This window comes from Mesorhizobium sp. M0500, assembly GCF_040321165.1.
In the GTDB taxonomy this organism is placed as follows: domain Bacteria; phylum Pseudomonadota; class Alphaproteobacteria; order Rhizobiales; family Rhizobiaceae; genus Mesorhizobium.
Genome location: NZ_JAMYRB010000027.1, coordinates 1 through 54,063 on the forward strand (window position 1 = coordinate 1; position 54,063 = coordinate 54,063).

Annotated in this window: 61 protein-coding genes and 1 tRNA gene; 26 read left to right on the forward strand and 36 right to left on the reverse strand. The window is 62.4% G+C overall.

The features are described 5' to 3' along the window. A partial coding sequence (locus tag NKI70_RS28420) for a helix-turn-helix domain-containing protein (protein WP_352725643.1) occupies positions 1-422 on the reverse strand: 422 nt, incomplete at its 3' end. Positions 423-783: 361 nt separating this feature from the next. Here NKI70_RS28420 and NKI70_RS28425 point away from each other — a divergent pair. After that, on the forward strand, positions 784-1,416 hold the full coding sequence (locus NKI70_RS28425; protein WP_023676998.1) for an HAD family hydrolase: 633 nt from the start codon (positions 784-786) through the stop codon (positions 1,414-1,416). Positions 1,417-1,438: 22 nt separating this feature from the next. Here NKI70_RS28425 and NKI70_RS28430 read toward each other — a convergent pair whose 3' ends face one another. From NKI70_RS28430 to ureC, 7 genes are all read right to left on the reverse strand, one after another. Beyond that, positions 1,439-2,206 (reverse strand): class II aldolase and adducin N-terminal domain-containing protein, encoded by a 768-nt coding sequence (locus NKI70_RS28430; RefSeq protein WP_023676999.1) that lies wholly within the window; start codon positions 2,204-2,206, stop codon positions 1,439-1,441. 80 nt (positions 2,207-2,286) lie between these two features. After that, positions 2,287-2,928 (reverse strand): urease accessory protein UreG, encoded by a 642-nt coding sequence (gene ureG, locus NKI70_RS28435; protein WP_023677000.1) that lies wholly within the window; start codon positions 2,926-2,928, stop codon positions 2,287-2,289. Further along, positions 2,925-3,365 (reverse strand): DUF3995 domain-containing protein, encoded by a 441-nt coding sequence (locus NKI70_RS28440; protein ID WP_023677001.1) that lies wholly within the window; start codon positions 3,363-3,365, stop codon positions 2,925-2,927. Before NKI70_RS28440 ends, ureG begins: the two co-directional genes overlap by 4 nt. After that, positions 3,362-4,063, reverse strand: coding sequence for an urease accessory protein UreF (locus NKI70_RS28445; RefSeq protein ID WP_031211833.1), 702 nt, complete (start codon positions 4,061-4,063; stop codon positions 3,362-3,364). Before NKI70_RS28445 ends, NKI70_RS28440 begins: the two co-directional genes overlap by 4 nt. Further along, positions 4,044-4,628 (reverse strand): urease accessory protein UreE, encoded by a 585-nt coding sequence (locus tag NKI70_RS28450; protein ID WP_023677003.1) that lies wholly within the window; start codon positions 4,626-4,628, stop codon positions 4,044-4,046. Before NKI70_RS28450 ends, NKI70_RS28445 begins: the two co-directional genes overlap by 20 nt. Before the next feature lie 57 nt (positions 4,629-4,685). Next, positions 4,686-5,279 carry a hypothetical protein gene (locus NKI70_RS28455; RefSeq protein ID WP_023677004.1) on the reverse strand — a complete coding sequence of 198 codons (594 nt, stop codon included), beginning with the start codon at positions 5,277-5,279 and terminating at the stop codon, positions 4,686-4,688. Between the two features lie 47 nt (positions 5,280-5,326). Next, a complete protein-coding gene (gene ureC, locus NKI70_RS28460; RefSeq protein ID WP_031211834.1) occupies positions 5,327-7,039 on the reverse strand; it encodes an urease subunit alpha in 1,713 nt (570 codons plus the stop codon). Between the two features lie 179 nt (positions 7,040-7,218). On the opposite strand from ureC, the gene NKI70_RS28465 reads away from it, so the two are divergent. Further along, positions 7,219-7,602 carry a hypothetical protein gene (locus tag NKI70_RS28465; protein ID WP_023677006.1) on the forward strand — a complete coding sequence of 128 codons (384 nt, stop codon included), beginning with the start codon at positions 7,219-7,221 and terminating at the stop codon, positions 7,600-7,602. Positions 7,603-7,728: 126 nt separating this feature from the next. Next, entirely contained in the window at positions 7,729-8,223 is a 495-nt protein-coding gene (locus tag NKI70_RS28470) for a hypothetical protein (protein WP_023677007.1), read from the forward strand. Positions 8,224-8,249: 26 nt separating this feature from the next. On the opposite strand, the gene NKI70_RS28475 is transcribed toward NKI70_RS28470, so the two are convergent. The 5 genes from NKI70_RS28475 to NKI70_RS28495 are packed head-to-tail and all read right to left on the reverse strand — an operon-like array spanning position 8,250 to position 10,614. Continuing rightward, a complete protein-coding gene (locus tag NKI70_RS28475; protein ID WP_352725645.1) occupies positions 8,250-8,555 on the reverse strand; it encodes an urease subunit beta in 306 nt (101 codons plus the stop codon). 7 nt (positions 8,556-8,562) lie between these two features. Then, positions 8,563-9,156, reverse strand: a complete 594-nt coding sequence (locus NKI70_RS28480; protein ID WP_352697270.1) for a HupE/UreJ family protein — start codon at positions 9,154-9,156, stop codon at positions 8,563-8,565. Positions 9,157-9,184: 28 nt separating this feature from the next. After that, positions 9,185-9,442 (reverse strand): DUF1272 domain-containing protein, encoded by a 258-nt coding sequence (locus NKI70_RS28485; RefSeq protein WP_352697272.1) that lies wholly within the window; start codon positions 9,440-9,442, stop codon positions 9,185-9,187. A 19-nt stretch (positions 9,443-9,461) separates the two neighbouring features. Next, complete coding sequence (locus tag NKI70_RS28490) at positions 9,462-9,764, reverse strand: urease subunit gamma (protein WP_023677011.1); 303 nt, start codon at positions 9,762-9,764, stop codon at positions 9,462-9,464. Positions 9,765-9,792: 28 nt separating this feature from the next. Further along, positions 9,793-10,614, reverse strand: a complete 822-nt coding sequence (locus tag NKI70_RS28495) for an urease accessory protein UreD (protein ID WP_502898947.1) — start codon at positions 10,612-10,614, stop codon at positions 9,793-9,795. A gap of 223 nt (positions 10,615-10,837) precedes the next feature. Between NKI70_RS28495 and NKI70_RS28500 the strand changes: the two genes are divergently transcribed. From NKI70_RS28500 to NKI70_RS28510, 3 genes are all read left to right on the forward strand, one after another. Further along, on the forward strand, positions 10,838-11,092 hold the full coding sequence (locus NKI70_RS28500) for an acyl carrier protein (RefSeq protein WP_023677013.1): 255 nt from the start codon (positions 10,838-10,840) through the stop codon (positions 11,090-11,092). 4 nt (positions 11,093-11,096) lie between these two features. Beyond that, the gene (locus NKI70_RS28505) at positions 11,097-12,305 is read left to right on the forward strand and encodes a beta-ketoacyl-[acyl-carrier-protein] synthase family protein (protein WP_352697274.1); all 1,209 of its coding nucleotides are present in this window, start codon (positions 11,097-11,099) and stop codon (positions 12,303-12,305) included. A 136-nt stretch (positions 12,306-12,441) separates the two neighbouring features. Continuing rightward, the gene (locus NKI70_RS28510; protein ID WP_352588686.1) at positions 12,442-13,146 is read left to right on the forward strand and encodes a glutathione S-transferase family protein; all 705 of its coding nucleotides are present in this window, start codon (positions 12,442-12,444) and stop codon (positions 13,144-13,146) included. A 21-nt stretch (positions 13,147-13,167) separates the two neighbouring features. Here the strand turns inward: NKI70_RS28510 and NKI70_RS28515 are convergent, their stop codons facing one another. The 4 genes from NKI70_RS28515 to NKI70_RS28530 form a co-directional block, all read right to left on the reverse strand. Further along, positions 13,168-13,296, reverse strand: a complete 129-nt coding sequence (locus NKI70_RS28515; RefSeq protein WP_302893450.1) for a hypothetical protein — start codon at positions 13,294-13,296, stop codon at positions 13,168-13,170. Continuing rightward, positions 13,283-13,543 carry a hypothetical protein gene (locus NKI70_RS28520; protein ID WP_352697276.1) on the reverse strand — a complete coding sequence of 87 codons (261 nt, stop codon included), beginning with the start codon at positions 13,541-13,543 and terminating at the stop codon, positions 13,283-13,285. Before NKI70_RS28520 ends, NKI70_RS28515 begins: the two co-directional genes overlap by 14 nt. A 70-nt stretch (positions 13,544-13,613) precedes the next feature. Next, a complete protein-coding gene (locus NKI70_RS28525; protein ID WP_352697278.1) occupies positions 13,614-14,234 on the reverse strand; it encodes a nucleoside triphosphate hydrolase in 621 nt (206 codons plus the stop codon). A gap of 76 nt (positions 14,235-14,310) precedes the next feature. Continuing rightward, positions 14,311-15,417, reverse strand: coding sequence for a hypothetical protein (locus NKI70_RS28530; RefSeq protein WP_352697280.1), 1,107 nt, complete (start codon positions 15,415-15,417; stop codon positions 14,311-14,313). A gap of 237 nt (positions 15,418-15,654) precedes the next feature. On the opposite strand from NKI70_RS28530, the gene NKI70_RS28535 reads away from it, so the two are divergent. Then, the gene (locus NKI70_RS28535) at positions 15,655-16,545 is read left to right on the forward strand and encodes a D-alanyl-D-alanine carboxypeptidase family protein (RefSeq protein ID WP_023677019.1); all 891 of its coding nucleotides are present in this window, start codon (positions 15,655-15,657) and stop codon (positions 16,543-16,545) included. 33 nt (positions 16,546-16,578) lie between these two features. Here the strand turns inward: NKI70_RS28535 and NKI70_RS28540 are convergent, their stop codons facing one another. Further along, positions 16,579-17,385, reverse strand: a complete 807-nt coding sequence (locus NKI70_RS28540) for an AraC family transcriptional regulator (RefSeq protein WP_352725648.1) — start codon at positions 17,383-17,385, stop codon at positions 16,579-16,581. Positions 17,386-17,591: 206 nt separating this feature from the next. Here NKI70_RS28540 and NKI70_RS28545 point away from each other — a divergent pair, with 206 nt between their 5' ends. From NKI70_RS28545 to NKI70_RS28575, 7 genes are all read left to right on the forward strand, one after another. Next, positions 17,592-18,512 carry a zinc-binding dehydrogenase gene (locus NKI70_RS28545; protein WP_352725650.1) on the forward strand — a complete coding sequence of 307 codons (921 nt, stop codon included), beginning with the start codon at positions 17,592-17,594 and terminating at the stop codon, positions 18,510-18,512. Between the two features lie 163 nt (positions 18,513-18,675). Continuing rightward, positions 18,676-18,752, forward strand: a tRNA-Arg gene (locus tag NKI70_RS28550). A gap of 215 nt (positions 18,753-18,967) precedes the next feature. Then, entirely contained in the window at positions 18,968-22,111 is a 3,144-nt protein-coding gene (locus NKI70_RS28555; protein WP_352725652.1) for a helicase-related protein, read from the forward strand. Next, the gene (locus NKI70_RS28560; protein ID WP_352725654.1) at positions 22,111-25,527 is read left to right on the forward strand and encodes a type ISP restriction/modification enzyme; all 3,417 of its coding nucleotides are present in this window, start codon (positions 22,111-22,113) and stop codon (positions 25,525-25,527) included. Before NKI70_RS28555 ends, NKI70_RS28560 begins: the two co-directional genes overlap by 1 nt. After that, positions 25,524-25,796 carry a hypothetical protein gene (locus NKI70_RS28565; protein ID WP_352725656.1) on the forward strand — a complete coding sequence of 91 codons (273 nt, stop codon included), beginning with the start codon at positions 25,524-25,526 and terminating at the stop codon, positions 25,794-25,796. Before NKI70_RS28560 ends, NKI70_RS28565 begins: the two co-directional genes overlap by 4 nt. A gap of 38 nt (positions 25,797-25,834) precedes the next feature. Next, positions 25,835-27,679, forward strand: coding sequence for a DUF262 domain-containing protein (locus NKI70_RS28570; RefSeq protein ID WP_352725658.1), 1,845 nt, complete (start codon positions 25,835-25,837; stop codon positions 27,677-27,679). Between the two features lie 143 nt (positions 27,680-27,822). Beyond that, positions 27,823-28,056: a hypothetical protein gene (locus NKI70_RS28575; RefSeq protein ID WP_023677026.1), complete on the forward strand. Its 234-nt coding sequence runs from the start codon at positions 27,823-27,825 to the stop codon at positions 28,054-28,056. 105 nt (positions 28,057-28,161) lie between these two features. Here NKI70_RS28575 and NKI70_RS28580 read toward each other — a convergent pair whose 3' ends face one another. The 3 genes from NKI70_RS28580 to NKI70_RS28590 form a co-directional block, all read right to left on the reverse strand. Continuing rightward, on the reverse strand, positions 28,162-28,476 hold the full coding sequence (locus NKI70_RS28580) for a hypothetical protein (protein WP_352540042.1): 315 nt from the start codon (positions 28,474-28,476) through the stop codon (positions 28,162-28,164). 73 nt (positions 28,477-28,549) lie between these two features. Next, complete coding sequence (locus NKI70_RS28585) at positions 28,550-29,845, reverse strand: cytochrome P450 (protein ID WP_352725660.1); 1,296 nt, start codon at positions 29,843-29,845, stop codon at positions 28,550-28,552. A 50-nt stretch (positions 29,846-29,895) separates the two neighbouring features. Then, entirely contained in the window at positions 29,896-30,423 is a 528-nt protein-coding gene (locus tag NKI70_RS28590; protein ID WP_352725662.1) for a metallophosphoesterase, read from the reverse strand. 226 nt (positions 30,424-30,649) lie between these two features. Here NKI70_RS28590 and NKI70_RS28595 point away from each other — a divergent pair, with 226 nt between their 5' ends. Together NKI70_RS28595 and NKI70_RS28600 are read left to right on the forward strand one after the other, a co-directional pair. Continuing rightward, the gene (locus tag NKI70_RS28595; RefSeq protein WP_352725664.1) at positions 30,650-30,979 is read left to right on the forward strand and encodes a hypothetical protein; all 330 of its coding nucleotides are present in this window, start codon (positions 30,650-30,652) and stop codon (positions 30,977-30,979) included. Positions 30,980-31,073: 94 nt separating this feature from the next. Next, the gene (locus tag NKI70_RS28600) at positions 31,074-31,622 is read left to right on the forward strand and encodes a DNA-3-methyladenine glycosylase (protein ID WP_352571829.1); all 549 of its coding nucleotides are present in this window, start codon (positions 31,074-31,076) and stop codon (positions 31,620-31,622) included. 33 nt (positions 31,623-31,655) lie between these two features. Here the strand turns inward: NKI70_RS28600 and NKI70_RS28605 are convergent, their stop codons facing one another. Then, a complete protein-coding gene (locus NKI70_RS28605; RefSeq protein ID WP_023677031.1) occupies positions 31,656-31,922 on the reverse strand; it encodes a DUF3606 domain-containing protein in 267 nt (88 codons plus the stop codon). 176 nt (positions 31,923-32,098) lie between these two features. Between NKI70_RS28605 and NKI70_RS28610 the strand changes: the two genes are divergently transcribed. Both NKI70_RS28610 and NKI70_RS28615 read left to right on the forward strand, forming a co-directional pair. Further along, positions 32,099-32,617, forward strand: coding sequence for an EF-hand domain-containing protein (locus NKI70_RS28610; protein ID WP_352725666.1), 519 nt, complete (start codon positions 32,099-32,101; stop codon positions 32,615-32,617). Between the two features lie 86 nt (positions 32,618-32,703). Then, positions 32,704-33,045, forward strand: a complete 342-nt coding sequence (locus tag NKI70_RS28615) for an antibiotic biosynthesis monooxygenase family protein (RefSeq protein ID WP_352725668.1) — start codon at positions 32,704-32,706, stop codon at positions 33,043-33,045. 26 nt (positions 33,046-33,071) lie between these two features. Here the strand turns inward: NKI70_RS28615 and NKI70_RS28620 are convergent, their stop codons facing one another. The 11 genes from NKI70_RS28620 to NKI70_RS28670 form a co-directional block, all read right to left on the reverse strand. After that, a complete protein-coding gene (locus tag NKI70_RS28620; protein WP_352577643.1) occupies positions 33,072-33,905 on the reverse strand; it encodes an SMP-30/gluconolactonase/LRE family protein in 834 nt (277 codons plus the stop codon). A gap of 13 nt (positions 33,906-33,918) precedes the next feature. Continuing rightward, a complete protein-coding gene (locus NKI70_RS28625; protein ID WP_352697306.1) occupies positions 33,919-35,694 on the reverse strand; it encodes a CoA-transferase in 1,776 nt (591 codons plus the stop codon). Then, a complete protein-coding gene (locus tag NKI70_RS28630; protein WP_352697308.1) occupies positions 35,691-36,476 on the reverse strand; it encodes an enoyl-CoA hydratase/isomerase family protein in 786 nt (261 codons plus the stop codon). The genes NKI70_RS28625 and NKI70_RS28630 overlap by 4 nt, the downstream gene beginning before the upstream one ends. Positions 36,477-36,478: 2 nt before the next feature. After that, positions 36,479-37,684, reverse strand: a complete 1,206-nt coding sequence (locus tag NKI70_RS28635; RefSeq protein ID WP_352697310.1) for a CaiB/BaiF CoA transferase family protein — start codon at positions 37,682-37,684, stop codon at positions 36,479-36,481. An 18-nt stretch (positions 37,685-37,702) separates the two neighbouring features. Further along, complete coding sequence (locus NKI70_RS28640; RefSeq protein ID WP_352697312.1) at positions 37,703-38,488, reverse strand: SDR family NAD(P)-dependent oxidoreductase; 786 nt, start codon at positions 38,486-38,488, stop codon at positions 37,703-37,705. A gap of 1 nt (position 38,489) precedes the next feature. Further along, entirely contained in the window at positions 38,490-39,485 is a 996-nt protein-coding gene (locus NKI70_RS28645; RefSeq protein ID WP_352571836.1) for an ABC transporter permease, read from the reverse strand. Positions 39,486-39,515: 30 nt separating this feature from the next. Continuing rightward, on the reverse strand, positions 39,516-41,048 hold the full coding sequence (locus NKI70_RS28650; RefSeq protein WP_352571837.1) for a sugar ABC transporter ATP-binding protein: 1,533 nt from the start codon (positions 41,046-41,048) through the stop codon (positions 39,516-39,518). Beyond that, positions 41,038-42,021, reverse strand: coding sequence for an ABC transporter permease (locus NKI70_RS28655; RefSeq protein ID WP_352571838.1), 984 nt, complete (start codon positions 42,019-42,021; stop codon positions 41,038-41,040). Before NKI70_RS28655 ends, NKI70_RS28650 begins: the two co-directional genes overlap by 11 nt. 139 nt (positions 42,022-42,160) lie before the next feature. After that, complete coding sequence (locus tag NKI70_RS28660; protein WP_023677042.1) at positions 42,161-43,192, reverse strand: sugar ABC transporter substrate-binding protein; 1,032 nt, start codon at positions 43,190-43,192, stop codon at positions 42,161-42,163. Between the two features lie 23 nt (positions 43,193-43,215). Continuing rightward, complete coding sequence (locus NKI70_RS28665; RefSeq protein ID WP_023677043.1) at positions 43,216-44,067, reverse strand: IclR family transcriptional regulator; 852 nt, start codon at positions 44,065-44,067, stop codon at positions 43,216-43,218. Next, the gene (locus tag NKI70_RS28670) at positions 44,067-45,209 is read right to left on the reverse strand and encodes an ABC transporter substrate-binding protein (RefSeq protein WP_352571839.1); all 1,143 of its coding nucleotides are present in this window, start codon (positions 45,207-45,209) and stop codon (positions 44,067-44,069) included. The genes NKI70_RS28665 and NKI70_RS28670 overlap by 1 nt, the downstream gene beginning before the upstream one ends. 623 nt (positions 45,210-45,832) lie before the next feature. On the opposite strand from NKI70_RS28670, the gene cyoA reads away from it, so the two are divergent. From cyoA to cyoD, 4 genes are read left to right on the forward strand one after another with little or no spacing between them, the layout of a single operon-like run. Continuing rightward, positions 45,833-46,756 (forward strand): ubiquinol oxidase subunit II, encoded by a 924-nt coding sequence (gene cyoA / locus NKI70_RS28675; RefSeq protein WP_352620540.1) that lies wholly within the window; start codon positions 45,833-45,835, stop codon positions 46,754-46,756. Positions 46,757-46,758: 2 nt separating this feature from the next. Further along, complete coding sequence (gene cyoB, locus NKI70_RS28680) at positions 46,759-48,765, forward strand: cytochrome o ubiquinol oxidase subunit I (protein ID WP_023677047.1); 2,007 nt, start codon at positions 46,759-46,761, stop codon at positions 48,763-48,765. Then, complete coding sequence (gene cyoC, locus NKI70_RS28685; RefSeq protein WP_023677048.1) at positions 48,762-49,412, forward strand: cytochrome o ubiquinol oxidase subunit III; 651 nt, start codon at positions 48,762-48,764, stop codon at positions 49,410-49,412. The genes cyoB and cyoC overlap by 4 nt, the downstream gene beginning before the upstream one ends. Next, entirely contained in the window at positions 49,409-49,837 is a 429-nt protein-coding gene (cyoD, locus tag NKI70_RS28690) for a cytochrome o ubiquinol oxidase subunit IV (RefSeq protein ID WP_023677049.1), read from the forward strand. The genes cyoC and cyoD overlap by 4 nt, the downstream gene beginning before the upstream one ends. Positions 49,838-49,990: 153 nt before the next feature. On the opposite strand, the gene NKI70_RS28695 is transcribed toward cyoD, so the two are convergent. Beyond that, entirely contained in the window at positions 49,991-50,479 is a 489-nt protein-coding gene (locus NKI70_RS28695) for a YbhB/YbcL family Raf kinase inhibitor-like protein (RefSeq protein WP_352571840.1), read from the reverse strand. A 136-nt stretch (positions 50,480-50,615) separates the two neighbouring features. On the opposite strand from NKI70_RS28695, the gene NKI70_RS28700 reads away from it, so the two are divergent. The 3 genes from NKI70_RS28700 (at position 50,616) to NKI70_RS28710 (ending at position 52,491) form a co-directional block, all read left to right on the forward strand. Then, positions 50,616-51,797 (forward strand): DUF3182 family protein, encoded by a 1,182-nt coding sequence (locus NKI70_RS28700; RefSeq protein ID WP_023677051.1) that lies wholly within the window; start codon positions 50,616-50,618, stop codon positions 51,795-51,797. A gap of 89 nt (positions 51,798-51,886) precedes the next feature. Continuing rightward, positions 51,887-52,258: a SpoIIAA family protein gene (locus NKI70_RS28705; RefSeq protein WP_023677052.1), complete on the forward strand. Its 372-nt coding sequence runs from the start codon at positions 51,887-51,889 to the stop codon at positions 52,256-52,258. A gap of 17 nt (positions 52,259-52,275) precedes the next feature. Then, on the forward strand, positions 52,276-52,491 hold the full coding sequence (locus NKI70_RS28710) for a hypothetical protein (protein WP_031211849.1): 216 nt from the start codon (positions 52,276-52,278) through the stop codon (positions 52,489-52,491). Between the two features lie 39 nt (positions 52,492-52,530). Here NKI70_RS28710 and NKI70_RS28715 read toward each other — a convergent pair whose 3' ends face one another. Together NKI70_RS28715 and NKI70_RS28720 are read right to left on the reverse strand one after the other, a co-directional pair. Continuing rightward, complete coding sequence (locus NKI70_RS28715; RefSeq protein WP_023677054.1) at positions 52,531-52,854, reverse strand: hypothetical protein; 324 nt, start codon at positions 52,852-52,854, stop codon at positions 52,531-52,533. 204 nt (positions 52,855-53,058) lie between these two features. Further along, positions 53,059-53,496, reverse strand: coding sequence for an Lrp/AsnC family transcriptional regulator (locus NKI70_RS28720; RefSeq protein WP_023677055.1), 438 nt, complete (start codon positions 53,494-53,496; stop codon positions 53,059-53,061). A gap of 129 nt (positions 53,497-53,625) precedes the next feature. On the opposite strand from NKI70_RS28720, the gene NKI70_RS28725 reads away from it, so the two are divergent. Then, positions 53,626-54,063 (forward strand): arginase family protein (locus NKI70_RS28725; protein WP_352725671.1); only part of this gene is annotated, 438 nt, incomplete at its 3' end.

Consider the following 54,063-nt stretch of genomic DNA (forward strand, 5'->3'; position numbering starts at 1 on the left):
GGGGCGTATGATGCGGGCCTCGGGCGCGATGTGCCCGGCTGGTGGGCGCGCGGCCCGGCTCCCCCCCGCCTTCGCCCCCCCCGCGACCGCAGCCGCCGTTCGATCTCGGCCGCCGCCGCCTCGGCGACGCCGATGACGGTGGAGGAAGAAGAAGGGTCGCTCGGCACCACCTCGACCAGATCGAGCGCAAAGCGCGATTTCAGCCGTGCCGCAAGGTCGAGGCAATTGGCGATCGGATGGTCGACGCGCACCTTGATCAGCCCTTCGGAGACTGCGAGCGACACCAGCCGCTGCGCCGTCTGCCGCGAGATGCCAAGCGTGGCGGCGATCTGGTCCTGGGTGTTGCCTGCGACATAATAGAGCCAGCCGGCACGCGCCGCGTCGTCCAGCCTGTTGCCGCCGCTGTCCTGCCGCGAATTCAAGTTCCTGCCTCCCAACCCCGCCGAGCACAAGAGGCGGAGCGCAGTAGTTTCGCAGGGAATGAACTTGCGCGCAATTGCCTATTGTAAGAGCAATTGCTTAGTGATGAAACTTGGGTGTTTGGAGCGAAGTGACAGGTCGACCCAGTCTCGTTGCAACAGCAAGGCTGTCGAGGTCGCACCAATCACGGTTCTAAAGCGCGTTGCGTTCGATCGACCTCATGCGACGCGTTTTAGGTTCCTTTTTATGCATGTCGTCATCGCAAAACCGCTGCACACTTTGCGCGACATGCATTAGCGGGGACGCGGCGGTTTATCTCGCGCGCTAAACGCTTTAAGGAATTTTTTGAGAATGGAGCCTTGCATGACGCCGAAAGCGGTTTTCTGGGATATGGACGGCACGCTGGTCGACAGCGAGCCGCTGCACGAGGCGGCGCTGATTGCGGCGCTGCACAGCGTCGGCATCGCGCCGCCGGCCGACCTGCATGAGCGCGTGCTCGGCATCGCCGCATGGCCGGTCTACGAAATGCTGCGCGACGAGTTCGGCCTCGACCTGCCTTTCGACGACTGGATCGTGCGCAAGTACGATCACTATCTGCCGATGGCCGAAACGCTGACGCCACGCACCGGCGCGATCGAGATTTTCAATGAGCTGCTCGCGCTTGGCGTGCCGCAAGCGGTGGTGTCCAACTCCGACAGGCTGATCGTCGATGCCAATCTGCGCGCCGTAGGCCTCGTATATCCCGGCATGAAGACGGTCAGCCGCAACGACGTGCGTGAAGGCAAGCCGCATGCCGAACCTTTCCTGCGCGCCGCCTGGTTGGCCGACGTCGATCCCGCCGAGGCCGTGGCGGTCGACGACAGCGTGACTGGCGCCACGGCGGGGCTGGCAGCTGGAATGAAGACGATTTTCTGGCCAGAGGTGCCCATGGAGGGGCCGCCGGGGGCGATTGTCATCAACAGCGCCGGCGAATTGCGGGCCGAACTCGGGCTTTAAGCCAGGCCCGGCGGGACCGCGCTCAACTCCGGTAGGCAGGCTCCTGCTCGTCGAGGATCGCCTTCAGTTCGGAAAGGTGGCGCTCGGCCTGGCCGGGATAGTCTTCCTGTTCCCTTGCCGCTTTCTCCGCGATCTCATCCGACAGTACCCGCAGCGGCCGGCCGGTCCACAGCGCCTTGATATAGGTTTCGGCGGCGCGCTCGAAATAGAACATGCGGTTGAAGGTGTCGGCGACGCTGTCGCCGATGACCAGCACGCCATGGTTGCCCATCACCATCACCTTGACCTTCGGGTCGACAAGAAGCTGCGAGCAGCGCTCGCCCTCTTCCTCGAAGGCCAGCCCGCCATAATGAGCGTCGACGACATGGCGGTTGAAGAAGATCGCCGAGTTCTGGTCGATCGGCGGCAACGTCGAGTCAGCGAGCGAGGCAAGCACGGTGGCGTGGATCGAGTGGACATGCATGACGCAGCGTGCATGACGCACGTTGCGATGGATGGCACCATGCAGGCCCCACGCCGTCGGGTCGGGCGCATTCGGGCCGACCAGCGTGTCGGGATCATTGGCGTCGATCAGAAGCAGATCGCTCGCCTTGATACGCGAGAAATGCACCTGGTTAGGGTTCATCAGGAATTGCGAGCCATCGTCGTTGACCGCCAGCGAAAAATGATTGGCCACCGCCTCATGCATGTTAAGCCGCGCCGTCCAGCGGAAGGCGCAAGCCAGATCGACGCGCTCCTCATAGAACGGCAGGTTGGTCAGCACTTCCTTCTGCAGGCGCGTGATGCTCATCGTAACCTCCGTGAAAGAAGCAAGGATGCCGCGCGGCTGGAACACGCGCAACCGGTTTCGTTTGGTACAGGCGAGCGCCGTTATGCCGCCGTGCTGGTGGCCGCGCCGACCCGAAGCCCGCCATGCTCGACGATGAAATCGATCACCTCCTGCAGGCCCTTGCCGCGCGACAGGTCGGTGAAGCCAAACGGCCGTTTGCCGCGCATGCGGGCAGCGTCGCGTTCCATGATGTCGAGATTGACGTTCACATAGGGCGCAAGGTCGCTCTTGTTGATGACCAGGAAATCGGACCGGGTGATCGCCGGTCCGCCCTTGCGCGGAATCTCCTCGCCCTGGCAAACCGAGATGACATAGAGCGTCAGGTCGGCAAGGTCCGGCGAGAAGGTGGCGGCGAGGTTGTCGCCGCCCGATTCGATGAAGACGATGTCGAGATCCGGGAATTTTTTGGTCATCTCGGCGATCGCCTGCAGATTGATCGAGGCGTCCTCGCGAATGGCGGTGTGCGGGCAGCCGCCGGTCTCGACGCCGATGATGCGATCCTCGGGCAGCGCCTGAAGCCGGGCCAGCATCATGGCATCTTCCTTGGTGTAGATGTCGTTGGTGACGACGGCGATCGAGAACTCGTCACGCAGCGCCTTGCAGAGCTTTTCGGTGAGCGTCGTCTTGCCGGAGCCGACCGGGCCGCCGATGCCGATGCGAAGAGGACCGTTGGCTTGTGTCATCTAGGGAACTCCGTGATGGCAAGAATGGCGAAGCCGAGCCCGATCAACAGACAGAGCGGCGAATAGTAGCTGACATCAAGCCGCGCGAAAGGCTGTTCGGGCGCCAGCCGGCGCCACCACGGCGTGAAGCCGGCAATGCCGCGCGCCAGGAAGACCAGCGCGATGAGCAGCGCCGTGGCGGCCAGCCCGGCCTTGGGAAAGGGCGTGGCGAACACGCCTTCGAGCGCCATCGGCCACAGCGTCGCCAGGCCGAGGCAGGCGGCAACGGCGAAGCTGGCGAAGGGTGCCGGCATCTCGTCGACGCCGCGAAAGCCGATGACCGCGCGAGCGCAGGAGGCGGCGTCCCTGCCCGGCCAGATGCCGCCAATGCCCCAATAGACATGCAGTGCTGTGATCAACAGCAGGACCAGCGAGAGCGCGAAAGCGAGGACGATCATGAGCGGAACAGCCGCGAATACTGGGCTTCGTGCTTCATCGCCGTGACGTCGGAGATGAAAGCGCAGCCGCCGAGATCATCGAGGGTCGAGCCGGCAGCGCGGTCGGCCGTGGCCAGGGCAAGCGGTTCGAAGGCGGCCAGTAGCGTCATCGCGGCACTCTGGCCAACGATGCCGAGCCGGATCGCGGCCTGGACGAGATTGGAGAAGAAGGCCTGCAGAAAGGCCGCCAGGGCGTCCCGCAGCGCAATGCCGTGATCGCCGGCAACGGCGCCGACGGCAACGCAATAGGCACATTCGGCCGGCAGGCGATCCAGCACCTGGCACGGCCAGGCGAAGGCCGCCTTCAGGAAAGCAGCGCCCTGCAGCATGGTCTCGGCATGGCGCTCGCGCGAGCCTGCCAGAGCTTCGGCAAGGGCGACGATTTCATCGAGATCGCCGGTTTCGCGCCCCCTGCGCCAGCTTTCGGCAAACAGCACCGCATCATTCCAGCCCGAACCCATCTCGACCAGCGTTTCCAGCCACGCGGCGAGCTCTTTGCTGTCGGCAACCAGCCCGGCATGCACGGCTTGCTCGAGACCATGGCTGTAGGAAAAGCCGCCGACCGGGAAGGAAGGCGACAGCCACGCCATCAGCCGCAACAAAGCAATATTGGAAGGCTGGGCAACGTTGGAAGGCTGGTCAGTCATGGTCATGGTCATGCGAATGGCTGTGGGAATGCGATTCGCTATGGGTATGGGAATGCGCTTCGGCGTGGCTGTGCGCATGCGCCTCGGCATGAGCGTGGCCGTGGCCGCCATGCCCGGAATAGGCGCCGCGCACCGGCTTGAACGGCTCGGAGACGTCGCTAACGGTGGCGCCCAATCCCTCCAGCATCGCCTTGATGACATGGTCGCGCAGAATGAGGATGCGCCCAGCTTCGATGGCGGCTGCGAGATGGCGGTTGCCGATGTGCCAGGCAAGCTCTGCCAGATGGACAGGGTCGCTGGCCCGGACGTCGTAGAGCGCCTCCTCGGCCGCGATGATCTCGATGTGGCGGCCATCCTCCAGCACCAGCCGGTCACTATGGTTCAAGGTCACCGGTTCGGGCAGGTCGACCAGCACCTTGTCGCTACGGGCCGTTTCGATGGCGCGACGGCGCAGATGCCGCTCGTCATGGGCAAGCACCGCACTGTCGTATGGCGTGGTGGTTCCGGCTTCGCCCGCGGCCAGGACGGAGACGGCGCGCGGGAATTTGGTGAAGTCGGTGCGAATATCGAGCTTCATGTAAAAACTGCCTCTCCCAAAAAGCCTAGCCTATCGCGTCCGCCGCCCCAATGGGGCTCAGACGATCGTGTCGAAGAGCCGCAGGATGAACGATATCTGATAGACGAGCGCGCCGGCGACAAAGGCGATGTGAAAGCGGCGGTCGCGCAGCAGGATCGCAATGACGCAAAGCGCGACGAAAACCGGCGTGCGGATCAGATATTCGACGCCAAAATGGGCGAAATGCTCCGGCCCTTTCAGCAGCGTATCGATCACGTCGAGCAGATAGGTCGCCGCCAGCAGGCCGAAGAACCAGGCCCGGCGCGAATAAAAGAAATCCTCATAGCTGGTGTAGTCCAGCATCGAATCCGGAAACAGCAGTGCGCAGAGCAGGAACAGCGTGACGGCGTAGAAGATGATGAACAGGTATTTGCCGAAGGTCCAATTCTCGATCTGGAACAGGCCGAACTCCCACCACCAGAAATGCACCAGCATTAAAAGCACCGACGCAACCCAGGCGAGGTGCACGGGATAGAGCCGGTATTGGCCGGGATGCTGGACGATGCGGGCGACCCCCGACAGCAGGCGGGTGACGCCGAGGCCGATCACCATGCCCAGGACGATGCGGATATGCGGGAAAATGTCGTGGGCGTAGGGGAGTTGCGGGTCCATAAGCCTGGCGCGGCATGTTCTACATCGGTCGTTCTAACGCCTATGGTTCAGAACAGGAAGTAGCGTTGCGCCATCGGCAGCACGGTAGCCGGCTCGCAGGTCAGGAGTTCGCCGTCGGCGCGGACCTCATAGGTTTCGGGGTCGACCTCGACATGCGGCGTGGCGTCATTGAGCACCATCGAATGCTTGCCGATGCCGCCGCGGGTGTTTTCGACCGCGACCATCTGCTTGTCGACGCCGAGCCTGCCGCGCAGGCCTGCGTCGAGCGCGGCCTTCGAAACGAAGGTCACCGACGAATTGGTCATCGCCTTGCCGTAGGCCCCGAACATCGGCCGGTAATGCATCGGCTGCGGCGTCGGGATCGAGGCGTTGGGATCGCCCATCGGGGCGGCGGCGATCATGCCGCCGATCAGCACCATGTCCGGCTTGACGCCGAAAAAGGCCGGATTCCACAGCACGAGGTCGGCGCGTTTTCCCACCGCCACCGAGCCGATGTCCTTCGACAGACCATGCGCGATGGCCGGATTGATGGTGTATTTGGCGATGTAGCGGCGGACGCGGAAATTGTCGTTGTCGCCGGTCTCCTGCGGCAGCGAACCGCGCTGGCGCTTCATCTTGTCGGCGGTCTGCCAGCAGCGGATCGCCACTTCGCCGACACGGCCCATGGCCTGGCTGTCCGACGAGATGATCGAGAAGGCGCCGATGTCGTGCAGAATGTCTTCGGCGGCGATGGTTTCCTTGCGGATGCGGCTTTCGGCAAAGGCGATATCTTCGGGGATCGACGGCGACAGATGGTGACAGACCATCAGCATGTCGAGGTGTTCGGCCAGCGTGTTGATCGTGTAGGGGCGTGTCGGGTTGGTCGAGGACGGAATGACGTTAGGCAGGCCGCAGACCTTGATGATATCAGGCGCGTGGCCGCCGCCGGCGCCTTCGGTGTGGAAGGCATGGATGGTGCGGCCCTTGATCGCCGCGACCGTGTTTTCGACGAAGCCGGACTCGTTCAGCGTGTCGGTGTGGATCATCACCTGCACGTCGTAATCGTCGGCGACCGACAGGCAGCAGTCGATTGCAGCCGGCGTCGTGCCCCAGTCCTCGTGCAGCTTCAGCGAGCAGGCGCCGGCGAGCACCATCTCCTCGAGCGCGGCAGGCAGCGACGCGTTGCCCTTGCCCGACAGGCCGATATTCATCGGGAAGGCGTCGAAAGACTGGATCATGCGCGCCAGATGCCACGGCCCAGGCGTGCAGGTGGTGGCCAGCGTGCCGTGCGCCGGGCCGGTGCCGCCGCCGAGCATGGTGGTGATGCCCGACATCAGCGCTTCCTCGATCTGCTGCGGGCAGATGAAATGGATATGCGCGTCGAAGCCGCCGGCGGTCAGGATCTTCCCCTCGCCGGCGATGATCTCGGTGCCGGGACCGATGATGATGGTGACGCCGCCTTGGGTATCCGGATTGCCGGCCTTGCCGATCGCGGCGATACGGCCGTCCCTGAGGCCGATATCTGCCTTGACGATACCGGCGGTGGCATCGACGACCAACGCATTGGTGATGACGGTGTCGACCGCGCCTTGCGCGCGCGACACCTGGCTCTGGCCCATGCCGTCGCGGATGACCTTGCCGCCGCCGAACTTCACCTCCTCGCCGTGAAGAGTGAGATCCCTTTCGACCTCGATGAACAGCTCGGTGTCGGCGAGCCGGACCTTGTCGCCGACGGTCGGGCCGTACATCTGCGCGTAGGCGGCGCGGGTGATTTTAGCCATCAGCAATTGCTCCCGAAATACAGCCCGGAAATACCGCTTGTCGAAGCCGGGCCCCACATTGCCGCCATCCTATGGTCACGCAATGACCCGCTGAGCGACACTTTCCGATCCCATTTAGCGTTTGAGGTGGCCGGGCCACCCCAAAACGACCATTTGCCAATCGATGGAAAGGAACATCCATGCGCAAAACGACCCTTCTGGCAGCCGCCGCCACGCTGGTGCTCGCAACCGCCGCCAGCGCCCAGCAACAGCCTGCGCAGCAGCCCAGTCCGGCGCCGGCTGCGCCTGCTCCTGCCGCGCCCGGGGCGCAGCCGCAGGCGCCCACCATCCAGGCGATCAACGTCGTCGATATCAAGGATCTGCCCGCGGACACTCAAGCCAAGGTCAACGAGGTGATCGCCAAGCGCAGCGATGCCGACCTGCAGAAACTGCGCGGCTCGATCGACGCGACACCGCAGGTCAAATCCGCGCTCGAAGCCAAGGGGCTCACCTCGGCGCAGGTGATCGCCGCCAGCATGAGCACCAATGGCGCGCTGACGCTGATCACCAAGAAAGCGAGCTGACGAGACGAGGCGGCGGGCCGGCGCCCGGCCAGCCCGCCGCATCGCAAAGGGAACCTTCACGGGGGACGTTACGTTTCGGTCCTGTCGCCCTGACACGAGCCTCGAAAAGGACCCTGAGAACGAGCGATGGCGATCACCACCTTCTCCGACACCAGATGGCTGCATGGGATTGCCGCGACCGCGTTTCTGGCAGCCAGCATTCCGCACGCCGCGCTGAACGCGCAGAGCCTCGACAGCGCCGAGACCGTCAACCGGATCGTCGGCTCGGAGGTCGGCCAGGAAGAGACCCAGACAAATGCGGAAGCCGGCAAGGTCAGTTCGGCGATCGACCGCACGCGTGAAAACATCGCCGCCGTGCGCAAGACATCCAAGCTCGACAAGGTCGATATCGTGTTTCTTACCGATGCCGCGCGCACCGAAGGCGGCCCGCCGCCGGCGATCGAAAACAAGGTCAGGCAGCATCGGGACGACATCGCCGAGCTGCGCAAGGAGATCGAGGCGAACGCATTGCTGTTCAACGCCATCGATTCGCGGCGAGTGCAAACCGAGGACGTTCTGGCGGTGGAATTCGACGATCCGGGAAAGGTCGTCATCTATGCGGCGGCCAAGCCGCCCGGCTGAGCCGAAACTGCTCAACGCCTTCGATCTCACAGCGCGCCCATGATCTTCTGCTGAAATCCGTAGACCTCGTGCTTGCCGCCGAACGGCACCAGGGTAACGTCGCGCTCTTGGCCGGGCTCGAAGCGCATGGCGGTGCCGGCGGCGATGTCGAGGCGCATGCCGCGGGCCTTGTCGCGATCGAATCTCAGTCCCTCATTGGTCTCGAAGAAATGATAATGGCTGCCTACCTGGATCGGCCGGTCGCCGCTGTTGGCTACCTTCAAGGTGACCGTCGCCAGACCCTTGTTCAGTTCGATCTCGCCGCTTGCCGTGATGATTTCGCCGGGGATCATCGCGGCCTCACACGACGCCGAAAGCGAGGCCGGCGCCAATCGCGGCACAAGCGGCGCCAGCGGCGCGGGCAAGCCCGCGGAAGCGCCAGCCGAGGCCGAGACCGGCCGCGATGCCGACGGCGTGGAGCAGTGCCGTGGCAACGGCAAAGCCCGCCATATAGCCGAGTCCGCCGACATTCTCAGGCACCTCGGTGCCATGGGCATAGCCGTGGAACAGCGCGAACAGACCGATGACGGCAACGCCGGCCGAGACGGGAAGATCGACGGCGAGCGCAACCAGCAGCCCGAGCACCACGACGGACGCCAATATAGCAGGCTCGACGAAGACCATCGGCACATGCAGCATGCCGAGCGCGCCGCCGGCCAGCATGACGCTTACGAAGGCCAGCGGCCATGCCCAGATCGCTTTGTCGCCCTTGAGCGCGGCCCATAGCCCGACGGCAATCATCGCCGTCATGTGATCGAGGCCGGAGAGCGGGTGGGAGAAGCCGGCGGTGAAGGACCAAACCGTGCCGACGCCGACATGGGCATAGGCTGGCATTGCTGCCGCCAGCAGCAGGACCGCCGACAGCGTTGAGCGTTTCATCGTAGCGGTGATCATCGGCGTAGCTTCCATCTTCGAGTACCTCTCACGCCGCCTTGCGGGCCGGAGCGCAGCCCTCTGCCTTGAGGACGCGCTTGGTGGAGGCCGGATATTTCGTCAGCAGCGCTGCCGGACGGATCGGGCGGGCCGAGAAGTTGCCGCCGCAATTCGGACAGGCGCCGCCGAGCACGTTTTGTGCGCAGTCGGCGCAAAAGGTGCATTCGAAGGTGCAGATCACCGCATCCGTCGCATCGGGCGGCAGATCCTTGTCGCAGCACTCGCAGTTGGGACGCAGCTCAAGCATTTTCCTCTCCTTGGCGGTGTTATCTGATCGGCTCGTGCACAGTCACCAGCTTGGTGCCGTCTGGAAACGTCGCCTCGACCTGCACATCGTGGATCATTTCTGCAATGCCTTCCATCACCTGGGCCCGGGTGACGACATGGGCGCCGGCCTCCATCAGCTCGGCGACCGCGCGGCCGTCGCGGGCACCCTCGACGACGAAATCGGTGATCAGCGCGATCGCTTCCGGATGATTGAGCTTGACGCCGCGTTCGAGCCGCTTGCGGGCCACGATCGCCGCCATGGCGATCAGCAGCTTGTCTTTCTCCCTCGGCGTCAGATTCATGCTTTTTCCTGCGGTGGCAAAATCGAAATCAGAGTGACCATAATTTGGGCAGGCCCGCCCGTCCGTTGAGCAATTCGACAAGCGGCACCAGCCGCTTGCGGAGCTGGTAGCCGTCCTCGGCGAACAGCCTCGCAAGAAGCTTGCCAGATTTCCGCACGCTCCAGAAACTGACGCCGCCCTGGCCGCCGACTATGCCCCGGGCCGGCTCGAGCAAAGCCTCTGCCCGTGGCGACACCATCAGCAGCGTCGCCACGGCGACGGCACCGCCGGCCGCTGCGGGACGGCTCAAGGTGGCCGCAACGTCCGGCCCGATGCGGAACTCCTCTGCATGGACCAGCGCCCCGTCCTGGCGGACGCGCCAGCGGTCGTGGAAATGGCCTTGCGAAGCCCGTTCACCCATGGCCAGGCGGCCGAAGACGGTAGCCTCCAGGATCAGCGCCTCGGCTCCGGTGGCAAGCTCCACGTCAAGGCTGCGGGCAAAGGCCGAGCGGTCGAAGACGATGGTTTCCTGTGGCAGCCAGGCAATGTGGCCGTCTTCTCCGACAGTCAGCTGCACCCGCACTTCGGCGCGGTCGGATGCGGCGCGATAGATTTTCTCGCAGGCCTGCGTTGTTATGGTTGCGGAGGCGCCGGCACCGACATCGACCTCCCAGGCGAGACGGTCGCCACCGGTCAGCCCACCGGCGGTGTTGATCAGGACGGCTTCGAGCGGATCGGCCGAGACCGCCGGCATGCGGATCTTGGCCGAACCGTCCTGGTACAGACGCCGAAGACGCGTGCGGCCTCCGTTCCAGTCGCAGCCAAGCTGCGCGACGCCGGCAACACGCTGGGCCGGCGGCACTGAAGTCAAGCTATATGCGATCGTATCCACGACACCAACGTTAAGCACTGCGGCGGCTTTGTCGATATATAGCTTGTTGCTTGACAGCGTTTCGGTTTCTATAGAGGGAGCCACCTTGGTACGGTCACCGGCGCCTGGCGGGGGTAAAAGGCGACGATGACGACGTAATCGAGGACAAAAGGGGCGCTGATCAGTTGGCGTCGGGAAACGACAGAGTTGGGGAAGAAACCGAATGGCTGACCAGCTGGCAAACGATATCATCGCCAAGATCAAGGCTCATGCCGAGCCGGGCGGCGAGGAAATCACCACCAGTACCGAACTGACCGCCCTTGGCATCCATTCGCTGGAACTGACGGAGATCATCTTCGATCTCGAGGAAGAGTATGGCATCGAAATCGAGATGAACACTGTCGATGCCTGGAGCAATCTGAAGAATGTCGGCGACATGGTCGAGGCGGTTCGCGCGCTGATCGCGAAAAAAGCCTGACTGAATGCACAAGCGCGTCGTCATCACGGGCATCGGCGGATTATGCGGGCTCGGCACCAATGCACCGGCAATCTGGAATGAAATGCGCGCCGGCCGTTCGGCAATCGGCGCGATCGACAATCCGCTGCTGCATGATCTGAAGGTCAAGGTCGGCTGCGAAATCAAGGCGCTTCCCGAGCACGGCATCGACCGCAAGCAGGTCGTGTCGATGGACCGCTTCAGCCTTCTGGCGACGATCGCCGCGCGGGAGGCGGCACAGCAGGCGAGATTGAACCCGCACGCGGCCAACACCTACCGGATGGGCACCATCGTCGGCGTCGGCGTCTGCGGCTGGGAGGCAATCGAAGAGAACTATCGCGCCATCCTGCTCGAAGGCAAGAACCGCGCCGGCATCTTCACCGTCCCGAAAGTAATGCCGGGCGCTGCAGCCGGCCATGTCAGCATGAATCTTGGTCTGCGCGGGCCGGTGTTCGGCATCACCTCTGCCTGCTCGTCATCCAACCACGCCATTGCCTCGGCGGTCGATCAGATCAGGCTCGGCCGGGCCGACGTCATGGTCGCCGGCGGCACCGATGCGCCGCTGGTCTGGGGCATCCTCAAGGGCTGGGAGGCCCTGCGGGTACTGTCGCCGGACACCTGCCGGCCGTTTTCGGCCGACCGCCAGGGGCTCGTGCTCGGCGAAGGCGCCGGCATGGTGGTGCTGGAAACATATGAGCATGCCATGGCGCGCGGCGCCGCCATCCTTGCCGAAATCGCCGGCGTCGGCCTTTCCGCCGACGCCTCCGATATCGTCGCGCCAACCATCGAAGGGCCTGAGGCGGCGATGCGCTTCTGCCTCGTCGATGCCGGGCTCAATCCCGAGGACGTCGACTATCTCAACGCGCATGGCACCGGCACCAAGGCCAACGATCAGATCGAGACGGCGGCGATCAAACGCGTGTTCGGCGGCCATGCCTACAAGCTTTCGGTGTCCTCGACCAAATCGATGCACGCCCACTGCCTCGGCGCCTCCGGCGCGCTGGAAATGATCGCCTGCGTGATGGCGATCCGCGAAGGCATCGTGCCGCCGACCGCCAATTATCGGGAAGCCGACGCCGACTGCGATCTCGACATCACGCCGAACGTGGCGCGCGAACGCACCGTGCGCACCGCGATCAGCAACAGCTTCGCCTTCGGCGGCACCAATGCGGTGCTGGCGGTCAAGGCCGTGTGACCGCACCCCTTGCGGGTCCTTCACCGGGGCCGGCGAAACTTTCCATGCGCATATTGATCGCGCCAGGCGTCGCGCCTAATTCTCTGCGACCTGCCATGACCGTGCCGCTCGGCGCGGTCCCCTACCAGGAGTTTCGATGACCGATCTGTCCGCGTTTCCGATTGCCAGGCGCTGGCCGGCGAGCCACCCCGACCGCATCCAGCTTTATTCGTTTCCGACGCCGAACGGGGTGAAGATATCGATCGCGCTGGAGGAACTTGGCCTGCCTTACGAGCCGCATGCCGTCGATCTCGGCAAGAACGAGAGCTGGACCCCGGAATTCCTGTCTTTGAACCCGAACGGCAAGATACCGGCGATGATCGATCCGGACGGCCCGAGCGGCAAGCCGATCGGCTTGTTCGAATCCGGCGCCATCCTGCTTTACCTCAGCGACAAGACCGGCAAGCTGGTGCCGGCAGACGCGACGCTGCGTTATGAGACGATCCAGTGGGTGTTCTTCCAGATGGCTTCGATCGGGCCGATGTTCGGCCAAGTCGGATTCTTCCACAAATTCGCTGGGCGCGAAATCGCCGACAAGCGCCCGCTGGAACGTTATCGCGACGAGTCGCGACGGCTGATCGGCGTCCTCGAAACGAGGCTCAAGGGCCGCAGCTGGATCATGGGCGACGATTACACCATCGCCGATATTTCGATGCTTGGGTGGGTGCGCAATCTGATCGGCTTCTACGAGGCGCGGGAACTCGTCGGTTTCGACGATTTCCCCAGCGTGGGCGCATGGCTGGAGCGTGGCCTCGCCCGGCCGGCGGTGCAGAGGGGCCTCACCATTCCGGCCAGAAGCTGATCTTACATCGATTCCGCTCGGCTATTTTGCCTTGGTCCGGGGTTTTGAGCCGCCCTTGCCGACTACGGAAGCAGCAAGCGACGCCGCACCTTTGGCGGTGGCAAGCACGGCACCGGCGGCGACATTGGCCGTTGCTTTAACAGTGCGCATTGCGCTGCCTGCGATCGATCCTCTGCTGCTTGCCGATCTTTTGGGCTTGGGTGCAGCGGCTTTGGTCGCGGCAGGCATCACCTTTTTCGGCGCCGCCTTGCCAAAGCTGGGCTTTGCCGCATCCTTGGAGCGGGCCGCCGCTGCCGGGCCGGCGCTGGTTTTCACTCGAGTGGCTTTTGATCGTGTTGCCCTGCCCTTGGCGGGCGCAGGCTTTCTTGCCATGGTTTCCATCGAACGGTTCCCTCATGGGCACAATTGCCGTATCCGGGATAACGGCCTGAAACTGTCAAGGTTCCGGCCGGGCGGTTCCTTGCAAGTCAGGCCAGGTCGCCGACCACCAGGTCGGCGGGCCGCCGACGGGCAAGCACGCGGTCGATGTTCGGCATATCGTTAGAGGCGATCCAGGCGCGCGCGTCCTCGTCGGAGCGGCCGTGCTCGTGCCATCGCGCCAGCAGTCGGCGCTCGAGCTCGGCGCGCGGCACATCGACGAAGATCGAGAAGTCGAACAGCGGCGCCAGCCGCGTCCAAGGTTCTTCGTCGAGCAGCAGATAATTGCCTTCGACCAGGATGAATTTGGTCTCGGCGGCGACGATAGCAGCGGCGGCGCGCGACAGCTCCATGCTGCGGTCGAAGACCGGGATGGCGATATCCGGCTCGCCGGCGCGGATGCGCTTCAGCAACGCTTCGAAGCCGGCAAAATCAAAGGTTTCCGGGGCACCTTTTCGCGCGCGAAGGCCGCGCCGCTCGAGCATGACATCATCGTAATGGAAGCCATCCATCGGCACGACTTCCGCCGTGCCTTCCGGCAGCAAGTCGTGCAAGCCTGCCGACAATGTCGATTTGCCGGCGCCGGGAGGGCCCGCAATGGCAACGATGAAGCGCGGTGCCTTGCCGGCGCGCTTGAAAATGACAGCAGCGATGTGGGCGATTTCTGACATTGGCATCCATAAGATGGTTCTGGCGCATTTTGGCGGCAGTTTTCGAAAATTTCAAACGCCGGATTGTGCCAAGCCTTCAATCGGGCCTGGATTGACCGATCCGCAGGAAATCGCCGTCGAAGCCGATGTCGCGCACGGCACCGTCAGCCGCCAGGATGCGCATGCGGCCCGGCGAGGTCGTGACGTCGTGCGGCGGCTCGCCGGATAGCCATGGCAGTGCGCCGATGACATGGCGGAACGAAAAGCGGCGCCCTTCGGAAAGGGCAAAGGCGGTCGCCACGCCTTCGCGCTTCAGCCAATTGTCGCCGAGCGATGCGGCGTGGCCGACGGCCGTGCGGCCGTCCTCGATGCCGAGCACGCCGCGGTGGCGGCCACTCCATGGCGCATAATCGCGCCCGCCATTGCTGACCCACAGCATGGTGACCGGCAGTTCGGCCGGGTTCTTCAGCACCAGCAAGAGATCGGCTTCCGCCTGGCGCGCCAGCGCGGTCCAGCCCGGCCCGCCATGATCAGCCTCGACCAGCGTCACGAAGTCCTCACGCAGCTGGTCCATGCGATAGGTGGTCAGGTCAATCGTGCCGCCGTTGGCGGCGGGAAAGCGCGTCAGGTCGGCGGTTCGCGCCGGGTAGGCGAGCAACGAGCGGCCGCGGGCGGGATTGGGCTCCGGCGCCTCACTCGGCGTTGCGGCAAGGCGCTTGGGCGAGAAGGCCAGTCTGCCGCCGGCCGTCATCACCGTCATCGGGTGGTGGGCGACGGGAATGGCGCCGGCGCCGCCGGAAAAGACGTGTTCCTGATAGAGAAAGGGATGATCGTCGCGCAAGGTCAGGATCTTGTCGACGGTTGCGCCCATAACCGGGCGCTGCAGGCGGAAGACGGCGCGCCAGCCGTCGGCCGTTGCCGCGCTGTCGACGACGTCCCAGCGACTATTTGCCGGCCAGCCATGCAAAGGTGCCGCTTCGACGTCGCTGATCGAGAAGGGTGCGCAGAGGAAATCGCCGGACAGGTGGACCGTCCCTTCAGGCAGGTCTTTCGGCAGCATCTCGCGCGGCTCGCCGACCCAGGGCGCGCGATGCAGCGGCTTCAGCCGGCGGCCATCGATATCGATCGCCATGTCGGCGAGATGGCCGACGGCAAGATCGACCGATACCGAAATGCCCTTCGCCGTGATCGTGACCATATCCATGTGCACCTACCGATTCTGCCAGCCCGATTCTGGCGGCCCGATTCTGCCGGCGCCAGCAAAGCCCACTCGCCGCCGGTTGCGCAAACGCGGTGGCCGGCAATTCACATCAGGCGGCGCCACGTCGGCCTGTGGACAGGGCACCGTTCGAGGGCCAGACCGATATTAACCAAATGGACTGTGCCTTTGCGTTAAGATAGCTTCGCCTCGTCTCAGAAACTGCCTGCCTTCGGAACTGACTTGTCCGCCTTCCGGTTCTTTTCGTCCATCCACAAATGCGTCGCGGTGCTGGCGCTGCTGCTGTTTGCTGCCGGCTGCACGACTGTCACGCCGCCCGACAGCGTGCTGGCGGTACCGGCGCCGCCGCAGAAATATGCCGCCATGGTCATCGATGCCGGCACCGGCAAGACGCTGTTTGAGGTCAATTCGACGGCGCCGCGTTATCCGGCGTCACTGACCAAGATGATGACGCTCTACCTCCTGTTCGAGGCGCTGGACCAGGGCCGCATCAGCAAGGAGACGCAAATCCCGGTGTCGGACAACGCCGCCCGGCAGCCGCCGACCAAGCTGCGGTTCAGGCGCGGCGAGACCATCGACGTCGATTCGGCGATCCGCGCCGTCGTCGTCAAATCGGCCAATGACGTGGCGGTCGCCGTTGCCGAATATCTCGGCGGCAGCGAAGAGGCGTTCGCCGGCATGATGACCGCCAAGGCGCGTCAGATCGGCATGAGCAGCACCGTTTTCCGCAACGCCTCGGGCCTGCCGGACGGCGACCAGCACACCAGCGCGCGCGACATGGCGGTGCTCGGCATGGCGCTGCACGCCCGCTTCCCGCAGCATTTCCACTATTTCTCTGAAAGCGACTTCATGTTCCGCGGCAGGCTGGTGCGCGGCCACAACGACATGCTTGGCCGGGTGCGCGGGGTCGACGGCATCAAGACCGGCTACATCAGGGCTTCGGGCTTCAACATCGTCACCTCCTATGATGCGGACGGGCACAGGCTGATCATCGTGGTGATGGGCGCCGACAGCGCGCGCCAGCGCAACGACCACGTCGAGGCGCTGATCCAGCGCAGCCTGTTGCCGACCTCCGAGGCAAAGACGCGACTGCTGTATGCCGAGGAGCAGTGACAGTTGAAGTCCGAGTGTTGACCGCGTGCGGGTTCAGGCGACAAACGCAGAGCCGCCGTTTTGCGCGACACTGCTGAGATACTTTGCCGGCGGCTTGCCAAGCGCTTTCTTGAACATGGTGATGAAGGCGGTGACCGATTCGTAACCGAGATCGGCCGAAACCTGCTGCACGCTGGCGCCGGAGGCCAGCTCGCGCATCGCGACGATCAGGTGCAGTTGCTGGCGCCAGCGCCCGAAGGTCAGCCCTGTCTCTTTCACCACGAGACGTGCGAGACTGCTCTCGCTGAGCGCGACGCGACTGGCCCATTCCGCCAGGGTGCTGCGATCGGCAGGATCTTGCGCCAACGCCGCCGCGATGCGCCTCAAGCGCGGCTCGGACGAGATCGGCAAATGCAGCTGCTGGACAGGCATGCGCGGCAATTCGGATAGCAGTACGCTGGTCAGGAGCTCGCCCCTCGCGTCATCGTCCTCAACGCGATCCGTCAGCTCTATGATGAGCTCGCGCAGCAACGGCGTGATCGAAAGCGTGCAGCACCGGTCCGGCAGGTCGGTAGCTCCCGGTTCGATATAGACGAAGAAAATCCGGGCGTTGGCGGTCGCGATATTGCTGTGCTCCATGTCGCCAGGAATCCACACCGCGCAATGCGGCGGCACCATCCACAGGCCGCTGGGGACGCGACATGTGACGCCGCCGCCCAGCGCGAAGACGAGTTGCCCCTTGCGGTGGCGATGGTCCGGCACCTCCGCCCCGGTTTCGGTAACGTCAACGCGCACGGCGATTGCCGGGGCGAGGACGTCATCCGGATCGAAAGGCCAGGGGTAGCGGAGAGGCTGTCTCATATTGACTGATTTTAGCGATCGACTGCCAAGATATCTAAATTACTCAAACAGGAAAGTCGATAGTTTAGGGATGAGTAACTCAGAAGCCGACAGGCGGGCTTCCATTTAGTCTAGTCATGCCCTGCTTGCGTTCTGAACGTCGGACCAACAAGCCCGGCGCACGAAACAGGCTGGCGTCCGCCACGCAGCAAGAAGGGACGATAGCAATGCTCGCCTTGGTCACATCTTCCGACAGCGCCACCGGGTTGCGGCTCGCCGAGCTTGGCGAGCCCGAGCCCGCCCCGCATGAGGCGCTGGTCTCGGTCCGGGCAGTCTCGCTGAACCGCGGCGAACTGCGCCTGCTCAACATCCGTCCGAACGGCTGGGTGCCTGGCCAGGACGTCGCCGGAACTGTCGAGCGCGCCGCGGCCGACGGCTCCGGGCCGGCCGTCGGCGCCCGGGTTGCGGCTCTGGTCGACGAGGCCGGGTGGGCCGAACGGGTCGCCGTTCCGACCGACCACCTCGCCGTCCTGCCGGACGACGTCAGCTTCGTCTCCGCCGCCACTGTTCCGGTCGCGGGCACGACCGCGCTGCGGACCCTGCGCCTCGGCGGCGACCTGGCCGGCCAGCGGGTCCTGATTACCGGCGCAAGCGGCGCGGTCGGCCGTTTCCAGATCCAGATCGCCCGCCAGCAGGGCGCGTCGGTGGTGGCGGTCGCCGCTGCCCGTCATGCCGACGATCTCCGCGGCCTCGGAGCCGAGCGGGTCGTCGAAACGATCGAGCTGGCCGAAGGATTGTTCTCGCTGATTACCGAATCGGTGGGCGGCGATAGCCTCGCCCACGCGATCGAACGGATCGCGCCCGGCGGGACCGTCGTCATGTTCGGCTCGAGCAGCGGCGAACTCACGCCCATCGGCTTCCGCCAGTTCGTTCCGGGGCACGAAGGTGCGCGGCTGCAGACCTTCGCCTACTACGCTTCCGGTCCGGAGGTTGGCGCCGACATCGCCTCGCTGCTCGCGCCGATCGCAGCCGGCCGGCTCGAAACGCGCGTGGTCCTGACCGTGCCGTGGCGGGACGTCGGCCAGGCCCTCGACGCGCTGCGGCAGCGCAGCATCAGCGGCAAGGCAGTGCTTACCGTGACAGAATGAGCAGGCGGTGGCGCCGGACGGGACGGTGTCTGTCTCCCCCGGGCTGCTACGGCAACTTGAGCCCGCTGGCGATTGCCCGTTGAAGCCGGCGCCTGCTTCCGCTAAGAAGCCGTGGCTGGCCGGTTTACCGGCTGGTTCGTTTTTGGGATCACCGATCCTGAAGGCACCCGTAGCTCAGCTGGATAGAGCGCTGCCCTCCGAAGGCAGAGGTCACAGGTTCGAATCCTGTCGGGTGCGCCACTGCCTTCTTTAAGAGAAAGCTTGGCGGAGAGGCATGTCTCTTGTTGGCGCAGGTCAATCAGGACGGGTCATTGCCACGATTACTTGATAGCATTGAAGTCGGGATGCTTTCCATCCACGCGTCAGATCCATGACGAATCTGCACTGGGGCGACTTTTACGTCGGCTATTTCAATTCCAACTTCTTAGTCTAACGTACCGACCGACGGGGGGAAAATGCCAAAGCGGACAAGTTCTCGATCGGGAAGCGAACTCTTCATAGTCGACAACAGCGATGATGAATGGCTGGCGCTCCGCTATTTACGGGACTGGTGTCAAATTTCGCGATCAATAGATATTGCCAGTGCCTACTTTGAGATCGGATCGCTTCTAGGGCTCGAAGGAGAATGGCAACGGGTCGACGAGATGCGTGTCCTTATGGGAGATGAAGTCAGTCGCCGGACGCGCAAGGCCTTCGAACAGGCGGTCAGCGAACGGGTCCGCCGGCTCGATTCAAGCGTGGAAATGGAAAAGGAACGGGATGATTTCCTGACCGGTGTCCCTGCGATTGCGGAGGCGATCCGAAACGGAAAAATCAAGTTCCGTGTCTACAGGAAAGAGCGCTTCCACGCGAAGGCGTACATCACCCATGCCAGACTTGAAGTTGTAGGTTCCGCGGCGCTAGTCGGTTCGTCGAACTTCACCCGTCCGGGCCTAACCCAGAACATTGAGCTCAACGTGCAGATCACCGGACAGCCGGTGACGGTCCTTCAGGACTGGTATGAGGAGCATTGGGACGAGGCCGAAGACGTAACCGCTGACATGCTGCGCACGATCGAGCGGCACATTGAGAATTTCTCGCCTTTCGATGTCTATGCACTGTCGCTGCGCGAATATTTCAAACGACGAGAACTGAGCGCTGGCGACTGGGAAAAGAACGAATCCATTATTTGGAGGATGCTCGACGGCTACCAGCAGGAAGGATACGGCGCGATCCTGAAGATAGCGCGGCAATATGGTGGCGCATTTCTTTGTGACGGCGTCGGTCTCGGTAAGACATTCGTCGGCCTAATGCTGCTCGAGCGTCTGATTCGTTTCGAGCGGAAGAAGGTCTTGCTCCTGGTGCCAAAATCGGGTCGTGAGACCGTTTGGGAAGCGAACCTAGACAAATTTCTTCCCGACCTGACTGATGGTGTTTTCTCGAATCTACAAATCCTCAACCACACGGATCTGAGCAGCGATAAGTACGACCGCGTGCTGACGCAGATCGCCAGCCAGGCCGACGCGATCATCGTTGATGAGGCGCACAACTTCCGAAATCCGGGCATCGCGGGCACAGGCGAGCGCCGCCCGTCGCGTTACCGTCAGCTTCAGGAAGTCGCTGCAGGCAAGGAAGTGTTCCTTCTAACCGCCACTCCGGTGAATAACAGCGTATTCGATCTAATGCACATGATCGAGCTGTTCGCCGGCAACGGAGAGAAACTGAGACAGGCGCCGCTCGGGGTCCATTCCGTGCAGGGACATTTCCGGGTGCTCGAAAAGCGCATCAGAAGGGCGAACGAGCCGGAGGACAATGACACGGATGAACTTGATGATATCGACGAGACCGTAGTCCAGCCCGGCGCGTTCGATGTCTTTTCATCAGATCCTATCGTGAAGGAGTTGGTGGTCCAACGCAGCCGCGCTTATGTCAAGGAGAGCCAAAAGAAAGAGGCAAAGGGCGAGGCGCTGTTTCCCATCCGGGAAGACCCGAAACTCGGCGCTTACATGCTCGGTCAACGACAGGCCGACCTCCTCGATCTCGTCGAGAAAGCTTTCAGCCGGCAGCAGCCTCTCTTTTCCTTGCCGATCTACTACCCCTATCCCTGGGCAGTGGCGCCTGAGGACAAGGCAGATTTTAACACCGGCCGGCAGCGCCAGGTCGTCCGTCTGATCCGAACGGGATTCCTTAAGAGGCTGGAAAGCTCCACGGCAGCTTTCGATTCTTCCTGCCAGAATCTGTTGGTCAAGCTACTTGCCTTCGCCGAAAGACATTCCAGCGCCAAGGGACAGAAGGATCGGCTCGCCCGCTGGAAGGCGCAGCACGAGGCAACGCTCACCTATGTCCAGGAGCGGCAGGCGGAATTTCGGGGGCTTGAGCCTGAGGCGGGCGAGGATCTCATCTCGCCTGAAATGCTGGAAGCAGTTGAGGAACTGCCGGGCAAGGAATTCAGGATCGATGAAATCCTGAACGAGACGATTCTCGATCTCGATCAGCTAGCCAGGTTCATCGAGGATTTGCGCGGTTTCACGCCCGCCGATGACGGCAAGCTCGCAGCACTGATCCGGCTCCTGAAGACCGATCCGGTTCTCCAGAACCACAAGTGCCTGATCTTTACGGAATACATGACCACCGCGCGCTATTTGAAACGGGAGCTGCAGAAGGCCGGCATTGCGGGCGTCGAACAGGTCGATTCGGCGACCAAACTCGGCCGCGGTGAGGTGATCCGCCGCTTCGCGCCGTTTTACAACAACTCCTCCAGTGCCCAACTCGAACGGGAGGGCATCGCCGAAACCCGCATCCTAATCTCAACCGACGTGCTTTCCGAAGGGCTCAACCTCCAAGACGCGACCTGCCTGATCAATTATGACCTGCATTGGAATCCCGTGCGGCTCATGCAACGCATCGGCCGCGTCGACCGGCGCATGAATCCGATGGTGGAAAGAGCGCTAGCCGCCGCCCATCCCGATCGCGCGGCGCTGCGTGGCAGGGTGCGGTACTGGAATTTTCTGCCGCCGGACGATCTCGAACGGATTCTGAAACTTTACGACAGGGTCGCCGGCAAAACACTGCGCATCTCGAAACTATTCGGCATCGAGGGCAGAAAGCTGCTCAGGCCGGAGGATGACTACGAAGCGCTCAGAAACTTCAACGAAGGTTACGAGGGCCAGCAAAGTTTCGAGGAACAGATGCGGCAGGAGTTGCGCGACTTGTTCATCGCAGATCCATCGCTGGAAGCCCGCCTCGACGCCCTGCCGCGTCGTATCTTCAGCGGCAAGCAATGCCCCGCCACTGGCGCGCGGTTCGTGTTCTTCTGCTACGCGCTGCCCAGCAAGGATGCGATCGCGCCGGACGGCGAAGAGGTATGGAGCGAGGAGATGGGCCGCAATGGCTGGTATCTCTACGATCTCGAAAGCAGAAGGATCGCCGAAGATCCGGCCGCCATGCTGCATCTGATCCGGTCGACGCCAGAAACGCCGCGGCGGACCATATTCGATCGCACTTCGCTGCGAGAAGCCATGGCCGCCATCGAGAAGCACATCAGGAACGGATACCTGCGCCAGGTTCAGGCGCCTGCCGGCGTCAGGCCGGTGTTGAAGGCGTGGATGGAGTTGAATTGATGCTGGATACCGGACGCCTGGACGAGATCACCACCTTCCCTCGCCTGCTGGAATACCTGCGCAATCACCTGGACTGGCCGATCGAAGACGAAAGCTTCGACGACCTCACTTTCGACTACACGCCGTCGGAATTCGGCCTGAAGCTCGATGGCGAGAAGGGAAAGATCGAGATCAAACAGCTGCGGCCGCTGTCCTCAAGTCAGCCTTTCGGTATCTTCTTCCTGAATTTTCCGGGCAAGGCGATGCCGGTGACGGTGCTGCGCCGCATTCTGGGTTCGCTGACGAAGAAGAAGCGCGAGTCGGCCAATCCCGCTGAGCGCGCGGTTTGGGTCAAGCACGACCTGCTCTTCATTTCCTCTTTCGGGCAGAGCGGCCAGCGCCAGCTTTCCTTCGCCCATTTCCAGGACCGCTCAGACATGGGCGATCTGCCGGCGTTGCGCGTGCTCGGCTGGGACGGACAAAACACGATCCGCCGCCTTTCATATACCAACGATACGCTGAAGAAGCATCTTGTCTGGCCGGAGAATACTGGCGATCTGGGCGCTTGGCGCGAAAACTGGAGCGGTGCGTTCACCGAAGGCAAGGGTGAGAGCGTCACAACGGCAAAGGCCATGGCCAGGGAACTCGCCCGTCTCGCCCGTCAGATCCGTACCCGCGCCAATGAACTCCTGGAGGCTGAGACCGAACAGGGACCATTGCGGCAACTGCATACCGCCTTCAAGGAAGCGCTGATCCACGACCTGACGCCTGACGACTTCGCGGACATGTATTCGCAGACCGTTGCTTATGGGCTGCTCTCGGCACGTATCAGCCGCGAGTCTGGCGCCCTAGTGGCTGACGACGCAGCCTTGATGGCACCGCCCACCAATCCTTTCCTGCAGGAGCTTCTCGCCAATTTCCTGCAGGCCGGCGGCCGCAAGGGCGGCGTGGATTTCGACGAGCTTGGGGTCAACGAAATCGTCGAGATGCTGCGCGACGCCAACATGGAGGCAGTTCTCCTCGATTTCGATGACAAGAATCCGCAGGAAGACCCTGTCATCCATTTCTACGAGCTGTTCCTCAAGGAATATGACGCGAAGAAGCGCATGCAGCGCGGCGTCTTCTACACGCCTCGTCCTGTCGTCTCCTTCATCGTGCGTTCCGTCGACGAGGTGTTGCGCACCGAGTTCGGACTGGAAGATGGGCTTGCCGACACCACGACCTGGGGCGAGATGGTCGCGCGAAAGCCGGAGATAAGGATCCCGGAAGGCGAGAAGCCGTCGGACCCATTTGTCAAGATCCTCGATCCCGCCACCGGCACTGGCACCTTTCTGGTCGAGGTGATCGGCCTCGTTCACGAACGCATGCTGGAAAAATGGCGCAAGGCGGGCAAGAGCAAGCAGGATGTCGACGCCTTCTGGAACGCCTATGTCGAAAAACACCTGCTGCCGCGACTGTACGGCTTCGAGTTGATGATGGCGCCCTATGCAATCGCGCATATGAAGCTCGGCCTGAAGCTCGCCGACACCGGCTACCATTTCCGCTCGAAGGAACGCGCCCGGATTTTCCTCACCAACGCGCTGGAGGAACCGCGCGATTTCGATCTGCAATTGGCTTTCATGTCGGAGGCGCTGGCGCATGAGGCGAAAGCAGCCAACGAGGCGAAGGGGAAGGCACGGTTCACCGTGGTGATCGGGAATCCGCCATATGCTGGTATTTCGTCAAACATGTCCGCCTCAGCCTCGCTGATGATTGAGGAGTACAAGACTGTTGACGGAAATCCACTCAACGAACGCAAGCACTGGCTGCATGACGACTATGTCAAGTTCACCCGCTTTGCGCAGCAGCTAATTTCGAAAACCGGAACGGGCACGATCGGACTAATTACTAACCATGGGTATCTCGACAACCCCACCTTCCGAGGAATGCGAAGGTCATTGCTGAACACTTTTCAACGAATACGGGCGATAAATCTCCATGGAAGCGCAAAGAGAAGACCACATGGTACTGATCTGCAAGATGAGAACGTTTTTGATATCGAGCAGGGCGTTGCAATAGGACTTTACGTCTCTGCGCCAAACGATCACGCGCCATCTGAGATGTACTATTCCGAGTTAATCGGTTCTCGTGCAAAAAAATATGGTGTACTCCAGTTTTGCGCAGAAATTAATTCTCTGAAGGTAAGCTATAGTTCACCATACTATTTCTTTGTTCCGCGCGATGATGTAAACAGGAAAGAATTTGAGTCGTTCCCCCAGATAAGGGAATTGATGTTGCTATCCAGCACCGCTATACAAACCTCCCGCGATCATTTATCAGTTGCGTTTGATCGAACAGAACTACGCGACCGTATTACGCATTTTGCCGATTCTTCGCTAACTGACGATCAGATCCGAGCAGAGTATTTTCCTGGAAGATCTGTTTCGAAGTATCAGGCTGGAGACACCAGGCAGTGGTCGTTGTCAAACGCTCGACAACAAATTCGTGCTAACCTGGATTGGCAACGCGCAATAAGAACTTGTCTATATCGGCCATTTGATAAACGGCAAGTGATTTATGACCCCTCCATGGTCGACTGGCCCAGAGGCAATGTTATGCAGCACTTGCTGGATGGTAGTAACCTAGCGCTGCTGCTGCCGCGGCAGCTCGCTGGTGACAGCTACCGACATGCGCTCTGCACCAATACAATGGTTGAAATGTGTGCAATCAGCACCCAGACCAAGGAACAAAACAACGTCTTTCCGCTTTGGCTGAAGCCGACCGGCGCCGATGTTCAGCCTGGACCTAATCTCTCCCGCGCCTTCATTAAGAGACTCGCCTATCTTACCGGCTTGGCCTTCGACGATGGCGCACATGGGGCGAAGCAAGTTACCTTCGGCGCCCGGGATGTGTTCGACTGGATCTATGCGGTGCTGTATTCCCCGGCTTACCGCAAGCGCTATGCCGATTTCCTGAAATCCGATTTTGCCCGCATTCCCCTGCCGAAGGACCGCGCCTTATTCAAGGCGCTGATCCCGCTGGGAACCCGCTTAGTTGCGCTGCATCTGGTCGATGTGGACGCCGCGCCCGATCTCAAGGATCCAGCTGGCATCCGTTTCGCCGGTTCCGGCGCGGCGGCAATTCCGCCGACAGGTGGCAGCAACGGCTATCCGCGCTTCGTGAACGGCCGTCTCTATATCAATTCCGAGCGTTGGTTCGAGGAGGTGCCCAAGGCGACGTTCGAGTTCTACGTGGGCGGTTATCGGGTCTGCGAGAAGTGGCTAAAGGACCGCCGCGGCCGCACGCTCACCACCGAGGACGTTCTCCACTACCGCCGCATTGTCCACGCGCTCACCGAAACGCGGAAGGTGATGGCCGAGATAGACAAGGTCATCGAAGCCCATGGCGGCTGGCCTGATGCGTTCAAGGGAATGGAACAGAAGGAAACAGAGAATTGAGTCCTGCACTAAAATTGCCAAAAGCATCGGGGCTCTACGCCTATGTCTCTCGTGGAACGCAAAAGGGCGAGCTGCTTTACCCGCATCGGCACGATGACGACATGTATGTCGTCAGCCCTACCCGGTTGGAGAAGGATTACATCCGGGTCGGCAACCTTGCGGATGTGCCAGCATGGCTTGCCAAAGGTTATCGGCTGCGCATGTCCAATCGGCCAGCAGGAGTCGTCGGTCCACGCCTGATCATGCCGCAATCAATCTTCGGGCGTTAAACATCACGTCGAACTCACAGAGCCGGGGGGCACTGACAATGGACATCGCGCCAGACAAGCAGAATATCGACCGCGTATTTTCCAACACGACCTATCACATCGATTTCTATCAGCGAGACTACAAGTGGACGGACGAGCCGGTTCGCCGGCTAATTGACGATATATTTTATACATTTGAGGAGGCCTACAAGAAACACGTTGACCTCGACCCCGGACCGGAAATTATCGTCGCGAGATATCCTTGGTATTATCTCAGTACTTATGTGACCAATACGGTCGATGGCCGCGTGTATGTCGTTGACGGACAGCAGCGCCTCACCACGCTGACGCTGATTCTCATCAAGTTGCACCATATGGCTGCTGCTTTCGAGTCCGACTTAGCCGACTGGGTAAAAGGAAAGATCGCTGGGCAGGACGGTTTCAAAAAGCGATTCTGGATGAACCATGAGCGCCACCTGGAGACACTGACGGCATTGTTCGAGGACGAGGATGAGATTCCGACGGACAGCGGCCTTACCGCGGCAAACATGCTCGACAACTACAATGTCATCGCTGACGCGCTGGACGAGCGCCTTACCGATAAACACAAGCTCGAGACCTTCATCTTCTATTTCTTGCACCGACTGGTGCTGATCAATCTTTCCGTTGCTCAGACCGACGTTCCGATGGTCTTCGAGGTCATCAATGATCGCGGCGTGCGACTCCGACCATATGAAATATTGAAAGGTAAACTTCTCGGCCAGATCGATAAGATCGAACTGGAAGCGCAGGATTTCAACGCGTTGTGGGAACGCTGCGTTAGAAGTGTGAATCGCTACAAGGCAGAGGAGATCGATACATTCTTCACTTACTATTTGAAGGCGAAGTTCTCCGACACGAGGAGCGTCGCTCAGCGGTTCGACAACGAGTACCACCGGGAGATGTTCAAAAAGGACATGAACGAGGCGCTCGGCCTCGATCACGACGCTGTAAGGGTCAAGAAATTTCTCAGTGAGGATTTCCGCTACTACACTTCGCTTTATGCAAAAATCTGGAACTATGCTGGCGTGCGGAAACCGGCGCAGGACCACGTCTATTTCAACAGGCTGAACGAAATGGACAGCCAGTTTCTCCTTATTCTTTCTGCTTGCACGGTTGATGATCCCGACGAAGAGGAGAAGATTCGCCTGGTTTCGTTTCACCTCGACCGGCTCTTTACCCTGTTGCGCCTGCAACGGGCGTATGACAGCAATGAGTTCAACGACGCTGTTTACGAAATCTCAAAGGCGATACGGGCCGCGAATACCAGCGCAATTCCTGCGGCATTCGATCAGCAATTGCTCAAATTGCTCTCGCTGAGACGTGGTCTGCCGGTTAGCGATCCATTCGAATATGCGCAGTTCAAGAACACTTCGATAACCGACGTTCCGACACGCTTCACCCGCTATTTCTTCGCACGAATCGACAGTTTTCTGGCAGTTGGAATGAACATGCCTGCACATAATATCGAGGACCTTGTTACCAAGACCGGCGCTGTTAACGGTTACCACATAGAGCATATAATGTCGAACAACATCAATAATCTAGCCCTTTATGAAAACAACGCTGAACGTTTCGAAGTTGATAGGAACAGACTTGGCGGCGTGTTGCTGTTGAAGGGTAGAGACAATATTTCTAGTAACAATGAAGTCTATTCAAAGAAACTAAAATCCTATGCTGGGACTTTGTATTGGAACGAGACGCTGCGGGATGACACCTACAAATCGAAGCTCGACTTCAAGAAAATGATAACCGACCACAAGCTTGAATTCGAGCCGTGCGGGAGCTTTGGACCTGCGGAGATCGATAATCGTCAGAAGCTGCTCTTCGACATGGTGTCGATCATTTGGGCTCCAGCGTCTTGACTTCCAGCCATATCTCGTAAAGCCGGATGTCGAATCCAACCCTGCCCGTCCATCACACTCACCTTCCACCCTCAGCGATGGTCTGGAACCCAATCCACCTCGAACGATTTCTTCGTCAGGTAAATTTCGAAGGAGTGCCCCCCGTGCCTGCACCGCCCGAAATGGATGTCGTCCTCGAAAAGCTGCCTTTGAGGATCGGCGCCTATATCCCCGACGACTTGCTGGAGGACTGGTTTGCGCCGGGAACCGGCATGAACCCGGTCAGCAAGGAGGCGCTTGCCACCGCCAAGAATTACGGCTGGCGCTTCGAATGCGAGTTCAAGCACTACCCCGAACGCAAGGAAGGCGTGTTCTGGAAGTGGGTGCCTGCGATCTGACCGGCGCTGGACGGTTCATCGTTCCGCGGAAACGCAGAACCGGTCTATCTTTTGTTTGACGCAAATACCGGACGGAAAACCGCTTCACACTTTTCCTGGAATTGCTCAGCCTCCGCCTATCGGCGTCGTCACCTTGCCGGTTCCGCCGCATTCGGGGCAGGTGCGGCCGTCGATCATGCCTGACCCTGCACAGCGGCGGCAAATATTCTCGCCAGCGCCTGGAGTGCCTGCGGGGACTTCGTCCGTGTTGGTCTGACCGGCTTGCCGAGGCTTGCCCTGCAGCTTGTTTCTCAGCCGGGCGACCCAGCCTTCGTCGACCTCGAGCGGCCTGCTGCTGTCGTCCGGCAGGCCTTCGCCGGATTGGCCGATGGTTTCATTGCGCGGCCGGTCGTTCGCGCCTGTCGTGATCTTCTGAGCCATTGCGTTTGCCTTTACGCCTTGCAATTTTCGAACGCCTCAGCTCCGCAGAGGTTCCGGTTCGACCGGCAGCCTTTCAGCCGGGTTTTCGCCGCACATTATCTATCCTGAACCCGGATTTCGGCCGCGCCGGCATGCGGGCAAGCGAGACGGTCATATCCTGATCAGGCACCTGGTAGGCCATCGACCGCGTCAGCAGGCGAACCGCTTCCATGATCAGCGCGACGGTGACGGCTTCTCCGGGGCAGCGATGGGTAGTCGCCGGATCTCCGCCGCCATGCGGGATGAAGTCGAAGCCGTGGGTTTTCCAGCTCAAGCCGCGCTCCGGGATAAATCGGTCCGGCTCCACAAACAGGCGGCGATCGTGGTTGGTGCCGTGCAGGTCGAGCAGAACCCAGTCGCCTTTGCCGAAGCGGTAGCCCTTCCATTCGAAGGGGTGGCGGGCGCGGCCGCCGATGAACGGGAAGAACGGATAGAGCCGGCGAACCTCCTCGGCGAAGGCTTCCAGCCCGTTGTCATCGCCGGCGGCGAACTTATCGTACCATTGGCGGTGCTGGTGAAGCGCCAGCGCCGCAAACATGATGAAGCGGCCGATGGCGACAACCGGCCGGATGATGTTGATGATCTCGACCGCAGCACTGGCAAGATCGAGCGGCATTCCCTCGGCATCGACATATTCGCTGACCAGGCGGACCGGGCTGTTTGCCGGCAAATCAAGCGCGCCGCTTCGAACGCGCCGTACAAGCTCGCCGATAGTGCGTTCGGTCCGGCGGCGCCGCCACAGCGCCAGCATGGTCGACGGCCCGACGCCGCCGGCGTTCTCGACCATGCCGCTGAGCTCGCGGCAGAGTTCAGCGCGATCCTTGTCGGCGGGGATGCCGGCCCAATCCGCTGCCGCCTGGGTCAGGACGAGGTTTACGGCGTCGAACAGGACGATCTCGTCACGCCGCTGCCAGTCTTCCAGTCGGTCGAGCCAGGCCCGACGGAAGGTTGCGCAGAGCCGCTCGATCTGGTCGCCATCCAACAGGATCGACAGGAAAAGCGCCTTGCGGTGGCGGTGAGCGGCGCCGTCGAGCGCCTGCACGCTGCCCTTGTCCTGCAGCAGCCGCAGCGTGGTCTGCGGCATCGCACCAATTCGGGTGAAGTGGTCGCCGCCATAAAACATCTCGGCAGCCTCGGCACCGCGGACGCAGATTGCCGGCCGCAGCATCAGGCGCGTGGCAAAGATGTCGGTGTTCATGCGCCGGCAGCGGGCTGAAATGAAGTCATAGCCTTCGCGCAGCAGGGCCAAGGTGCCATCGAATGCGGCGCGCGGAATGGGTTTTGCGGCATGATTGCCGCCGTCGGCATCGATCAGTTCACGTCTGTTCATGGCGTGCTCCCTGGCGTTGAAACTCCTCAACGCACGGCCGGCACTTTCGATCACTCGACTTTTTGACGGCTTTGCCGCGCCGCCCTTCGGCCGCGGCCGGCAAGGATGGTGGTCAGCGTGACCGGACGAAAATCCCAGCTGTCGACGCCGACGTCATACTGGCGCGTGACCGGGGTCAGCCTGCCGTGGGAATGGCCATGCAGGTCGATCGATTTCCTGCCGATCTGGTTCCAGGTGCGAAAAGGGTAGTGGCAAAGGATCAGCAGACTGCCGTCGAGCGCCAGCTCCTTGTAGTGTTGCGTGCTCGCCCAACCTGTGGCCTCAATGGTGGCCGCAGCATCGTTGTTGCCGATGATCAAATGCTTGCTGCCATGAAGAGACGCCAGAAGCGACGACACGAACGCGGCCGATCCCCTGGCAAAATCGCCGAGATGCCAGACCTCGTCGTCCGGCCCGACAGTCTCGTTCCAGAACGCAATGAGCGCCCGATCATGTTCCGCCAGCGAGCCGAACGGGCGGCGATCGATGCGCAAAATGCGCGGGTCGCTGAAATGCGTGTCGGCGGTGAAGTAGATCATGCGCTGGAGCCTGTTTCGAACTGCTGATCTGGGCGCGTGGCGCACCAAGTCCATGTTGCTCTCCCGATGCTTGCTCAACCCGCTCGATCGCCGGTTGTTCCTGGAAGCAGGCCCAGGCGGTTTCCGCTCGTTGGCACTTTGAAACGGGGCACTTTGAAACGGGGGAACTTTGAAATGAGACGCAGGTTAGAATGCTTGACGCCGATGCTCTGTAAGGACCTCGACTATGACCGACGCAGCACCTCTTGGGCGAAGCCCGGCTCAGGCGCGGGGCGATATCGACGCCGGGCGCGAAGGGGACAAGACCCCGGGCATCGATCCGGCTGCGGCTCCCATGGAAACGGACGCGGAATCCGCCGGCAACGCTCCGCCGAAGAGCCCTGCCGCGCGCCATGAAACGCCGAAGTTTACCAACCAGGCGAGCTATGCCAATGCGATGCGCCCGCTGAAGGATGAGCCCGACGTCCAACCGAGCAGATATGGGCCAGTCATGGTGATTGCCGCCATCGTCGTGCTGGCCGCGGCGGTTTTCATCGGCGCAGCCGTGCTGCGCTGAATATCTTCATCCGAGCGCTGCGGCTGGACATTTTGTGTCCGGTCCGGGACCTTGTTGTCGCGTCAGGTTCAGGCGCGACCGAGTCTGCTGCACAATGACCACCACCCATCAATTCTTTGCCCGTGACGCCACCACCGTGGCGCGCGACATGATCGGCGCCACGCTGCTTGTGCACGGCGTTGGCGGCGTCATCGTCGAGACCGAGGCCTATCGCCCGGATGACCCGGCTTCGCATGCTTTCGGTGGCAGGACCGTGCGCAACGGCGCAATGTTCGGTGCCCCGGGCAGCGCGTATGTCTATCGCTCCTATGGCCTGCATTGGTGCCTCAATGCCGTCTGCCTGCCCGGCAGTGCCGTGCTTGTCCGCGCAATCGAACCGCAATCCGGGCTGGAGGTGATGCGGGCCAATCGCGGCGTTGACGATCCGCGGCTGCTTTGTTCGGGACCGGGTCGTCTTTGCCAGGCGCTGGCAATCGACAAATCCCATGACGGGCTGCCGCTGGACGTGCCGCCATTCGAATTCAGGCAGCCGGGCGACGCCAGCGCCGTTCTAACAGGCCGCCGGATCGGCATTTCCAAGGCTGTCGATGCCGAGTGGCGGTTCGGCCTGCGCGGCTCGGACTATTTGAGCCGCAAGTTCTGATGCCCGCGGCAGCGGCAGAGCAGTTGCCCGGCATCACTCGTCGGGTTTGCCGAGATGCATAGGTGTCGCCTGCTGGCGGGCTTCCCTGGTCACCTCGTCGGCTCCGGCAGGTGAAATCCCTCGCAACGCCTTCGCGGCTACGGTCAGCCGGCCGCGATCATTGCCGAAGCTTTTGATCAACTGACGGACCTGGTCGGCGGTGATGCCGTTCTGTTGGGCAAAATACTCGACTTCACGGTCGTCTTCCGTAGAAACGCGATCGCGCTCGCGGAAATCTCGCTTGCTCTTATCGTCGGCCATTTTTTCCTCCTGGTGGAGCTTTGCATCAACGGCAACGTGGGTGAGCCGCTTTCGTTGCCGCGATCAGGCGGACTTTTCCGCCGCCGTGCCGACTGCCCAGGAACCATGAGGCGAGCAGCCGGTTTGGCTTGGATGCAGACACGTTCAGCCTCCAATTCATACCGATGGAGAATACGATGACGCTCGCAAGCAAAACCACTGCAATTGCCGCGGCGCTGGCCATGTTGGCCGCGCCGGCATTCGGCCAGACGAGCCCACCTGCGCCCGCCGCGCCGGCACCGGATCGTGGCGCCGAACAGTCGCCCGCAATGAGCGGGCAGAGCCAGGATGCCATGCGCGAAATGATGCGCCAGATGATGACCGAGATGCTGGAGGAGAGAATGCAGGAAGATCGCGCGCCCCGGACAGAACGGCGAGGTCCCGACCGCTGGCATCGCGACTACAGGATGGGCCCACCTGAGCGAGGGTGGGAGATGGGAGGGCGCGGCGGCATTCCACGCGGGATGCATGGCGCGAAGATGCGAATGATGTTCGCCATAGTAGATGCGGACGGCGATGGCGCGCTTTCTCAAAGCGAAGTCCAGGATTTCGTCGGGCGGATATTCAACGCCGTCGATGAGGACGGTGACGGCAGCGTCGACATGCAGGAAATCCGGTCCTTCTTCCACGGAGCAGGCGCCGAGGATCAGGAGTAAGTCTCCTACCGGTCGGCAGGAGGCCTGTCTGGGGCTGGCCTTGCCGAACGCCGCGGACCAATCAGACCAGCAGGAATTCGTTGACCATGACAGCGAAAGCTACGGAGAAAACCCCGACCATCGCTCGTATCTGGCGCGGCAGAACCGTGCCTGAAAAGGCAGACGCCTATGAGAGTTACAATTACAAGGCCGGCATCAAGCCGCTGATCGAGAAGGCGCTGGGCGTGCAGACCTTTCGCGAGGACACGCCGACCCATTCGGAATTCGTGACGATTTCCTATTGGGAGACTATCGAGGCGATGGCGGCGTTCACCGGCGGCGATCCGACGAAAATCCACCATCTCGAGCGGGACGAAGAGTTCCTGATCGAGTTGCCGTCACAGGTGCAGGTGCTGCGCATCCGCTCCAGTCACGGGCGGCTGGGATAGGGCAGCGCCGCCCGGTTCGGCCCGATCTAAGAAATCGCCGTCAAGTCGATTTCGGTGATGTGCCAGCGGCCGAGATTTGCGGTGTAGAGCTTGTCGTCCTTGAAGGCAATGTTGGTTGGGTGGGCGAGCGTCGTTGCCGCCGGATCCTCGATCAGCACCTCGAGCCCGCTATCCTTTCGCCAGCGATAGATGCGGCTCGGCTCGTAGCATGAGATGAACAGCGAACCGTCCGGCGCCAAGGCGACGCCATCGGGAACGTTGTTCACGCCCTCCACGACGAGCTGGCGAGACCCTGCCGTGCCGTCGGCAAGGATCGGCACATAGCTGAGGCAGGCCGCATGGCTTTCCACGACGTAAAGCCCATCGCCACCCGGCGCCATCGCCATGCCGTTGGCGAAGGCCATGGTCTCGCTGCACCACAGGCCGCCTTCGCCGGTCTTCAAATCGTAGCGAAAGATGCCGGAGCGGTTGTCTTCGCCTACGCTGTCCGACACGTAGAGCCAGCCGCGTGTCTCGTCGACGATCGGATAGTTCGGCACGCGGATGCCGGCCGAGGCGAAGCGCGTCATACCAGCCGTCGCGGCATCCCAGCGAAAGATCGCCGCATGTCTGAGATCGCACGCGAAGCAGTTGTCCGCGCTATCGAAGGCGATGCCGAGCAGAAAGCCCTCCGTACCGCCCATGCGTTCGACCGAGCCGCCATCGGCGGCCAAGCGCAGCAGGTCGCCGGTTTCGGTGCCGCACCAGATCGAGCCGTCGCGATGGATGGCCACGCCTTCCGGATGGGCAACGCGCGGGCTGGTGAAGATGCCATCGAAGAAGACCCTCGCGGCCGACATTTCGAGCAACGGCTTTGCCATGCGCCACCCCTCTTCAATCCGGTGCAGCATGCGACCGCTGTGCGGCGATGCAGCGCTCGACCATCCGCCGGTCGGTGGCCAGGATCTCGGCGATCAGCGCGCTGCGCTCCCTGGCGCTGACGAATTCGAGGCGCCGCAGGCCGAGCGGGTCGATGCGGTTTCGCAGGATGTCGAGCGTCTCGTTCGAGGGTAGCGCAACTTGGCGGCAATCGGCATCGAATGTCAGGGCAAAGCCGGTGGCATCCTGGAGCTGCTGGCGCGTCACGCCCGGCATGGTCTCGATGACGGCCAATTGCCGGCTCTCCCCGTCGAGCCGAAACACGCAAAGGTCGGTGAACACCAATGCCGCGCCGGTCCGATAGCCCATCGGCTCGCGTTCGGCCTCAGTCAACAGGCCGCGCGCCGAGCTGGCAATCTCGACCGTCTCGACCAGCGACTGCACGGAATGGCGGGGGACGTAGAGCAGATAATCGCGATGCATGTTGGCGACGTCGGCCATGCCGCCTTGCCCGGGCAGCCGGATAAGGCTGCCGTCACGCTTGCGCAGCGCAATGGTGTTGACGCGCCCACGGCGGTCGACCTGCGCGGCACCGACGATCTCATGCGTCACCGCGCCGGCCTGGTAGTAGGTCGAATAGGTGTCGTCGCCGCCGGCATGCGCCACCGCCGTCTCGCAATCGAGGCTTTCGATCAGCGACAGGATCATCGGGCTCGGTGCTATGTCGAGATGGCCGCAACTCATGGTGGCGATGATCATGTCCGGCGCGTGCGTCGCTTTGGCCAGCCGGTAGGCGACATTGGCGAGCGGCGACACCGCGCCGGCACTGGCAAAGCTCTCATTGTCGAGCTCAGCGGCGATGCGGGCGGCGATGATCTCGTCGATGGACGCCTCCTTGTTGCCGTGCACGAGCCTGGGCATTGCGAGGACTGTTTCAGCGCGGACTTTTGCAGCGTCTTGAACCCGCTCCGGCACGCCTTCCGAAGGCATGCTCAGGCTGTCCGACAAAGGTATTTCCTTGGCCGCGAACGCCCCCGCCAACGCTTGATAATCCGTCACATAGAATGGCAGGCAGGAGGCGGGATAGGCGCCGCCTGGTGCCAGCGCGATCGCCGACACCTGGTTGCGGGTCAAAATGCTCTGCCGACCATCATGCCGCAGCGCTCCGACCGGGACGATTTCCTCGACCGTGACCAGCACCTGGCGCGCCGCCCCGGCCATGGCGAAGTCCAGCGCCCGTGGCCCGATGATCTGGACATTGCCGCTCTCGTCGGCACGCTGGGCATGGACGACGAACGTATCGAGCCGCAAGGCCGGGATGATCCCGGTCGTGATTCCCGCGATCGGATCGGGCGCGGCGATCGCACCCGGCACGCGCGCCAGCATGTCCGAACCCTCCGGAAGCTGAAACGGCATCGACGGCAGGTTCTGCTGCCCCGCCCGCAGCGCCTGGATCATCGCCAGCGCCGTCCAGTCGCGAACCGGCACGGCATTCGTCTCGGCAGCCGCGCGGAAGCGCGGCGGCAAGCCAAAAATATCGAGGCTGGAAAAGCAGATATCGACCTCCGCCACGGCATTCGCTTCGAGAAGCAGTTCGAGCGGCAGGCCGCCGGCCCAGCAGACATAGCGAAGATCCTTGACGCCCAAGCGGGCGATGGCCCGCAACAAGGCGATCGGCAGCCGGGCAAAATGATGGCCACCGACACCGAAGACGTCGCCGCCGCCGACCATCGCGGCCAGGCCCTCGACATCGGTGAAGCGCGGCCGGTTTTGCTTGACCAGGGACGTCATTTCGCAGCCTTCGGCCGCGTCGCGCTCTTTTCAGCAAATTCCTTGACGCGCCGCTGGCCGGTCTCGCTGCGGTACAGGCCACCCAGGACATCGCGCTCCATGGCAAGGCCGTCGGCCAGATCGCCCGAAACGGCATGCGCGGTCAGCGCTTTCAGCCCTTCGATCGCTGCGGCCGGTTCGGCGGCGATCATCTCGGCAAGGTCCAGCACCCGCGGCATCAGCCTTTCGGCATCGACGATCTCGTTGACCAGACCGGCGCCGACGAACTCGGAAGCCGGCACGATGGCGCCGGTCATCAGCAGAAAATTGGCGCGGTTGCGGCCGAGCTTCTGGACGCTGCGCTGGGTGCCGCCGCCGCCGGGGACCAGCCCGAGCTTGATCTCGGGCAGGCCGAGCTTCGCGAACTGGTTGGCGATGACGATGTCGCAGCACAGCACCAGCTCCATGCCGCCGCCGAGCGCAAAGCCGTTGACCGCGGCGATGACCGGCTTGCGGTTGTTCTCGACCGCCGCATACATGCGCGTGCCGGCGGCCTGGAAGGCGTCGAACTCGATAGCTGTCTGGGCAGCGTATTCCTTGATGTCGGCGCCGGCCATGAAGCCGCGCCCCTCGCCGGTCACCACGATCGCGCCGACGCCGTCATCCTGCGACAGCGCCTCGAAAACATCGGTGATCTCGCTTTGCATCAGCTGGTTCATGGCGTTGAGCTGATCGGCGCGCCGGAAGGTGACGACTGCGACGCGCCCGGATATTTCCAAGCTGAGTGTCTGGTAAACGCTCATCGTCAGACAGCATCCACGGTCATGTCGCCGGACGCCTCAAGCGCTGCAATCTCGCCGCTGGAGAGGCCGAACTCGGCCAGTATCTCGCGGCCATGCTGGCCGACCAGCGGTGCCGGCCGCTCTATGGTAGGCGGCGTCTCGCTCATCTTGACCGCCGGCGCGACCACCCTGACCTTGCCGCCGCGCGGATGATCGTAGCTGGTGATCATGCCCAGGTGCTTGACCTGCGGGTCCTCGGCTGCGCGCCTTATGTCCTTCACCTCGGCACACCAGATGTCGGCTGCCAGCAGCCGCGCCAGCAGGTCCTGCGTGGCAAACTTCCTGGTTTCGGCGTTGACCTTGTCGAACACCTCGTCGCGCCTGTCGAACAGCGTCTTCAGATCGTCGTAGACAGCAAGCTGCGGCGCCTCCAGCACTTCATACAGCGTCTTGAACGGGCTCATGGCGATCGACACATAGCCGCCGTCCTTCGCTTCATAGACACCGAACGGCGCCTGCATGCCGGGGTGGCCGATGCCGGAATTCGGGCGCACGAAATCCTCGCCGAGATTGAGCACGGCGACATATTCCTGATTGAGATGCGCCAGCATGCCGGCGAGCAGATTGACCTCGATCTTCTGGCCCTTGCCGGTCTTCTCGCGATAGTAGAGCGCCGACAGGATACCATAGACCATGTTCATGGCGCCGATCTGGTCGGCCAGGCCGGCACCGGCCGGAACAGGAGCCTGATCGCCGCGGCCGGTGTTGGAGATCAGCCCGGACAATCCCTGGATCAGCATGTCCTGGCCGGGGCGCTCGACATAGGGGCCCTCCTCGCCATAGCCGGAGCCCGAGCAATAGATGATGGCGGGATTGACCGCCTTGAAGTCCTCGTAGCCATAGCCGAGCCTGGCGAGCACGCCGGGGCGGAAATTCTGCACCACCACATCGGCCTTCTCAGCCATGTCCATGATGATGGCATGCACCTTGCGACTTTTCAGGTTGAGCGCGATGGAGCGCTTGTTGCGGTTCCAGGCGAGGAAATTCGGGCTTTCGGAGCCGCCGACCCATTTGGCGAAGAAGGTCATGCCGCGGAACATGTCGCCGGCGCCGGCACGCTCGATCTTGATGATGTCGGCGCCCATGTCGCCGAGCAGCTGCGTGGCGAACGGCCCTTGCAGCAGATGGCTGAAATCGAGAATGCGGACGCCTTCGAGGGCTTTGTTCATTTCATGTCTCGTTGGTTGTCAAAGCAGGTCGGGTACGTAGCGGGGTGCTGCGGTGAGGCCGCCGTCGACGCGCAGGTCGGTACCGGTGGTGAAGCCGGCGGCGTCGGAGGCCAGATAGACGGCGGCTTCGGCCACCTCGGACGGTTTGCCGATGCGGCCGAGCGGATGCATCTTGACCCAGGCCTTGGCGAGATTGCCGCCGATCTCCTTGACCAATTTGTCGTTCATCGGCGTGTTGATGGTGCCGGGCGAGATCGAGTTGACGCGGATGTTGAGCGGGCCGAACTCGACCGCCATCTGGCGCGTCATCGCCATCACCGCACCCTTGGCGCCGGCATAGGCGGTCCAGCCGTCGAGCCCGATATGACCTTGCGCCGAGGCCATGTTGATGATCGAGCCGGATTTCTGCGCGATCATGTGCGGCAGCGCATATTTGCAGCCGCGGAACACGCTGGTCAGGTTGACCGCGATCAGCCGGTGCCACTGCTCGTCGGTCATCTCATGGACCGGCATGCCGCCGATGGCGATGGCGGCATTGTTGACGAGAATGTCGAGATGGCCGGTCTTGCCGACGGCTGCGGCGATAAGAGCGGCGATATCGGCCTCGTCCGCGACGTCGCAATGGATGTAGTCGGCGCGGTGGCCGGCGGCGCGCAGCTCGGCTGCGAATTTTTCACCCTTCTCGTCGGCGATGTCGCCGAGGAAGACGTGCGCGCCTTCCCTTGCCATCGCCTCGCTGATCGCGTGGCCGATGCCGTCGGCGGCGCCGGTGACGATTGCGGTTTTCCCTTTGAGACGATCCATATCAGCCTCCAATGGCGTGCCGGCGCTTTGCTTCGTCGAAGGCGACGGCGGCAATGATGATCATGCCGGTGATGACCAGTTGCCACTCGGTCGGCAGGCCGAGACCGCGCAGCCCGTTGGACAGGAACTGCAGGATCAGCACGCCGAGCGCCATGCCGGTCAGGCTGCCTATGCCGCCGGCAAGGCTCACCCCGCCGAGCACGGTGGCGGCAACGACCTGGAACTCGAAATTCAGCCCGGCCGTATGCTGCGCCGAACCGACGCGGGCTGCCAGGATGATGCCGGCTACCGTCGCCAGCAGCGCGCTGATGATGAAGCAGGTGAACTTGACGCGGCGCACGTCGTAACCCGCCAGCCGTGCCACTTCCGGATTGCCGCCGACGGCATAGATCTGCCGCCCGAACGGCCGGTGCTGCATCACGTAGGCGAAGACGGCGAGCAGGACGATGGCGATGACAGCCGAATAGGGAACGACGTTGAACAGGCGGCCGTCCGACAGCGCGATGAAGCTGTCGAGCGCGGCATCGTCTGGAATAGCACGCTGGCCGGTATAGAGATAAACGCCGCCGCGCATGATGAACATCGTGCCCAGGGTCACGATCAGCGAGTTGATGCCGGCATAGGCCGTCAGATAGCCATTCACGACGCCGATGATCAGCCCGAACAGCAGCGCGCCACTGATGCCGAGCACAAGCGAGTTGGTGTCGTTCATGATGATGATCAGCGGCAGCGCGATCGTCGCCAGCAGCGAGCCGATCGAGATGTCGACCTCGCCTGATATGAAGACGATGGCGCAGCCGATGCCGGCTGTCAGCGCCAGCGAAGCCTGACCGAGCACATTGGTGATGTTGCGCACGGAGAAGAAATTCTCGGCGGTGAAGGAAAAGAACGCGATCACCAGGATGAGGCAGAGGAGCAATGCCAATTCCTGCCGCGCGACGAGCCGCGCCAGCATGGACGGCCCAGCTTTCATGGTGTCGGTGCTTGCCAGGCTCATCGCTTGGTCCCTTTGCGAAGCGTCATCGTCTTAGCCGATCGCCGCATTGAGGATGTTCTCCTGCGTGGCCTCGTCGCGAGGCATGATCGCGGTGAGGCGGCCTTCGCACATCACCGCGATGCGGTCGGCAAGCCCCAGCAGCTCGGGCATTTCGGACGTCATCATGACGACCGCCAGGCCCTCGCCGGCGAGCCGGTCGATGAGCGCAAAAATCTCCGACTTGGCGCCGACGTCGATGCCGCGGGTCGGCTCGTCGACGACGATCACCTTCAGGCCTCGCATCAGCCAGCGCGAGATCAGCACCTTCTGCTGATTGCCGCCGGACAGATTCTTGACCTGCTGGAACAGGCTGGGCGTCCGGATGCGGAAACGGTCGACATAGTCCTGCACCGCCTTGCGTTCGCTGACCTTGTCGACGAAGCCCATTCTGGCGAAGGCGCCGAGTGAGGCGAGGCTGGCATTCTGGTAGACCGGCAACTCGCCCATCAGCCCCTCGCTCTTGCGGTCCTCGGTGAGCAGGCCGATGCCGAGCCGGACGCCGGTGTGCGTTTCGTGCGGCAGCAGCCGGCTGCCATCGACCGAAATGGCGCCGGAAGTGATCGGGTCGAAGCCGACGATGGCCTTGGCGAGCTCGGTCCGGCCGGCCCCCATCAGGCCGAAGAAGCCGAGGACCTCGCCGGCATGCGCCTCGAACGACACATCCTTCAGCTTCTTGGCGGTGCTGAGCCCTTCAACGGAAAGCGCGACCTTGCTGCCCGGCGCGCCGCGCTTGCGAGGGAACAGGTTTTCGATGCGCCGGCCGATCATGTCCTGGATCAGCGTGTCGTTGGTGTGCTCGCCGATCGGCCTGGTCGAGACGTGGCGGCCATCGCGCAGCACGGTCACGGTGTCGGCGATCTCGAAGACCTCGTCGAGCTTGTGGCTGACATAGAGCACCGCGATGCCGAGCGCGGCCAGCCGGCGGATGACGGTGAACAGCAGCGAGACCTCGTTCGGCGTCAGCGAGGAGGTCGGCTCGTCCATCACCACGACGCGGGCCTCATGGGCGAGTGCGCGGGCGATCTCGACCATCTGCTGCTGGCTGACCGGCAGCGATCCCGTGCGCGCCGCCGGGTCGACATTGAAGCCGATACGCTTGAACAGAGCGGCCGCATCGGCACGGATCTTCTTCCAGTCGATCGAGCCGCCTTTGCCGGTCGGATAGCCTTCGAGGAAGATGTTTTCGGCGACGCTGAATTCAGCGATCAGCGCGATCTCCTGGAACACCACCTTGATGCCCTCTTTCAGGCTATCGCGCGGCGACTTGATGTCGGCCTCGCGGCCGCGCAGGCGGATGGTGCCGGCATCCTTGCCGTAGACCCCGGCCATGATCTTGATCAGCGTCGACTTGCCGGCGCCGTTCTCGCCCATCAGGGCATGGATTTTGCCGGGTTCCAAGGTCAGATCGACATTGTCCAGCGCCACCACGCCGGGAAAACGCTTGCCGATGCCGCGCATCTCCAGCGCCGGCACGCTTTTGTCGACGGCCGCGGTTTTGCCGGGGTGAAGGAAATCAACCGACATTGGCTCTGTTCCGGACGATGTCGAGATAGGTCGCCAGGATGATGACGATGCCAGGCACCACCATCTGCAGGTCCTGGTTCCAGCCGAGGATGATGATGCCGTTGTCGATGACCTTCAGCACCAGCACGCCCAGCAACGTGCCGAGCAGCGAACCGCGGCCGCCAAGCAGGCTGGTGCCGCCGAGGATGACGGCGGCAATCACCGTCAGCTCGAAGCCGCGGCCGGCGGTCGGCTGGCCGGCATTCATCAGCGACGACAGGATCATGCCGGCGATGCCGACGCACAGGCCGGTGACGACGAAGGCGAACAGTTTCAGCCGTTGCGAGCGCACGCCGGAGAGACGAACCGCGCGCTCGTTGGCGCCGACAGCGTAGAGATAACGGCCGAGCGTGGTGAAGCGCAGCGTTGCCGCGGCCAGCGCGAAAATCAGCGCGGCAATGACTACGGGCAGCGGGATCGCGCCGAGATAGCCGGCGCCGAGATCGGTGAAGCCGGCAAGCCGGTGGTGGTTCTGCACCGCCTCGCGGGTGAACAGATAAACGCCGCCCTGCAGCATCATCATGGTGCCGATGGTGGCGATCAGCGAGTTCACTTTGAGCCTGGTGACGACCAGCCCGTTGAACAGGCCGACGGCACCGGCAAAGGCGAGCGCCGCCAGCAGCCCGAGCGTCAGGCTGTGCGTTGAATTCAGCACGGCCATGCCGATGCAGCCGACAAAAGCCAGCGATGCACCGACCGACAGGTCGACTTCCGCGGTGATGATCAGCATCGTCATGCCGGAGGCGACGATCAGCACCAGCGCGCATTGGCGCAGGATGGCGATGATGTTGGCCTCGGAATAGAATTGCGGCGCGGCAATCGAAATGGCGATGCAGAGCACGGCCAGGATCACGCCGAGCACCAGCTGGCTGCTGCCCAGCAGCTGGCCGCCGATGAAACGCCTTGGCGCGGAGGATTGCGTAAGCTCGCTCATGTCCATTTCATTTCCGGGCCCGTATCGGTGCCGTCGCCGTCTGGAACTGCCGGCCAAAACAGGACGGTTGCCCTGTTTTGCCGTCGGCATATCCGATCCGCCACCCTTCCCGCCGTGCGGGAAGGGCTACCCGGAATCCTTACTTCTTCAGATCGGCGGAAGTTTTCATGCATTTTTCCGGTGGCTGAAGCGCATTGACGGCATCCCATTTGATTTTGCGTGTGGTGCCATCGTAGTCGTAGAACTTCTTCCAGTCGTCACCGTTCATCGGCGCGGTGGGGCTGACGATGTGTTCCGGCACCTCTTCGCCGTTGAAGAGCTTAACCGCTGCATCGATGGCGGTGTAGCCTTCCTTTTCCGGGAACATCGCGGCTTCGATGCGATAGGACGGCTCGTTCTGCATTGCATTGATGAAGGCGAGGCCTTCGCCGCCGGTGCCGACCGTCAACAGGCCGTCCTGCGACTTGCCGGCCGCTTTCCAGGCCTGAAGGCCGCCGAGCGAGGAGGAATCGTTGATGCCGTAGATGATGTTGATGTCGGCGTTCTTGGCAAGTGCCGCCGAAGAGACCTCGAGCGCGCGATCGGGATTGCCGCCACCGTCGAGGTCGTGGACCATGACCGCGTCGGGGATGATGGTCTTCAGGCCATCCATGAAACCCTGCGACCGCAGCACCGTGGCGGACAGCAGCGGCAAGCCGACATTCATCACCTTGGCTTTGCCTTCGAGCTTTTCCTTGGCGTATTTGCCGGCTTCGACGCCGGCGGTGTAGCCGGTGTCGTAGTCGCAGATCGCGACCATTGTGGTCATGCCCTTGACCGGATTGCCTTCGAGCACGACTGGAACGTTGTTGGATTTCGCCTGGCGCAGCAGCGGCACGACGCCTTCCTCGTTGACGGGCGTGATGATCAGGACGTCGACGCCCTTGGCCATGAAATCTTCGGCGGCGGAGACCTCCTTGGCAACGTCCAGATTGGCGTCCTGCACCTCGAGCTCGATACCAAGTTCCTTGGCGCGGGACTGCATGCCCTTGATGACGTTCTGATACCACTCATGCGTGGCGTAGTTGGTGACGTAGCCGATGCGCTTCGGCATGTTTTCGGCGTGTGCCGCGGCGGCGCTCAGAGCAAGCACCGCCGCCGAGGCAAACAGCATCGATTTGGACCAGTTCATGTTTCTTCTCCCTGTATTTCTTGTCAGTTGCTGAACGGATAGTCCCGCCGTTCCGGGTCGGCACGTGAAGAGGCGGCAGCTTCGCCCGCGCCCAGCGCCGCCGATATCGTCTCGGCCGCCGCCTTCGTCCGCTCGAAGACGGTGCTGCGATCGAAGCGGGCGGCCTTTTGCGGCAGGAAGGGGACGGTGAGCGCGGCAATGACGGCGCCGGTATGGTCGCGCACCGGCATCGAGATGTTGGTGCAGCCCTCGACAGCCAGCGAGGCGCGCATTTCATAGCCGAGCCTTGCGACCTCGTTCAGCCGCGCTTCGATTTCCGTCCGGCTGCCTTGGCCTTCGCCTGCGGCGACGATCCGTTCGACGATGCGGTCGCGCTCGGCGCGGCTCGAATGCGCCAGCAGCACCGCGCCGGAGCTCGTTTCGAGTATCGGGAAATGCGAGCCAAGGGCAACCGAATAACGCATCGGCAAAGGCGAATCGATCTGCAGCACGACCAGTGCGCTCTCGCCTTCGCGCACGACGAGATGGCAGCTCTGGTCGGCATTGGCGGCCAGGCCGCGCATCACCGGCAGCGCACATTCGACCAGGCGGTTTACCGGCGGATGCATATGCGCCAGCTCGAACAGCTTCAGCGACAGGCGGAAGCGGTCCGATTGCGTCCGGAAAATGTAGCCGCGCTTCTCCAGCAACAGCAGGATGCGGTAGATCTCGTGAATGGAGCGCCCCATTCCGGTGGCGATCTCGGTTTGGGTCAGCGGCTCGCCGCTGGCAGCCATGAATTCCAGTATGTCGAGCGCCTTCTCCACCGCCGGCACCCGATAGCCGTTGCGGCCGCTTTCGCCTTCGTCGACGATCTGGGCAATATCGGCGGCCATTACGCGACGCTCCGTTGCGGCTGGCCATGCCTGGTCTCGCGATAGAGCCGGTTCAGCCGATCCGCGAGCTCGGCCGCCTGCAATTCGCCGGCGATCGCCGCCGCGGCATGAGGGGCGCATTGGCGGAAGAAGCTGATGAAGCCCGGATGGGTCGGGCGCAGATAGGAGGCTTCGATCGTCGCCAGAGTCGAGGCGAAGAAGCCGCCCGAGAGCGCGTTGACCTCGGTATCCTGCCACGCCGCCAGCGACCCCGGCTGTCCGCCGGATTTCACATAGTCGCCGCGCTGATAGCCGGGCGAGCACAGAAATAGCGCATAATCGATGGCTGCCTGCTTGTGTTTCGATTGGGCGCTGACGCCGATGCCGGCGCCGCCGAGCAAGGCGCCGGCGGATCGCGGCGTCGGCACGTCGGCGAAGCGCAGATACGGCCTGTCTGCCTTAGAGGCGTAGTTCACATAGCCGAAGGCGAACGGCACGTAGACCACGTCGTCATGCGCGATCATCTGATCGTAGCAACGGATCGGGTTCCATTTCGGCGAGTTCGGGTGCGACAGCGCCGCAAGCTGGCGCAACTGCCCGACGGCCTGCTCGATTTTTTCCCCGGCGATGAACTCGTCGCCGTCTTCCCGGGGCTCACCCAGCGTCAAAAGCAGGCACATGGCGTCAGTCGGCACCAACGGCAGCCCAAGCCATTTGCCGTCCTTCAAGGCGCGCCGGCCGAGCTCCAGCACCTCGTCATGGCTGCGCGGCAGCGGCCCGTAGCGCTCCAGCAGATCGGGGCGATATGAGGCAACCTGACAGGCAGCATCGATCGGCAACGCCCATTGGCGCCCGTCCCTTGCGTAGGATTGCCAGGACGCGCCGACCGAATCCCGTTCGAAGCCGCGGCGCTGCTCGGCCGACAAATCGAACGGCACCATCAGCCCGCCTTCGGCAATATCGCCGATGAACGGATGGTCGAACACGACAAGATCATAGGCGCCGAGCACCGGACCAAGCGCGCCCTCGCCGAACTCGTAGAGGCTGCGGCGGTCCCATTCGATCTCAAGACCGGGATTGGCGGCACAATACGGCCCGATGCTGGCGTCGAGCGGACCCCAGCAGCGTCGGTGATCCCACGCGAGGCCGCGCAGTCTTGTCATGCCGAAATTCCTCCCAGAGGCGGCCATGCGCCGGCCCAGCCGATTAGTAGCAACTATTTTCACCTAGACAAGTAGTTTTTACATACGCAAAGCCAGTCCTCGCTTCTGTTTGGCGAGAAAGCCGCCCAACCATCCTTGGTGCGCATCGCGTTGCCGCCGGCCTGCAACCAAAGGCTGCGATGGATCTGGCTTTTTGGGAACTTTCGCGACGAACATTCGTTCGGTTGGCGCAGCCATCTGGAGCAGCATCACTGGGCAGCGTCACTGGATTCAGCGCCGAGTCGCGGGGAGCGGACTAAAATGGACAACGGTGGGCGCGGCCATGAACCGGTTTACCGCCTTGGCATTCGCCACGTTTCTGGCGATAACTTCGATCTGGGTCCTGTCGCTGGTTTCTTAAGATTTGGCTCTGGTTGCTTGGGATTTGCCGCTGGTTTTTAGGATTTGGAGGGGTTCTCGACAGGTCGACCGCTTAACGATGACGTCCGCCGCATGTGGTTCTGCCAGCCGGAGCCGCGTGCGTGAAGAAACTGTCGCCAGGAGCACACCGGCGCGCACATTCGGGGTTGGCAGCCACGCTGCCTGCAACGTTCCAATCGGTTTTCAGGAAACGGCGAGATCTCATGCTGCTGAGGGTGATCGTTCGAAACTGTGCCGCCATCCGTCTTGGCTGCCTCGGCGCGACGATTTTGCTGGTCGGGCTGCTTGCCGGCTGCCAGGGCGGCGTGCTCGATCCGCAAGGGCCGGTGGGGGCGGCGCAGCGGACGATCCTGCTCAATTCGGTCGCCATCATGCTGGCCATCGTCATCCCGACGATCGTGGCGACGCTCGGCTTTGCCTGGTGGTTCCGGGAAACCAACACAAGAGCGCGGTACCTGCCGGAATGGGCCTATTCCGGACGCATCGAACTGGTGGTCTGGTCGATCCCCATCCTCGTCATCCTGTTTCTGAGCGGCATCATCTGGATCGGGTCGCATGACCTCGATCCAATGAAGCCGCTGGATTCGCAGCAAAAGCCGCTTGAGGTGCAGGTCGTCTCGCTCGACTGGAAATGGCTGTTCATCTACCCCGAGCAGAATGTGGCGAGCATCAACCAGCTCGTGGTGCCGGCGGGCAGGCCGGTGCATTTCTCGCTTACCTCGGCAAGCGTCATGAACGCGTTCTTCGTGCCTCAGCTTGGCGGCATGATCTATACGATGAATGGCATGACGACGCAGCTTCACCTGCAGGCGGATCAGCCCGGCGAATTCTATGGGCGGTCGGCCCATTTCAGCGGTGACGGTTTTCCAGGCATGCAATTCGTGCTGCATGCCGTCGCAGCGGATGCCTTCGACGCGTTTGTCAATTCGGCGCGAAGCCAGGGACAGGCACTCGACAAGGCCAGCTACCAGGAACTGGCCAGACAGAGCATCGACGTGCCGCCTTCGACCTATCGCTCGGTCGAGCCGGACCTTTTCCATGAAATCGCGACGCAGGGCGTTCCGCCCGCGCCCGGTCCCCAGGCCGGTCGCCCCGAGCCGAGCGTATCGCCCGCGACAGGAGGCTGACAATGCTCGGAAAATTGAGCTGGGACGTCATTCCGTTCGATCAGCCTCTGCCGATGATCGCCTCGGCGGTCGTCGCCCTGGCAATTCTCGGCGTGCTGGCCTGGGTCTTCCTGGCCGGCCATTTCCCCTATCTGTGGCGCGAATGGATCACCAGCGTCGATCACAAGCGGATCGGCGTGATGTACACGCTGCTGGCGCTGCTGATGCTGCTGCGCGGCTTCAGCGACGCCGTCATGATGCGGTCCCAGCAAGCCCTCGCCTTCCAGGCGCCCGGCTATCTGCCGCCCGATCACTTCAACCAGGTCTTTTCCGCCCACGGCACCATCATGATCTTTTTCGGGGCGATGCCGTTCGTCATCGGCCTGATGAACCTGGTCGTGCCGCTGCAGCTCGGCGTCCGCGACGTTGCCTTTCCGACGCTCAACTCGGTGAGCTTCTGGCTCACCGCCACCGGTGCGCTGCTGGTCAACATCTCGCTGGTGATCGGCGAATTCGCCCGTACCGGATGGCTGCCCTATCCGCCGCTCAGCGAGACCGCCTATTCGCCGGGCGTCGGCGTCGACTATTATCTGTGGGCGGTGCAGATATCGGGCGTCGGAACGCTGCTCACCGGGATCAATTTCGTCACCACGATCCTGAAGATGCGGGCGCCCGGCATGAGCTACCTCAGGATGTCGATGTTCTGCTGGACCTCACTCGCCGCCAGCCTGCTCATCGTCGCCGCCTTCCCGATCCTCACCGCCACGCTCGCGATGCTGACGCTCGACCGCTATTTCGGCTTTCATTTCTTCACCAATGAAGCCGGCGGCAACATGCTGATGTTCGTGAACCTGATCTGGGCCTGGGGCCATCCCGAGGTCTATATCCTCGTCCTGCCGGCGTTCGGCATCTTCTCGGAGGTCATCTCTACCTTCTCCAGCAAGCCGCTGTTCGGCTACCGCTCGATGGTGGCCGCGACGCTCTTCATCTGCATCGTCTCCTTCATGGTGTGGCTGCACCACTTCTTCACCATGGGCGCCGGGGCCGACGTCAACGCCGCGTTCGGCATCGCCACCAGCATCATTGCTGTCGGTACCGGCGTGAAGATCTACAACTGGATGTTCACCATGTATGGCGGCCGCATCCGCTTCGCGACGCCAATGCTGTGGTCGCTGGGCTTTATGGTGACGTTCGTCATCGGCGGTATGACGGGCGTGTTGCTGGCCGTGCCGCCAGCCGATTTCCTGCTCCACAACAGCCTGTTCCTGGTGGCGCATTTCCACAACGTCATCATCGGCGGTGTGCTGTTCGGCGCCTTCGCGGGATATACCTACTGGTTTCCAAAGGCATTCGGTTTCCGGCTGCACGAGGGCTGGGGCAAGCTGGCCTTCTGGCTGACTCTGATCGGCTTCTACGTCACTTTCGTGCCGCTCTACGCTGTTGGCCTGCTCGGCATGACCCGCCGAATGCAGCATTTCGACGTGTCGGCATGGTATCCCTGGGTGCTGGCTGCCGGCGTCGGCATGTTAATCACTACCGCCGGCGTGGTCGCGCAGATCGTACAGCTCGTCGTCAGCATCCGGCAGCGCGCGGCGCTTCGCGACGCCACCGGAGATCCCTGGGACGGCCGCTCGCTGGAATGGGCCACGCCCTCGCCGCCGCCGGTCTTCAACTTCGCCGCGCTTCCGCATGTCGAGGGCGAAGAGCCCTACTGGAGCATCAAGCAGCGGGCACGCGAACAAAACCGGCTGCGCGACGAGCCTGACTACGAGCCGATCGAGATGCCGCGCAACAGTCCCACCGGGTTCATCTGCGCCTTCTTTGCGACCGTAATGGGTTTTGCCCTCATCTGGCACATCTGGTGGATGGTGGCGCTCGGCGCTCTCGGTGCTTTGGCCACCTTCGTCGTATTCGCGTGGCGCGACATCCCCGAATACGTCATTCCTGCCGCCGAAGTCGCCCGGATCGACCGCGCCAACCGAAGTGCCCGCCGCGAGGCGCTGGTTACCTACACAGGGCCAAGGCCATGACCGCGATCGATGTTCGAGAGCGTGACCCTTACCGCCTCCATGGCGGGCACGGCCATGCACCTGGCCACGGCGACGGCGGCCCGGCACCGATCCGGATCGTCGTCGGCTACGGCTTCTGGATCTTCCTCCTGAGCGACATCGTGATGTTCTCGGCCTTCTTCGCGGCCTACGCCGTGCTGGCGGGCAAGACGGCGGGCGGACCAAGCGGGGCCGAGCTGTTCGACCTGCGCAACGTCGCGATCGAGACGGCGGCCCTGCTTTTGTCGAGTTTTACCTGCGGTCTCGCCAGCCTCGCCGTGACAGCGCGGCGAAGCTCCTGGTTCTATGTCGCGATGGCTGTCACTTTCGTGCTCGGCGCCAGCTTCATCCTGCTCGAGTTGCGCGAGTTCGCGCATATGGTTGCCCGCGATGCCGGACCGACGCGCAGTGCTTTCCTGTCGGCGTTCTTCACGCTGGTTGGATGCCATGGCCTTCACGTGACGGCGGGGCTGCTGTGGCTGCTCACGATGATGGCGCAGATCTTCGCCAAGGGATTCCGTGACGATATTCTTCGGCGTTTCATGTGCTTCAGCCTGTTCTGGCACGCCCTCGACATCATCTGGGTCGCCCTGTTCACGGTGGTCTATCTCCTGGGAGCAAGTCGATGAGCAATGCGGACGATCGCCACGCGCAACGGCGCGACACCGATGGGCTGGAGCGCTACGACATCGATACGGCGCCGGGTGACGAATACCTCGGCGACACCGAAGTCGGATCCGGGCTACGCGGCTATGTGATCGGCCTCGGGCTGGCAACGCTGTTGACCATCGCCTCGTTCTGGTTGCTCGGAACCAACCTGATATGGGCACCCGGCATTCCGGTGGCGCTGGTCGTGCTTGCGATCGCCCAGATGGGCGTGCATCTCGTCTTCTTCCTGCACATCACGACGGGGCCGGACAACACCAACAACGCTCTAGCGCTTGCCTTCGGCGTGCTGATCGTAGTTCTGGTGATTGGCGGCTCGATCTGGATCATGGCCAACCTCGACCACAATTTGATGCCGATGAACGCGATCATGAACATGAACCGCTGATGCATGTCGCGCAAAAGTGTGCAGCGGTTTTGTGATAACGACATGCGTAAAAACAAGAATCTAAAGCGCGTCGCATGAGGCCGATCGAACGCGACGCGCTTTAGCGATTATTCCGGCCGTTCGCCGCAGTTCATGCGACAGCGAGCTCCGGTCTCAAGCCCGTTCGAATGTGCCGACGAGCTCGGCCTCTCCCACGACGTGCGGCGCGGCCTGTTTCAGCACGTCTTCGACGGCAGCCTTCTCGTCGAGACGCAGCGTCTCGACGTCGACCGCAAGAAGCCGGAAATGGTAATGGTGGAGCCCATGCCCAGGCGGCGGCTGGGGGCCGTCATAATGAGGATTGCCGAAATCATTGACGCCGTGTCCGAGGCTCTCGGTCTTGGCGCCGGCGGTCGTGCCTTCGGGAAGAAAGTTCCGCTGTGCGTCGATGTCGTAGACCGCCCAATGACGGAACATGCCTGAAGGGGCGTCGGGGTCCTCGACGGCCAGGACGAAGCTTTTGGTTCCTTGCGGCGCGTCCGTCCACTCCAATGGCGGCGAGACGTTGCCGCCGTCGCGGGAATAGCGCGGCGGTATTTTTTCGCCATCGAGCTTTGAGCGTGAAAGCCATGGTCTCGATCTCCCTGGCTGAGGTTCCCGCATAACAACCGCGAGCCACCGATGTTCCGGGCAGCCACCTGGTCAAACCCGCAGCCGGCCGTTGGCCGGAACATTCGCCGAGGAAGCGGGTTTTTCGGTTCGGACGCATCGCCGCGGAATGGCGGCAAGAGGCTCGGCAATGGACGAAGGGCGCGACATGACCGGGCTAAGCGGTAAGCAACCAAGCGGGGCGAAAGGTGTTGTGGTCGCATTCTCCGTGCCGGGCGGCGAGACAATCTATACCCACGAGCGGGAAACCGTCGCTGCCGTTGCGCGCACGATTGCGGCGTTGAAGGGCTTTGCCTTCCGCCAGGGCCTGCGTGACGGCGGCGGTGACAGTGGCCGACTGTATTTCGTGCCGGACGACAGCCTGCTTGCCGTCGATGCGCTCCAACTGGGCATAAACGGGCCGGACGACCTCTTCGGCGGTGTGGTGCCCTGGCGCCTCGCAACCACCAAGGCCATAACCCACGAGCTGGTGGACGGATCGGCGGCACGGCCAAAAGAATGGCACGCCGGCTTCGGCAGGGCCGTCGCCGCGGCCGTACTGCCCGGTTACACCGCATTTTCACGCCACGACGCGCTGCGCGCAGCGCAACGTCTGCTGGAGCTCGGGCTGGTCCGGTTCAAGCCACCGCGCGCTTCGCGGGGCCGCGACCAGCACACCGCCGCGACGGTCGGCGATGTCGAAAGGCTGCTGGACCAATATCCATCCTCTGACCTAAGCGAATACGGCCTTGTTCTCGAAACGCAGCTTCGCGACATCGTTACGCTGAGCGTTGGCAGAACCATGATCGACGAATTGTCGATCAGCTATTACGGCACCCAGCGGACGACGACCGACAACGACGGACAGCCCGTTTACGGCGGATCCGATCTGGTCGTCGTGCGCGGCGGATGGGAGGCGCTGGATGAGCTGCGATTATCGCCGACGCTGGGTTTGGCCGTGGCGCAGGCGAGGACCTACGACGCGGCGATGGATGGCTATCCCGGATTTTTCGCCTCACGGCGCAACTACGACATCGGCCAAGGTGTCGATTCCTCGGGCATCTGGCGATCGGGAGTGCTGGAAGCCAGTTGGCGGATCGGCGGCAGCAGCACGGCCGAGCTTGCGGCAATGGACGCCATGACGCGTGACCCCGACGTGCAGATTGTGCATGTCTCCGCCGTCAAGCAGTTCGGCAACACCGCGCAGCTGCCGCTGAATGCAGAAATCCACTTCGACGGAGAGGACCCCGAGGAGGGCCAAATCACGCGTTACACCGTCGTCACCCAGGTGATCCGAGGGCCGGTCGGGGAAGCCGGCCGATCGTCATTTTAGGTCGAAGTGAAACACGCCTTTGGCAGGGAACATCCGCGAATGGCCCGAGTTTGTTTCAGGCAGCCAGCCAGTCAGAAACCGGGGGAAAAATGATCGAGATGATTTCCGCTCCCCAGAACGTCGCCGCCTTTCGTGTCACCGGCACTGTGACAGCGGACGACTACGACAGAGTCATCCCGGCAATCGAAGCCAAACTGAGCGACCATAAGGACATCGGCGTCCTGACCGATCTTACCGATTTCGAGGACATGACGGCTGGCGCCTTGCGGCGCGACCTGCAGTATGGGCTGAGCAAACTTGGCGAGCTCCACCGCTTCAAACGTGCCGCCGTGATTTCCGACAAGCAGTGGATCAAGGCAGCTACGGAAATGACGGACGCGCTGTTTCCGCAAATCGAGGCGCGGGTGTTCCCGGAGGACGAAAAAGCCCAGGCCCTGAAATGGGTGGCAGGCGTACAATAGCGGTGTTGGAGAGTGCCATGCCGTTCGACAAACGACAGGATTCAGAAGGCCTCTGGGAGGTCTATGACAGCGAGAGCGACGAAGCCGTCGTGGTCGGCGGGTTGCCGCTTTCCGGTCTCGACGAAAGCGAAGCCGATGAAGCGATCGAAAAGCTCAATCGGGGCGATCTGACGTCGGACAACATCCCCGAGACGGTTCGGTCAGGGTGGCCTCCGACCAAGGACGGCTTGTGATGACAGCCTGACGGACGTCACCGAGGACCGGTCGCGGATCTACGACGAGGCCTTGACCCCGAGCTTGCGGGCTTTGTCCTCAAATTCGTCGCGAATATCCTCGATCGTCGGCAGATGCAGGCGCCGCAGCTGGGAGTGCAACTTTTTGGCGGCATCTGAGCTCAGGTCGCGCTTGAAATTGGTCGCGACCTCCTCGGCCGAGCCGTAATGGCGATAGCGCTCGATCTCGGTCTTCGTGGCTTGCTGGACGTGCTCGAGCGTCTTGCGTTCGGCATCGGATTTTCCGTCTGGTTTGGCCCGCACGACCGGATTGAACGCTTTGCTGATAACGAATTCGACCAGTTCCTGCTGGGCGTGAGCCATGATTGTTCTCCCTCGAAGAAGGGCTGTCCGAGCCTAGAACGGTTCATCGGGGGAAACGCTGAACCGATCTCTCTTGTTTGACGCAATTCCGAACGGAAAACCGTTTCACACTTTTCCTGGAATTGCTCTAACCGCACCGGCAATTGAAGGTTCTGTGGCTTCGGATTTCGTTATCGCTACAGGCCCAAGGCGGTTCCTCGAAGGTCACAGCCGCGCCTTGGTGGTGCGCGGCGTTGCCAGGAGCAGGCTTGTTTCGCTGCCGGTAATTCCGGGGATCAGGCGGATACGTCTCAGCACCGCGTCGAACTCGCTCAGGGTCTGGGTTCCGAGTTCTATCACCAGATCCCAGCGGCCATTGGTGGTGTGGATGGTCGAGACCTCGGAGAAGCCGCCCAGCGCCCGAATGACGCGATCGGCGGCGTGGCCTTCGATCTCGATCATCATGATGCCACGCACGCGCTGATCGACCGCGTCGGCGCGCAGAATGACGGTGTAGCCGACGATGACGCCGTCTCTTTCAAGCCGCTCGATCCGGGACCTTACCGTTGCCCGGGAGACACCCAGGCTAACGGCAAGGTCGGAAATGCTGCGCCGGGCGTCGTGCCGCAAAGAGGTGATGATCTGCTCGTCGAGGTGGTCCATGATTGCTCACAACGGAAGTAGATGCTGCCGCTATGGTAAGGCACTTCGACAAATTTGCCAATTTGACATGTTCATTCTGCCAGCGATGCCGGCTTCAATAAAGGCATCGTAATTGGCGGGGTATGACAAATGCATTGCACGATCGTTGGGGCGCCGATCCAGGCCGGCTCAGGCCGCATGGGCTGCGAGATGGGGCCGAGTGCGCTGCGCACGGCCGGCCTGGCCGGCGCACTGACCGAGCTCGGCCATACGCTGACCGACCTCGGAACGATCGTCCCTGCCGACATGCGTCCTGTCGTACACGGCAACGCGGCGGTGAAGGCGCTGCCGGAAATTGCGGCCTGGACGGCGGCAATCAGCGAAACGGCCTATGCCGCGAGCGCCGATGCGATGCCGATCTTTCTCGGCGGCGACCACAGCATTTCGGCCGGCACGCTCGCCGGCATTGCCCGCCCGGGGGCGAATGCCCCCCCGCCCCACATAGTGCTCTTGCGAGCTGCGCCCCCCCCATTTAAAAAATTATCATTTAAAACTAATACGCTGGCGCCGAAAAGGATAATTTTTATT

Bases quoted from the DNA above. Each gene is read 5' to 3' on its own strand.
- NKI70_RS28425 (WP_023676998.1), top strand. From the start codon at position 784: ATGACGCCGAAAGCGGTTTTCTGGGATATGGACGGCACGCTGGTCGAC.
- NKI70_RS28430 (WP_023676999.1), bottom strand. From the start codon at position 2,206: ATGAGCATCACGCGCCTGCAGAAGGAAGTGCTGACCAACCTGCCGTTC.
- ureG (WP_023677000.1), bottom strand. From the start codon at position 2,928: ATGACACAAGCCAACGGTCCTCTTCGCATCGGCATCGGCGGCCCGGTC.
- NKI70_RS28440 (WP_023677001.1), bottom strand. From the start codon at position 3,365: ATGATCGTCCTCGCTTTCGCGCTCTCGCTGGTCCTGCTGTTGATCACA.
- NKI70_RS28445 (WP_031211833.1), bottom strand. From the start codon at position 4,063: ATGACCATGACCATGACTGACCAGCCTTCCAACGTTGCCCAGCCTTCC.
- NKI70_RS28450 (WP_023677003.1), bottom strand. From the start codon at position 4,628: ATGAAGCTCGATATTCGCACCGACTTCACCAAATTCCCGCGCGCCGTC.
- NKI70_RS28455 (WP_023677004.1), bottom strand. From the start codon at position 5,279: ATGGACCCGCAACTCCCCTACGCCCACGACATTTTCCCGCATATCCGC.
- ureC (WP_031211834.1), bottom strand. From the start codon at position 7,039: ATGGCTAAAATCACCCGCGCCGCCTACGCGCAGATGTACGGCCCGACC.
- NKI70_RS28465 (WP_023677006.1), top strand. From the start codon at position 7,219: ATGCGCAAAACGACCCTTCTGGCAGCCGCCGCCACGCTGGTGCTCGCA.
- NKI70_RS28470 (WP_023677007.1), top strand. From the start codon at position 7,729: ATGGCGATCACCACCTTCTCCGACACCAGATGGCTGCATGGGATTGCC.
- NKI70_RS28475 (WP_352725645.1), bottom strand. From the start codon at position 8,555: ATGATCCCCGGCGAAATCATCACGGCAAGCGGCGAGATCGAACTGAAC.
- NKI70_RS28480 (WP_352697270.1), bottom strand. From the start codon at position 9,156: ATGATCACCGCTACGATGAAACGCTCAACGCTGTCGGCGGTCCTGCTG.
- NKI70_RS28485 (WP_352697272.1), bottom strand. From the start codon at position 9,442: ATGCTTGAGCTGCGTCCCAACTGCGAGTGCTGCGACAAGGATCTGCCG.
- NKI70_RS28490 (WP_023677011.1), bottom strand. From the start codon at position 9,764: ATGAATCTGACGCCGAGGGAGAAAGACAAGCTGCTGATCGCCATGGCG.
- NKI70_RS28500 (WP_023677013.1), top strand. From the start codon at position 10,838: ATGGCTGACCAGCTGGCAAACGATATCATCGCCAAGATCAAGGCTCAT.
- NKI70_RS28505 (WP_352697274.1), top strand. From the start codon at position 11,097: ATGCACAAGCGCGTCGTCATCACGGGCATCGGCGGATTATGCGGGCTC.
- NKI70_RS28510 (WP_352588686.1), top strand. From the start codon at position 12,442: ATGACCGATCTGTCCGCGTTTCCGATTGCCAGGCGCTGGCCGGCGAGC.
- NKI70_RS28515 (WP_302893450.1), bottom strand. From the start codon at position 13,296: ATGCGCACTGTTAAAGCAACGGCCAATGTCGCCGCCGGTGCCGTGCTT.
- NKI70_RS28520 (WP_352697276.1), bottom strand. From the start codon at position 13,543: ATGAGGGAACCGTTCGATGGAAACCATGGCAAGAAAGCCTGCGCCCGC.
- NKI70_RS28525 (WP_352697278.1), bottom strand. From the start codon at position 14,234: ATGTCAGAAATCGCCCACATCGCTGCTGTCATTTTCAAGCGCGCCGGC.
- NKI70_RS28530 (WP_352697280.1), bottom strand. From the start codon at position 15,417: ATGGATATGGTCACGATCACGGCGAAGGGCATTTCGGTATCGGTCGAT.
- NKI70_RS28540 (WP_352725648.1), bottom strand. From the start codon at position 17,385: ATGAGACAGCCTCTCCGCTACCCCTGGCCTTTCGATCCGGATGACGTC.
- NKI70_RS28545 (WP_352725650.1), top strand. From the start codon at position 17,592: ATGCTCGCCTTGGTCACATCTTCCGACAGCGCCACCGGGTTGCGGCTC.
- NKI70_RS28555 (WP_352725652.1), top strand. From the start codon at position 18,968: ATGCCAAAGCGGACAAGTTCTCGATCGGGAAGCGAACTCTTCATAGTC.
- NKI70_RS28560 (WP_352725654.1), top strand. From the start codon at position 22,111: ATGCTGGATACCGGACGCCTGGACGAGATCACCACCTTCCCTCGCCTG.
- NKI70_RS28570 (WP_352725658.1), top strand. From the start codon at position 25,835: ATGGACATCGCGCCAGACAAGCAGAATATCGACCGCGTATTTTCCAAC.
- NKI70_RS28580 (WP_352540042.1), bottom strand. From the start codon at position 28,476: ATGGCTCAGAAGATCACGACAGGCGCGAACGACCGGCCGCGCAATGAA.
- NKI70_RS28585 (WP_352725660.1), bottom strand. From the start codon at position 29,845: ATGAACAGACGTGAACTGATCGATGCCGACGGCGGCAATCATGCCGCA.
- NKI70_RS28590 (WP_352725662.1), bottom strand. From the start codon at position 30,423: ATGATCTACTTCACCGCCGACACGCATTTCAGCGACCCGCGCATTTTG.
- NKI70_RS28595 (WP_352725664.1), top strand. From the start codon at position 30,650: ATGACCGACGCAGCACCTCTTGGGCGAAGCCCGGCTCAGGCGCGGGGC.
- NKI70_RS28600 (WP_352571829.1), top strand. From the start codon at position 31,074: ATGACCACCACCCATCAATTCTTTGCCCGTGACGCCACCACCGTGGCG.
- NKI70_RS28605 (WP_023677031.1), bottom strand. From the start codon at position 31,922: ATGGCCGACGATAAGAGCAAGCGAGATTTCCGCGAGCGCGATCGCGTT.
- NKI70_RS28610 (WP_352725666.1), top strand. From the start codon at position 32,099: ATGACGCTCGCAAGCAAAACCACTGCAATTGCCGCGGCGCTGGCCATG.
- NKI70_RS28615 (WP_352725668.1), top strand. From the start codon at position 32,704: ATGACAGCGAAAGCTACGGAGAAAACCCCGACCATCGCTCGTATCTGG.
- NKI70_RS28620 (WP_352577643.1), bottom strand. From the start codon at position 33,905: ATGGCAAAGCCGTTGCTCGAAATGTCGGCCGCGAGGGTCTTCTTCGAT.
- NKI70_RS28625 (WP_352697306.1), bottom strand. From the start codon at position 35,694: ATGACGTCCCTGGTCAAGCAAAACCGGCCGCGCTTCACCGATGTCGAG.
- NKI70_RS28630 (WP_352697308.1), bottom strand. From the start codon at position 36,476: ATGAGCGTTTACCAGACACTCAGCTTGGAAATATCCGGGCGCGTCGCA.
- NKI70_RS28635 (WP_352697310.1), bottom strand. From the start codon at position 37,684: ATGAACAAAGCCCTCGAAGGCGTCCGCATTCTCGATTTCAGCCATCTG.
- NKI70_RS28640 (WP_352697312.1), bottom strand. From the start codon at position 38,488: ATGGATCGTCTCAAAGGGAAAACCGCAATCGTCACCGGCGCCGCCGAC.
- NKI70_RS28645 (WP_352571836.1), bottom strand. From the start codon at position 39,485: ATGAGCCTGGCAAGCACCGACACCATGAAAGCTGGGCCGTCCATGCTG.
- NKI70_RS28650 (WP_352571837.1), bottom strand. From the start codon at position 41,048: ATGTCGGTTGATTTCCTTCACCCCGGCAAAACCGCGGCCGTCGACAAA.
- NKI70_RS28655 (WP_352571838.1), bottom strand. From the start codon at position 42,021: ATGAGCGAGCTTACGCAATCCTCCGCGCCAAGGCGTTTCATCGGCGGC.
- NKI70_RS28660 (WP_023677042.1), bottom strand. From the start codon at position 43,192: ATGAACTGGTCCAAATCGATGCTGTTTGCCTCGGCGGCGGTGCTTGCT.
- NKI70_RS28665 (WP_023677043.1), bottom strand. From the start codon at position 44,067: ATGGCCGCCGATATTGCCCAGATCGTCGACGAAGGCGAAAGCGGCCGC.
- NKI70_RS28670 (WP_352571839.1), bottom strand. From the start codon at position 45,209: ATGACAAGACTGCGCGGCCTCGCGTGGGATCACCGACGCTGCTGGGGT.
- cyoA (WP_352620540.1), top strand. From the start codon at position 45,833: ATGCTGCTGAGGGTGATCGTTCGAAACTGTGCCGCCATCCGTCTTGGC.
- cyoB (WP_023677047.1), top strand. From the start codon at position 46,759: ATGCTCGGAAAATTGAGCTGGGACGTCATTCCGTTCGATCAGCCTCTG.
- cyoC (WP_023677048.1), top strand. From the start codon at position 48,762: ATGACCGCGATCGATGTTCGAGAGCGTGACCCTTACCGCCTCCATGGC.
- cyoD (WP_023677049.1), top strand. From the start codon at position 49,409: ATGAGCAATGCGGACGATCGCCACGCGCAACGGCGCGACACCGATGGG.
- NKI70_RS28695 (WP_352571840.1), bottom strand. From the start codon at position 50,479: ATGCGGGAACCTCAGCCAGGGAGATCGAGACCATGGCTTTCACGCTCA.
- NKI70_RS28700 (WP_023677051.1), top strand. From the start codon at position 50,616: ATGGACGAAGGGCGCGACATGACCGGGCTAAGCGGTAAGCAACCAAGC.
- NKI70_RS28705 (WP_023677052.1), top strand. From the start codon at position 51,887: ATGATCGAGATGATTTCCGCTCCCCAGAACGTCGCCGCCTTTCGTGTC.
- NKI70_RS28710 (WP_031211849.1), top strand. From the start codon at position 52,276: ATGCCGTTCGACAAACGACAGGATTCAGAAGGCCTCTGGGAGGTCTAT.
- NKI70_RS28715 (WP_023677054.1), bottom strand. From the start codon at position 52,854: ATGGCTCACGCCCAGCAGGAACTGGTCGAATTCGTTATCAGCAAAGCG.
- NKI70_RS28720 (WP_023677055.1), bottom strand. From the start codon at position 53,496: ATGGACCACCTCGACGAGCAGATCATCACCTCTTTGCGGCACGACGCC.